This is a genomic window from Pseudomonas monteilii NBRC 103158 = DSM 14164, from assembly GCF_000730605.1.
Classification (GTDB): Bacteria; Pseudomonadota; Gammaproteobacteria; order Pseudomonadales; family Pseudomonadaceae; genus Aquipseudomonas; species Aquipseudomonas monteilii.
Genome location: NZ_BBIS01000051.1, coordinates 1 through 55025, shown reverse-complemented (window position 1 = coordinate 55025; position 55025 = coordinate 1). Strand labels below are relative to the sequence as shown.

The 55025-nt window shown below is 63.1% G+C and carries 56 protein-coding genes and 1 pseudogene (1 of these 57 running past the window's edge); 32 read left to right on the top strand and 25 right to left on the bottom strand.

Annotation, left to right across the window (positions count from 1 at the left end; all coding sequences use genetic code 11):
- From PM2_RS24130 to nhaA, 8 genes are all read left to right on the top strand, one after another.
- A protein-coding gene (locus PM2_RS24130) for a branched-chain amino acid ABC transporter substrate-binding protein (protein WP_016713797.1) crosses the window boundary here: on the top strand, window positions 1-596 show its 3' portion. 520 nt of this gene lie to the left of the window's left edge; the window shows 596 of its 1116 coding nt (coding positions 521-1116); the start codon falls outside the window, past its left edge; the stop codon is at window positions 594-596.
- Window positions 597-781: 185 nt separating this feature from the next.
- Complete coding sequence (livH, locus tag PM2_RS24125; RefSeq protein WP_016713796.1) at window positions 782-1705, top strand: high-affinity branched-chain amino acid ABC transporter permease LivH; 924 nt, start codon at window positions 782-784, stop codon at window positions 1703-1705.
- Window positions 1702-2958: a high-affinity branched-chain amino acid ABC transporter permease LivM gene (locus PM2_RS24120; RefSeq protein WP_016713795.1), complete on the top strand. Its 1257-nt coding sequence runs from the start codon at window positions 1702-1704 to the stop codon at window positions 2956-2958. The genes livH and PM2_RS24120 overlap by 4 nt, the downstream gene beginning before the upstream one ends.
- Window positions 2955-3722, top strand: coding sequence for a high-affinity branched-chain amino acid ABC transporter ATP-binding protein LivG (gene livG / locus PM2_RS24115; RefSeq protein WP_013973920.1), 768 nt, complete (start codon window positions 2955-2957; stop codon window positions 3720-3722). The genes PM2_RS24120 and livG overlap by 4 nt, the downstream gene beginning before the upstream one ends.
- Window positions 3723-4424 (top strand): ABC transporter ATP-binding protein, encoded by a 702-nt coding sequence (locus PM2_RS24110; protein WP_003254879.1) that lies wholly within the window; start codon window positions 3723-3725, stop codon window positions 4422-4424. It begins immediately after the preceding gene.
- Window positions 4425-4583: 159 nt separating this feature from the next.
- Window positions 4584-5258: a COG3650 family protein gene (locus PM2_RS24105; protein WP_028698538.1), complete on the top strand. Its 675-nt coding sequence runs from the start codon at window positions 4584-4586 to the stop codon at window positions 5256-5258.
- 103 nt (window positions 5259-5361) lie between these two features.
- Window positions 5362-6969 (top strand): NAD(P)/FAD-dependent oxidoreductase, encoded by a 1608-nt coding sequence (locus PM2_RS24100; RefSeq protein ID WP_016713793.1) that lies wholly within the window; start codon window positions 5362-5364, stop codon window positions 6967-6969.
- 250 nt (window positions 6970-7219) lie between these two features.
- Window positions 7220-8395 (top strand): Na+/H+ antiporter NhaA, encoded by a 1176-nt coding sequence (nhaA, locus tag PM2_RS24095; RefSeq protein ID WP_016713792.1) that lies wholly within the window; start codon window positions 7220-7222, stop codon window positions 8393-8395.
- 68 nt (window positions 8396-8463) lie between these two features.
- Here nhaA and PM2_RS24090 read toward each other — a convergent pair whose 3' ends face one another.
- Window positions 8464-8928, bottom strand: a complete 465-nt coding sequence (locus PM2_RS24090) for an outer membrane lipoprotein (protein WP_009684613.1) — start codon at window positions 8926-8928, stop codon at window positions 8464-8466.
- A 147-nt stretch (window positions 8929-9075) separates the two neighbouring features.
- Here PM2_RS24090 and PM2_RS24085 point away from each other — a divergent pair, with 147 nt between their 5' ends.
- A complete protein-coding gene (locus PM2_RS24085; RefSeq protein WP_016713791.1) occupies window positions 9076-9309 on the top strand; it encodes a hypothetical protein in 234 nt (77 codons plus the stop codon).
- A 42-nt stretch (window positions 9310-9351) separates the two neighbouring features.
- Here the strand turns inward: PM2_RS24085 and pdxH are convergent, their stop codons facing one another.
- The 5 genes from pdxH to dinG form a co-directional block, all read right to left on the bottom strand.
- Window positions 9352-9999: a pyridoxamine 5'-phosphate oxidase gene (pdxH, locus tag PM2_RS24080; RefSeq protein ID WP_016713790.1), complete on the bottom strand. Its 648-nt coding sequence runs from the start codon at window positions 9997-9999 to the stop codon at window positions 9352-9354.
- 18 nt (window positions 10000-10017) lie between these two features.
- Entirely contained in the window at window positions 10018-10998 is a 981-nt protein-coding gene (locus PM2_RS24075) for an OmpA family protein (protein WP_016713789.1), read from the bottom strand.
- A 99-nt stretch (window positions 10999-11097) separates the two neighbouring features.
- Window positions 11098-12243: an EstA family serine hydrolase gene (locus PM2_RS24070; RefSeq protein WP_016713788.1), complete on the bottom strand. Its 1146-nt coding sequence runs from the start codon at window positions 12241-12243 to the stop codon at window positions 11098-11100.
- Window positions 12244-12352: 109 nt separating this feature from the next.
- Window positions 12353-14587 (bottom strand): beta-galactosidase, encoded by a 2235-nt coding sequence (locus PM2_RS24065; RefSeq protein WP_028698539.1) that lies wholly within the window; start codon window positions 14585-14587, stop codon window positions 12353-12355.
- 79 nt (window positions 14588-14666) lie between these two features.
- On the bottom strand, window positions 14667-16811 hold the full coding sequence (gene dinG, locus PM2_RS24060) for an ATP-dependent DNA helicase DinG (protein WP_019096578.1): 2145 nt from the start codon (window positions 16809-16811) through the stop codon (window positions 14667-14669).
- A gap of 98 nt (window positions 16812-16909) precedes the next feature.
- On the opposite strand from dinG, the gene PM2_RS24055 reads away from it, so the two are divergent.
- A complete protein-coding gene (locus PM2_RS24055; RefSeq protein ID WP_016713785.1) occupies window positions 16910-17374 on the top strand; it encodes a CopD family protein in 465 nt (154 codons plus the stop codon).
- A 49-nt stretch (window positions 17375-17423) separates the two neighbouring features.
- On the opposite strand, the gene PM2_RS24050 is transcribed toward PM2_RS24055, so the two are convergent.
- From PM2_RS24050 to PM2_RS24035, 4 genes are all read right to left on the bottom strand, one after another.
- On the bottom strand, window positions 17424-18182 hold the full coding sequence (locus tag PM2_RS24050) for a hypothetical protein (protein WP_019096577.1): 759 nt from the start codon (window positions 18180-18182) through the stop codon (window positions 17424-17426).
- Window positions 18175-18450 (bottom strand): DUF1145 domain-containing protein, encoded by a 276-nt coding sequence (locus PM2_RS24045; RefSeq protein ID WP_016713783.1) that lies wholly within the window; start codon window positions 18448-18450, stop codon window positions 18175-18177. The genes PM2_RS24050 and PM2_RS24045 overlap by 8 nt, the downstream gene beginning before the upstream one ends.
- Before the next feature lie 98 nt (window positions 18451-18548).
- Window positions 18549-19268 (bottom strand): PA1041 family peptidoglycan-binding anchor lipoprotein, encoded by a 720-nt coding sequence (locus PM2_RS24040; protein ID WP_016713782.1) that lies wholly within the window; start codon window positions 19266-19268, stop codon window positions 18549-18551.
- Between the two features lie 89 nt (window positions 19269-19357).
- Complete coding sequence (locus PM2_RS24035; RefSeq protein WP_016713781.1) at window positions 19358-20050, bottom strand: PA1041 family peptidoglycan-binding anchor lipoprotein; 693 nt, start codon at window positions 20048-20050, stop codon at window positions 19358-19360.
- Between the two features lie 159 nt (window positions 20051-20209).
- Here PM2_RS24035 and PM2_RS24030 point away from each other — a divergent pair, with 159 nt between their 5' ends.
- The 4 genes from PM2_RS24030 to PM2_RS24015 are packed head-to-tail and all read left to right on the top strand — an operon-like array spanning window position 20210 to window position 21867.
- Window positions 20210-20704: a DUF6231 family protein gene (locus PM2_RS24030; RefSeq protein ID WP_016713780.1), complete on the top strand. Its 495-nt coding sequence runs from the start codon at window positions 20210-20212 to the stop codon at window positions 20702-20704.
- Window positions 20705-20706: 2 nt separating this feature from the next.
- Window positions 20707-21183 carry a YchJ family protein gene (locus tag PM2_RS24025; RefSeq protein ID WP_025754557.1) on the top strand — a complete coding sequence of 159 codons (477 nt, stop codon included), beginning with the start codon at window positions 20707-20709 and terminating at the stop codon, window positions 21181-21183.
- A gap of 2 nt (window positions 21184-21185) precedes the next feature.
- Entirely contained in the window at window positions 21186-21662 is a 477-nt protein-coding gene (locus PM2_RS24020; RefSeq protein WP_027615422.1) for an LEA/WHy family protein, read from the top strand.
- 7 nt (window positions 21663-21669) lie between these two features.
- Window positions 21670-21867 (top strand): SEC-C metal-binding domain-containing protein, encoded by a 198-nt coding sequence (locus PM2_RS24015; protein ID WP_009684590.1) that lies wholly within the window; start codon window positions 21670-21672, stop codon window positions 21865-21867.
- Between the two features lie 32 nt (window positions 21868-21899).
- Here PM2_RS24015 and PM2_RS24010 read toward each other — a convergent pair whose 3' ends face one another.
- Genes PM2_RS24010 through PM2_RS23995 form a run of 4 tightly spaced genes read right to left on the bottom strand, consistent with a single transcriptional unit; the run spans window position 21900 to window position 25505 of the window.
- A complete protein-coding gene (locus PM2_RS24010; RefSeq protein ID WP_016713769.1) occupies window positions 21900-22802 on the bottom strand; it encodes a pyridoxal-phosphate dependent enzyme in 903 nt (300 codons plus the stop codon).
- Entirely contained in the window at window positions 22799-24010 is a 1212-nt protein-coding gene (locus tag PM2_RS24005; protein ID WP_016713768.1) for an MFS transporter, read from the bottom strand. Before PM2_RS24005 ends, PM2_RS24010 begins: the two co-directional genes overlap by 4 nt.
- Window positions 24007-24795, bottom strand: a complete 789-nt coding sequence (locus tag PM2_RS24000) for an alanyl-tRNA editing protein (RefSeq protein ID WP_028698540.1) — start codon at window positions 24793-24795, stop codon at window positions 24007-24009. Before PM2_RS24000 ends, PM2_RS24005 begins: the two co-directional genes overlap by 4 nt.
- Window positions 24792-25505: a serine O-acetyltransferase gene (locus tag PM2_RS23995; RefSeq protein ID WP_025754559.1), complete on the bottom strand. Its 714-nt coding sequence runs from the start codon at window positions 25503-25505 to the stop codon at window positions 24792-24794. Before PM2_RS23995 ends, PM2_RS24000 begins: the two co-directional genes overlap by 4 nt.
- A 171-nt stretch (window positions 25506-25676) precedes the next feature.
- On the opposite strand from PM2_RS23995, the gene PM2_RS23990 reads away from it, so the two are divergent.
- The 7 genes from PM2_RS23990 (at window position 25677) to pdeM (ending at window position 36718) form a co-directional block, all read left to right on the top strand.
- The gene (locus PM2_RS23990; RefSeq protein WP_028698541.1) at window positions 25677-27017 is read left to right on the top strand and encodes an aminotransferase-like domain-containing protein; all 1341 of its coding nucleotides are present in this window, start codon (window positions 25677-25679) and stop codon (window positions 27015-27017) included.
- A gap of 103 nt (window positions 27018-27120) precedes the next feature.
- Window positions 27121-29562: a penicillin acylase family protein gene (locus tag PM2_RS23985; protein ID WP_028698542.1), complete on the top strand. Its 2442-nt coding sequence runs from the start codon at window positions 27121-27123 to the stop codon at window positions 29560-29562.
- A 107-nt stretch (window positions 29563-29669) separates the two neighbouring features.
- On the top strand, window positions 29670-30686 hold the full coding sequence (locus PM2_RS23980; protein WP_016713763.1) for a ligase-associated DNA damage response exonuclease: 1017 nt from the start codon (window positions 29670-29672) through the stop codon (window positions 30684-30686).
- A complete protein-coding gene (locus PM2_RS23975; RefSeq protein ID WP_028698543.1) occupies window positions 30683-32341 on the top strand; it encodes an ATP-dependent DNA ligase in 1659 nt (552 codons plus the stop codon). Before PM2_RS23980 ends, PM2_RS23975 begins: the two co-directional genes overlap by 4 nt.
- A gap of 99 nt (window positions 32342-32440) precedes the next feature.
- The gene (locus PM2_RS23970; protein WP_016713761.1) at window positions 32441-33556 is read left to right on the top strand and encodes a succinylglutamate desuccinylase/aspartoacylase family protein; all 1116 of its coding nucleotides are present in this window, start codon (window positions 32441-32443) and stop codon (window positions 33554-33556) included.
- A 67-nt stretch (window positions 33557-33623) separates the two neighbouring features.
- A complete protein-coding gene (locus PM2_RS23965; protein WP_028698544.1) occupies window positions 33624-36071 on the top strand; it encodes a ligase-associated DNA damage response DEXH box helicase in 2448 nt (815 codons plus the stop codon).
- A complete protein-coding gene (pdeM, locus tag PM2_RS23960) occupies window positions 36068-36718 on the top strand; it encodes a ligase-associated DNA damage response endonuclease PdeM (protein ID WP_028698545.1) in 651 nt (216 codons plus the stop codon). Before PM2_RS23965 ends, pdeM begins: the two co-directional genes overlap by 4 nt.
- A gap of 6 nt (window positions 36719-36724) precedes the next feature.
- On the opposite strand, the gene PM2_RS23955 is transcribed toward pdeM, so the two are convergent.
- Together PM2_RS23955 and dcd are read right to left on the bottom strand one after the other, a co-directional pair.
- A complete protein-coding gene (locus PM2_RS23955; protein ID WP_016713758.1) occupies window positions 36725-36952 on the bottom strand; it encodes a hypothetical protein in 228 nt (75 codons plus the stop codon).
- A gap of 94 nt (window positions 36953-37046) precedes the next feature.
- Complete coding sequence (gene dcd / locus PM2_RS23950; protein ID WP_003258001.1) at window positions 37047-37613, bottom strand: dCTP deaminase; 567 nt, start codon at window positions 37611-37613, stop codon at window positions 37047-37049.
- Window positions 37614-37941: 328 nt separating this feature from the next.
- On the opposite strand from dcd, the gene PM2_RS23945 reads away from it, so the two are divergent.
- Window positions 37942-38151: a cold-shock protein gene (locus PM2_RS23945; protein ID WP_003254922.1), complete on the top strand. Its 210-nt coding sequence runs from the start codon at window positions 37942-37944 to the stop codon at window positions 38149-38151.
- A 121-nt stretch (window positions 38152-38272) separates the two neighbouring features.
- Here PM2_RS23945 and apbC read toward each other — a convergent pair whose 3' ends face one another.
- Window positions 38273-39367, bottom strand: coding sequence for an iron-sulfur cluster carrier protein ApbC (apbC, locus tag PM2_RS23940; protein ID WP_016713757.1), 1095 nt, complete (start codon window positions 39365-39367; stop codon window positions 38273-38275).
- 159 nt (window positions 39368-39526) lie between these two features.
- Here apbC and metG point away from each other — a divergent pair, with 159 nt between their 5' ends.
- The 7 genes from metG (at window position 39527) to PM2_RS31240 (ending at window position 45215) form a co-directional block, all read left to right on the top strand.
- The gene (metG, locus tag PM2_RS23935) at window positions 39527-41566 is read left to right on the top strand and encodes a methionine--tRNA ligase (protein ID WP_028698546.1); all 2040 of its coding nucleotides are present in this window, start codon (window positions 39527-39529) and stop codon (window positions 41564-41566) included.
- A gap of 89 nt (window positions 41567-41655) precedes the next feature.
- Window positions 41656-42204, top strand: coding sequence for an Rnf-Nqr domain containing protein (locus PM2_RS23930; RefSeq protein ID WP_028698547.1), 549 nt, complete (start codon window positions 41656-41658; stop codon window positions 42202-42204).
- On the top strand, window positions 42201-43175 hold the full coding sequence (locus tag PM2_RS23925) for an RnfABCDGE type electron transport complex subunit D (RefSeq protein WP_033739854.1): 975 nt from the start codon (window positions 42201-42203) through the stop codon (window positions 43173-43175). Before PM2_RS23930 ends, PM2_RS23925 begins: the two co-directional genes overlap by 4 nt.
- The gene (locus PM2_RS23920; protein WP_016713753.1) at window positions 43172-43774 is read left to right on the top strand and encodes an RnfABCDGE type electron transport complex subunit G; all 603 of its coding nucleotides are present in this window, start codon (window positions 43172-43174) and stop codon (window positions 43772-43774) included. The genes PM2_RS23925 and PM2_RS23920 overlap by 4 nt, the downstream gene beginning before the upstream one ends.
- The gene (locus PM2_RS23915) at window positions 43767-44291 is read left to right on the top strand and encodes an Rnf-Nqr domain containing protein (RefSeq protein ID WP_028698549.1); all 525 of its coding nucleotides are present in this window, start codon (window positions 43767-43769) and stop codon (window positions 44289-44291) included. The genes PM2_RS23920 and PM2_RS23915 overlap by 8 nt, the downstream gene beginning before the upstream one ends.
- A 4-nt stretch (window positions 44292-44295) precedes the next feature.
- Window positions 44296-44934, top strand: coding sequence for an endonuclease III (gene nth, locus PM2_RS23910; protein ID WP_009684568.1), 639 nt, complete (start codon window positions 44296-44298; stop codon window positions 44932-44934).
- A 104-nt stretch (window positions 44935-45038) separates the two neighbouring features.
- Window positions 45039-45215, top strand: coding sequence for a PA3496 family putative envelope integrity protein (locus tag PM2_RS31240; RefSeq protein ID WP_016713751.1), 177 nt, complete (start codon window positions 45039-45041; stop codon window positions 45213-45215).
- Window positions 45216-45271: 56 nt separating this feature from the next.
- On the opposite strand, the gene PM2_RS23900 is transcribed toward PM2_RS31240, so the two are convergent.
- Window positions 45272-45895: a response regulator transcription factor gene (locus PM2_RS23900; protein ID WP_016713750.1), complete on the bottom strand. Its 624-nt coding sequence runs from the start codon at window positions 45893-45895 to the stop codon at window positions 45272-45274.
- 369 nt (window positions 45896-46264) lie between these two features.
- Here PM2_RS23900 and PM2_RS23895 point away from each other — a divergent pair, with 369 nt between their 5' ends.
- Window positions 46265-46732, top strand: a complete 468-nt coding sequence (locus tag PM2_RS23895; RefSeq protein WP_028698550.1) for a hypothetical protein — start codon at window positions 46265-46267, stop codon at window positions 46730-46732.
- A 70-nt stretch (window positions 46733-46802) separates the two neighbouring features.
- Here PM2_RS23895 and PM2_RS23890 read toward each other — a convergent pair whose 3' ends face one another.
- Window positions 46803-48020: an argininosuccinate synthase gene (locus PM2_RS23890; RefSeq protein ID WP_016713748.1), complete on the bottom strand. Its 1218-nt coding sequence runs from the start codon at window positions 48018-48020 to the stop codon at window positions 46803-46805.
- 174 nt (window positions 48021-48194) lie between these two features.
- The gene (locus PM2_RS23885; protein WP_016713747.1) at window positions 48195-49154 is read right to left on the bottom strand and encodes a flagellar protein MotY; all 960 of its coding nucleotides are present in this window, start codon (window positions 49152-49154) and stop codon (window positions 48195-48197) included.
- A gap of 130 nt (window positions 49155-49284) precedes the next feature.
- Between PM2_RS23885 and pyrC the strand changes: the two genes are divergently transcribed.
- Window positions 49285-50331, top strand: coding sequence for a dihydroorotase (pyrC, locus tag PM2_RS23880; RefSeq protein ID WP_016713746.1), 1047 nt, complete (start codon window positions 49285-49287; stop codon window positions 50329-50331).
- A gap of 59 nt (window positions 50332-50390) precedes the next feature.
- Entirely contained in the window at window positions 50391-51002 is a 612-nt protein-coding gene (rnt, locus tag PM2_RS23875) for a ribonuclease T (protein WP_225917480.1), read from the top strand.
- A gap of 331 nt (window positions 51003-51333) precedes the next feature.
- On the opposite strand, the gene PM2_RS23870 is transcribed toward rnt, so the two are convergent.
- The 5 genes and pseudogenes from PM2_RS23870 to PM2_RS23850 form a co-directional block, all read right to left on the bottom strand.
- A complete protein-coding gene (locus PM2_RS23870; RefSeq protein ID WP_003097776.1) occupies window positions 51334-51579 on the bottom strand; it encodes a DUF2274 domain-containing protein in 246 nt (81 codons plus the stop codon).
- Window positions 51576-52868: a TraB/TrbI/VirB10 family type IV secretion system protein gene (locus PM2_RS23865; RefSeq protein ID WP_003097773.1), complete on the bottom strand. Its 1293-nt coding sequence runs from the start codon at window positions 52866-52868 to the stop codon at window positions 51576-51578. Before PM2_RS23865 ends, PM2_RS23870 begins: the two co-directional genes overlap by 4 nt.
- A gap of 2 nt (window positions 52869-52870) precedes the next feature.
- A complete protein-coding gene (gene trbG / locus PM2_RS23860) occupies window positions 52871-53863 on the bottom strand; it encodes a P-type conjugative transfer protein TrbG (RefSeq protein ID WP_010791833.1) in 993 nt (330 codons plus the stop codon).
- Window positions 53860-54564, bottom strand: a complete 705-nt coding sequence (trbF, locus tag PM2_RS23855) for a conjugal transfer protein TrbF (protein WP_003097768.1) — start codon at window positions 54562-54564, stop codon at window positions 53860-53862. The genes trbG and trbF overlap by 4 nt, the downstream gene beginning before the upstream one ends.
- A gap of 24 nt (window positions 54565-54588) precedes the next feature.
- Window positions 54589-55025: pseudogene (locus PM2_RS23850) on the bottom strand (P-type conjugative transfer protein TrbL); the annotation flags it as partial.

The following is a 55025-nucleotide window of genomic DNA, read 5'->3' as shown; positions in this document are numbered from 1 at the left end:
GTGAAGGTATCGCCACTGCGGTCAAGCAAACCCTCGAGAAGAAAGGCACCAAGGTTGCCGTATTCGAAGGCCTGAACGCCGGCGACAAGGACTTCTCCTCGATCATCCAGAAGCTCAAGCAGAACAACGTCGACTTCGTCTACTACGGCGGCTACCACCCCGAGCTGGGCCTGATCCTGCGCCAGGCGCAGGAAAAGGGCCTGAAAGCCAAGTTCATGGGCCCAGAGGGCGTGGGTAACGACTCGATCTCGCAAATCGCCCAGAACGCCTCCGAAGGCCTGCTGGTCACCCTGCCGAAGTCGTTCGATGCCGACCCGGAGAACAAGAAGATCGTCGACGCCATCAAGGCTGACGGCAAGGACCCAAGCGGCCCGTTCGTGTTCCCTGCCTACTCGGCTGTCGAGCTGATCGCCCAGGGCATCAAGGCCGCCAAGTCCGAAGACACCGACAAGGTGGCAGCCGCCATCCACGCCGGCTCCTTCAAGACCCCGACCGGCACCCTGTCGTACGACGAGAAGGGCGACCTGAAAGACTTCAAATTCGTGGTCTACGAATGGCACTTCGGCAAGCCGAAGACCGAAGTCTCCCCTCAGTAACTGCGTGACTAATAGCTGACCGAAGAAGCCCACTGTGCGAGCAGTGGGCTTTGTTTTACGAGGTTCATGGGCCCGATCCCCGCGATCCGGGGGCAGGCTCACCTGAAAATCTTAAAACCGTCACCCGCGGTTTCCTGGCCTACCCCCGCCAGCGAAATGCAAATCAGGTTTTTAGGAGCGCTGTAATGCCTGAGATCTACCATTTCTTCCAACAACTGGTTAATGGATTGACCATCGGCAGCACCTATGCCTTGATCGCCATCGGCTACACGATGGTGTACGGCATCATTGGCATGATCAACTTCGCCCACGGCGAGGTGTACATGATCGGTTCCTATGTGGCCTTCATCGCCCTGGCGGGCCTGGCCATGATGGGTATCCATTCGCTGCCTATCCTGATGACCGTCGCCTTCGTCGCGACGATCTTCGTCACCAGTGCCTATGGCTACAGTATCGAGCGCGTTGCCTACCGCCCCCTGCGCAACAGCAACCGTCTGATCCCGCTGATTTCCGCCATCGGCATGTCGATCTTCCTGCAGAACACCGTCTTGCTGTCGCAAGACTCCAAGGACAAGTCCATCCCCAACCTGATCCCCGGCAGCTTCTCGTTCGGGCCAGGTGGTGCTGAAGAAGTACTGATCAGCTACATGCAGGTCCTGGTGTTCGTGGTCACCCTGGTGGCCATGACCTGCCTCACCCTGTTCATCTCCCGTTCCCGCCTGGGCCGCGCCTGCCGTGCCTGCGCCGAGGACATCAAGATGGCCAACCTGCTGGGCATCAACACCAACAACATCATCGCCCTCACCTTCGTCATCGGTGCCGCCCTGGCCGCCGTGGCGGCCGTGCTGCTGAGCATGCAGTACGGGGTGATCAACCCCAACGCCGGTTTCCTGGTGGGCCTGAAAGCCTTCACCGCGGCGGTACTGGGTGGCATCGGCAGCATCCCGGGCGCCATGCTCGGCGGGCTGGTGCTGGGTGTGGCCGAAGCGTTCGGCGCCGACATCTTCGGCGACCAGTACAAGGACGTGGTGGCATTCGGCTTGTTGGTTCTTGTCCTGCTATTCCGGCCGACCGGCATCCTGGGCCGCCCGGAGGTTGAAAAAGTATGAACAGAAATCTCAAACAGGCGTTCTTCAGCGCCTTGCTGGTATGGGCCGTGGCCTTCCCGGTGCTGGGCCTGAAACTGAGCATCGACGGCATCAGCCTGGCCGTGCACAGCCAAGGGTCGTTCACCATCAGCATCATCGCCGTGTGTTCGGTGCTGATGTTCCTGCGCGTGCTGTTCGACAAGCAGTGGAGTGCGGTAATGGGCAGCCGTTCGGATCGCAAGCTGATCCCGCCGGCCGTCAGCAACTACCTGACACTGCCCAAGACCCAGCGCTACGTGATCATTGGCCTGATCGTCGCGGCACTGGTATGGCCGTTCTTCGGCTCGCGCGGTGCAGTCGACATTGCCACGCTGATCCTGATCTACGTGTTGCTGGGCCTGGGCCTGAACATCGTGGTCGGCCTGGCGGGCCTGCTCGACCTGGGTTACGTGGGCTTCTACGCCGTCGGCGCCTACAGCTACGCCATGCTCTCGCACTACCTGGGCTGGAGCTTCTGGGTGTGCCTGCCGATCGCCGGCCTGATGGCCGCCACCTTCGGCTTCCTGCTTGGCTTCCCGGTGCTGCGCCTGCGTGGGGACTACCTGGCGATCGTGACCCTCGGCTTCGGCGAGATCATCCGCCTGTTCCTGCGTAACCTCACCGACTGGACGGGCGGCCCCAACGGCATCAGCAATATCCCCAAGCCGGAGTTCTTCGGCCTCACCTTCGAACGCCGCGCCGCCGAGGGCATGCAGACCTTCCACGAGTTCTTCGGGCTGGAATACAACTCGATCAACAAGGTGATCTTCCTGTACCTGGTGGCGCTGTTGCTGGCCCTGCTGGCGCTGTTCGTCATCAACCGCCTGCTGCGCATGCCGATCGGCCGCGCCTGGGAAGCCCTGCGAGAAGACGAGATTGCCTGCCGTGCGCTGGGTTTGAACCCGACCGTGATCAAGCTCTCGGCATTCACCCTGGGTGCCTGCTTCGCCGGTTTCGCCGGCAGCTTCTTCGCTGCGCGCCAAGGCCTGGTGACGCCGGAGTCGTTCACCTTCATCGAGTCGGCGATCATCCTCGCCATCGTCGTGCTCGGCGGCATGGGCTCACAACTGGGCGTGATCCTCGCGGCCATCGTGATGATCCTGCTGCCCGAGCTGATGCGTGAGTTCAGCGAATACCGGATGCTGATGTTCGGTGCGCTGATGGTGTTGATGATGATCTGGCGTCCGCAAGGCCTGCTGCCTATGCAACGTCCACACATGGAGCTGCGTCGATGAGCCGCGAAATTCTGCAAGTCAGCGGCCTGAGCATGCGCTTCGGCGGCTTGTTGGCGGTGAACGGCGTAGGCCTGACCGTCAAGGAAAAACAGGTGGTGGCGTTGATCGGCCCGAACGGCGCCGGCAAGACCACCGTGTTCAACTGCCTGACCGGCTTCTACAAGCCCAGCGGTGGCACCATCCTGCTCGATGGCCAGCCGATCCAGGGCCTGGCCGGCCACCAGATTGCCCGCAAGGGCGTGGTGCGGACCTTCCAGAACGTGCGCCTGTTCAAGGAAATGACCGCGCTGGAAAACCTGCTGATCGCCCAGCACCGTCACCTCAATACCAACTTCTTCGCCGGCCTGTTCAAGACCCCGAGCTTCCGCCGCAGCGAGAAAGAGGCCATGGAGCGCGCGCAGTACTGGCTGGAGAAGGTCAACCTGACCGAGTTCGCCAACCGTACCGCCGGCACCCTCGCCTACGGCCAGCAGCGCCGCCTGGAAATCGCCCGCTGCATGATGACCCAGCCGCGCATCATCATGCTCGACGAACCGGCTGCGGGCCTGAACCCGAAAGAAACCGAAGACCTCAAGGCACTGATCGCCTACCTGCGTGAGTCGCACAACGTCACCGTGCTGCTGATCGAGCACGACATGAAGCTGGTGATGAGCATCTCCGACCATATCGTGGTGATCAACCAGGGCACCCCCCTGGCCCACGGCACGCCGGAAGAGATCCGCGACAACCCTGATGTGATCAAAGCCTACCTGGGGGAAGCGTAAATGCTGAAGTTCGAAAACGTTTCCACCTTCTACGGCAAGATTCAGGCGCTGCACAGCGTCAACGTGGAGATCAACCAGGGCGAGATCGTTACCCTGATCGGCGCCAACGGCGCTGGCAAGTCGACCTTGCTGATGACCCTGTGCGGCTCGCCGCAGGCGCACAGTGGCAGCATCAAGTACCTGGGTGAAGAGCTGGTCGGCCAGCCGTCCTCGCACATCATGCGCAAGAGCATCGCCGTCGTGCCGGAAGGCCGCCGCGTGTTCGCCCGCCTGACCGTAGAGGAAAACCTGGCGATGGGTGGTTTCTTCACCGACAAGGGCGACTACCAGGAGCAGCTGGACAAGGTGCTGCAGCTGTTCCCGCGCCTGAAGGAACGTTACATCCAGCGTGGCGGCACCATGTCCGGTGGCGAGCAGCAGATGCTCGCCATTGGCCGGGCACTGATGAGCAAGCCCAAGCTGCTGCTGCTCGACGAGCCTTCGCTGGGCCTGGCACCGATCATCATCCAGCAGATCTTCGACATCATCGAACAGCTGCGCCGTGATGGTGTGACGGTGTTCCTGGTGGAGCAGAACGCCAACCAGGCGCTGAAGATTGCTGACCGGGCGTATGTGCTGGAGAACGGCCGGGTGGTGATGCAGGGCACGGGTGAAGCCTTGTTGACTGACCCGAAGGTGCGCGACGCGTACCTCGGCGGTTGATAGATAAAGGGCCAACTACTGGCCCTTTTTTTTGCCTGCCAGAAATGTAATGCCTGTGCCGGCGATAGGGCCGGTACGGGCAACCATTAACTTGTGATCCCGCGCCAGCCTGAGTAACGTGGCCAGCTTTCACAGCAAAGATTCCCCGGAGCCCGCCCCATGCGCCTCACCCCCACCCTGCTGCTCACCGCCCTGCTGCCCCTGTTCGCCGGCTGCCAACTGATGGCGAGCCCGCCAAGCGACCCGAACATCGGCACCACGCGCATGCAGGGCGAACTGCGTGCCGCCGGTGGCCAGTTGCTGTTCAAGCCATGCAGCGAAAACCGCACCTTCGTGATCAACGACGTCGGTGCGACGGGCATCCTGCAAGAGGCCGCCAACCTCGCCAAGGACGCCAACGACAAGCTGTTCGCCGACGTACGTGGGCGCCTTACCGGGAGCAAGCAGGCCAACAATGATGGTCAGCTGGAAGTGCGCCGCCTGTACCGCCTGGAACCTTCCACCCGCGCTTGTGACGACCCCAACTTCAAGCAGCTGACCCTGCGCGCCAATGGCCACGAACCGGAGTGGGACATCAAGGCCAGTGGCAAGGGCATGGTGCTCAACCGTGTCGGCCAGGAGCCCCTGCCCCTGCCCTTCCTGGAAGAAGAAGTACCCGGCGGCGGCCTGACCCTGACCAGCGAAGCCAACAACCAGCATGTGGAACTGTGGGTCGCACCGCAGCGCTGTGTAGACAACGCCACCGGTGCCATCCACCACCTGCGTGCCGAGCTGCGCATCGACGGCAAGACCCTGCAGGGCTGCGGTTACTACGGCGGCGCACGCGACAACTGATCGCCGGGCGCTTTTATCCTGCCGTTCGGGGCGGCTAACAGCTTATACTTGGCGGTTTGTGTAAAGCCGCCGGCCGCCCATGGCCGGGATACTGGACCCTGCCATGCTACGAATCACCGAACTGAAGCTGCCCCTGGACCATCCCGACGAAGCCCTGCGTGAAGCCATCGTCCAGCGCCTGGGCATCCGCGACGAGCAACTGCTCAGCTTCAACCTGTTCAAGCGCAGCTACGATGCGCGCAAGAAGAACAGCGAACTGCTGTTCATCTACACCATCGACCTGGAAGCCAGCAACGAAGCCGAACTGCTCAGCAAGTTCGCCGACGATCGCAACATCGGCCCAGCGCCGGACGTCACCTACAAGTTCGTCGGCCAGGCCCCGGCAGGCCTGCAGGAACGCCCGATCGTGGTCGGTTTCGGCCCCTGCGGCATCTTCGCCGGCCTGCTGCTGGCACAGATGGGCTTCAAGCCGATCATCCTTGAACGCGGCAAGGAAGTACGCCAGCGCACCAAGGATACCTGGGGCCTGTGGCGCAAAAGCGTGCTCAACCCCGAGTCCAATGTGCAGTTCGGCGAAGGCGGCGCCGGCACCTTCTCTGACGGCAAGCTGTACAGCCAGATCAAGGACCCGCAGCACCACGGCCGCAAAGTGCTGGAAGAGTTCGTCAAGGCCGGTGCGCCCGACGAGATCCTGTACATCAACAAACCGCACATCGGTACCTTCCGCCTCACCGGCATGGTCGAGCAAATGCGCCAGGACATGATCGCCCTGGGTGCCGAAGTACGCTTTCAGCAGAAGGTGACCGACCTGTTGGTCGAAGACGGCCAGCTGACCGGCGTGGTACTGGAGAGCGGCGAGCAGCTGCATTCGCGCCATGTGGTCCTGGCGCTGGGCCACAGCGCCCGCGACACCTTCCGCATGCTGCACGCCAAAGGCGTGTACATGGAAGCCAAACCATTCTCGGTCGGTTTCCGTATCGAGCACCCGCAAACGCTGATCGACAAGGCGCGCCTAGGCAAGTACGCCGGCCACCCGAAACTAGGCGCTGCCGACTACAAGCTGGTGTACCACGCCAAGAACGGCCGTTCGGTGTACAGCTTCTGCATGTGCCCGGGCGGCACCGTGGTTGCGGCTACCAGCGAGCCGGGCCGTGTGGTGACCAACGGCATGAGCCAGTACTCGCGGAACGAGCGCAACGCCAACTCCGGCATCGTCGTCGGCATCGACCCGGAGCGAGATTATCCGGGCGGCCCACTGGCCGGTATCGAGCTGCAAGAGCGCCTGGAAGCCCATGCCTATGTGATGGGGGGCAGCAACTACCAGGCGCCTGCGCAATTGGTAGGCGACTTTGTAGCTGGCCGGCCCTCGACCGCGCTGGGCAGTGTCGAGCCGTCCTACAAGCCGGGCGTGACTCTAGGCGACCTGGCACCAAGCCTGCCGGACTTTGCCATCGAAGCAATTCGTGAAGCGTTGCCAGCGTTCGACCGGCAGATCAAAGGCTACAACCTGCACGATGCCGTATTGACCGGGATCGAGACGCGCACTTCGTCGCCACTGCGGATTACCCGGGGTGAGGATTACCAGAGCCTGAACCTGAAGGGGCTGTTCCCGGCGGGTGAAGGGGCCGGGTATGCGGGCGGGATTCTGTCGGCGGGTGTCGATGGCATTCGCATTGCCGAGGCGGTGGCGAGGGATATGCTCGGCCTCTGATGCTTGATTGCCTGTCAGCGCCCTTTCGCGGGCTACCCGCAAAAAGGCGCTGACAGGCATCAGAATAATCCACCCCCAACATCAGGCTTCCCCTCCCCCCTCCTGCCTCACTTCCATCTAGGCTTCCCCCAGGCCTGTCAGCAACACCATATAACAAAAACGAATATAGTTTTTGTTTTAAAGCATATAGCCACGGGCTAGGGTGTACGCCCGTTCCATTCGTAAACTGCTCATGGAGAGCCTATAGCCCGTGCGTAGCCTGTTCACCCGTTTCTTCCAGCTTGAAGCCGCCAGCGGCCTGCTGCTGATCGCCGCCGCCGTACTGGCACTGATCATCAACAACTCACCGCTATCCTACCTGTACAGCGGCCTGCTCGACGTTCCCGTCGCCGTTCAGGTCGGCGCGCTGAACATCGCCAAGCCGTTGCTGCTGTGGATCAACGATGGCCTGATGGCGCTGTTCTTCCTGCTAATCGGCCTTGAGGTCAAACGCGAGGTGGTCAACGGCCACCTGTCCAAACCTTCGCAGATCGTGCTTCCTGCCACGGCCGCTATCGGCGGCATGGTGGTACCCGCGCTAATCTACTGGTTCATCAACCGCGAAGCCCCTGCCGCCGTTGCCGGATGGGCGATCCCCACCGCTACCGACATCGCCTTCGCCCTCGGCGTACTGGCCTTGCTGGGCAAGCGCGTGCCGGTGTCGCTGAAGCTGTTCCTGATGACCCTGGCGATCATCGACGACCTGGGTGCAATCATTGTCATCGCCCTATTCTATTCCGGCACCCTGTCGAGCGTGTCGCTGCTGCTGGCTGCGGCCTGCCTGGTGGTGCTGGTGGCGTTGAACCGCCTTGGCGTGGTCAAACTTGGGCCGTACATGGTCGTTGGCCTGATCCTGTGGGTCTGTGTGCTCAAAAGTGGCGTGCATGCAACGCTGGCGGGTGTCGCCCTGGCCTTGTGCATTCCACTGCGCACACGCAACGCCGAAACTTCGCCGCTGCTGGCCCTCGAACATGCCCTGCACCCGTGGGTGGCCTATGCCATCCTGCCGCTGTTCGCCTTCGCCAACGCCGGTGTCTCGCTGGCAGGCATGACCCTAGAAAGCTTCACACACCCCGTGCCGATGGGCATCGCGGTCGGCCTGCTGCTGGGCAAGACCATGGGGGTTTTCGGCCTGACATGGGTGGCCATCAAGCTACGACTGGCCGCGCTGCCTACGGGCTCCAGCTGGGGGCAATTGCTGGGGGTCGCGATACTCTGCGGCATTGGCTTTACCATGAGCCTGTTCGTTGGCTCGCTCGCCTTTGTGCCGGGTAGCAGCGAATACGCCGGCATGGACCGCATGGGTATTCTTACCGGCTCGTTCTTCGCCGCAGTGATCGGCTATGCCGTCACCGCCATGGCCAGCCGCAAAACCCACGCGGGCTGAGTTGGCTGACGCATGAAAAACCCCGACTGGCAGGTGCCATGTCGGGGTTTTGTTTTACCGTGCGGCGGTCAGTGCGAAACGCGGCTGGTACCGTCAACGGTCATGATGCGTACACGGTCGCCCACGCGGAAGATTTCGTTCTCCTGCACGGCCTGAACGTAGGCGCGCATGCTGCCATCGTCCTCACGTACGGTGATCTCGACGCCTTGGGTGCGCGTCAGCCCTTCCTCGGCAGCGGACCCGGCCAGGCCGCCGGCAACAGCACCGATAACAGCTGCCACGATGCTGCCACGGCCACCGCCTACGGCACTACCGGCAACGCCACCCACGATGGCGCCAGCGCCGCCACCGATCGGGGTCTTGGTACCCTCGATCTTGACCGGGCGCAGGGATTCGATGGTGCCCATGCGCACGGTTTGCACGCGGCGGGCTTCGTCACGGGAGTAGCTATCACCGGTCAAGCTCGAGGCACAGCCCCCCAGCAGCAGCGACATGGTGGTAAAAGTCGCCACCAGCAAAGCGGATTTACGCATGGGTAAAGTCTCCATAAGTCAGGTGCTCATTAGACGCTGCACATTGACGGCTGTCACGGTACAAACGTAATAAAATTGTTTTCATTCAGCCGGGGTACAGCCTGCCGGGCTGTGTCGAAGGCCTTTCAAGTGAGACCAAGGATAGCCATGGATTACTTCATCGTCGTGGTCACCACCGTTGCAGGGCTGTATTTTCACGGGTGGTTGTATGTGCGCATGCGCCGCTGGATGGACCGTGACCTGGCGTTGTCATTGGCGGGGGCGGATGCGGGGAAGCGCGCGTATATGCTGCAGCGGCTGGAGCAAGCGCGGGTGGAAAAGGTGGGGCGCAAGCAGTTGGCAGGGTGGTTGGAGCGGGAGGCTGCGGGGTATGTGGGGTAGCCTCTGGTCGAGTGTTGGGGCCGCTTTGCGGCCCCAACGTTTTCAGGGTGCCAGACGCTCGCGCTGCCATTGCCCATCAACCAGCCGATAGTTCAGCCGGTCATGCAGGCGGCTCGCCCGGCCCTGCCAGAACTCGATACGCTCAGGCAGCAAACGGTACCCCCCCCAATGCTCAGGGCAATGTGGCTGGGTGTCCGAGAAGCGCGCCTCAGTCGCCTTGACCAGCCCCTCTAGCTCTTCACGCCCAGCAATCACCCGGCTCTGCGGCGAAGCCCAGGCCCCCAGGCGGCTGCCCAGCGGGCGCACCTGGTAGTAGTCGTCCGACTCCTTGGCCGTGACCTTTTCCACCCGCCCCTCAATGCGCACCTGGCGTTCCAGCGCCGGCCAGAAGAACGTCATGGCTGCAAAGGGGTTGGCTTGCAGCTGCTGGCCCTTGGCGCTGTCGTAGTTGGTGAAGAAGGTAAAACCACGCGTGTCGAGCCCCTTCAGCAGCAGCACACGGCAATGCGGGCGGCCTTCGCCGTCGACAGTGGCCAGGGTCATGGCGTTGGCTTCCACCGGTACCTGCTCGGTTTTCACCGCATCGGCAAACCACTGGTGAAACAGGGCGAACGGCTCACCCGGAGCCTGGGCTTCGGCCAGGCCATCACGGGTGTAGTCGCGGCGCATATCGGCCAGGGATTGGGTCATTGCTGCGTTCCTTGACGATCAGTTGGTCTTCGCAGGGCTGTTGGCAGCTACTTTCTTGTCAGTGGTAGCTTTCTTGGCGGCTGGCTTGGCCGGCGCGGCTTTTTTCTTGGCGGTGGTCTTGGCTGGAGCCTTGGCCTTGGCTGCTGGTTTTTTCGCCACTGGCTTCTTCGCTGCTGGCTTGCTGTCGGCGGCCTTGGCAGCTGGTGCCTTGGCATCCTGAACCGCAACCATCGAAGCCGGCGCAGGTGCCGGGCCGGCCTGCTGATATTTGGCCAGCAGTGCGACCATGGTGTTCTGCGGGGTCAGCAACATTTCAACACGGCGGTTCAGGGAACGGCCTTCGGCGCTGTCGTTGGCGGCACGCGGCATCACCGAGCCCATGCCCTTGAGGGTCAGGCGGTCACGCTGCAGGCCGCTGAGGCGGAAAATGGCCGATACCGACGCGGCGCGCTCCAGGCTGAGCTTCTGGTTGGCAGCTGCAACACCGCTGCTGTCGGCGTGGCCGAGCACCAGCACGGCAGTTTTCGGGTCACCTTCGACGGCCTTGGCCACTCGGGTGATCGGGCCGAGCGTCATGGGCAGCAGCATGTTCGGGCGGTCAGGGTTGTACGAGCTGTCTACCGGCAGGGTTACCGCCAGCACATTGTCGCGACGCTCCAGCTCCAGCTTGCTGTCCTTGATGGCTTCGCGCAGCTTGGGCTCGTACTCGTCCAGCCAGGCCTGGGTGGCCTTCTGGTCGATCTTCGGCACCACAGGCCCTTTGGCTTGCTTGTCATCACCACCGAACGGCCACCACCAACGGCTGGCGCTTTCAGACTTGGCATCGGCTTTGGCCACGTTTTCAGTGACGGCTGCCTTCACTTCCTGCTCGGCGACCTTGTCCGAACCGAAAGGCCACCAGCTGGAGCCACCTGCCTTGGAGCCTTCCGGAGAGTGGCTGGCACAGCCGGTAACGGCGGTCAGGCACAGGGCGAGTGCTAAGGTTTTATGTGAAGACATCAGCGATACACCATGAAATTAAAAGAAATTGTGCCCACACACATAAGGCGTTGGCATTGAGGATAGTCAAAGGGCTGGAGCAATACCCGCATTACCCGATCAAAGGCAACTGGCAAGGACACGCACCAGCTTCTGGGCTCGTGGGTCCATCAGCACATAAGGGCCAAGGGTATTGACCACGAAGCCGAACGCCACATCATGCTCCGGGTCGGCAAAACCGACCGAGCCACCGGCACCGGGGTGGCCAAAGGCACGTGCGCCGAGGCCGAATGTGGCATTGGCCACATCGGGCTGGTCGAGCATACAGCCGAGGCCGAAACGGGTCTGGGTGAGCAAGGTACGGTCCTGGCCCAGGCTGTGTTCACGGGTCAGTTCATCGAGCAGTTCGGACTCGAGCAGGCTGCCGTCCAGCAGCCCGGCATAGAAACCCGCCAGGCTGCGTGCATTGCCATGGCCATTGGCCGCTGGCTGCTGCATGCGCCGCCATTCCGGCTTGTTGGTGCTGGTCAGGATCGCTGGCGGGTTGGTGAAAGCACGGGTCGACAACGCCGCGGGCTCACGCATGGTCACCTGCAACAGGCGCTGCGCGGCGGCATCCCCGGGGTTGCCCTTGCCACGGGCGATATGCGCGACACGGTGGAACTCTTCATCTGCCAGGCCAACATGGAAGTCCAGCCCAAGCGGGCGGGCGGTACGGGCCACGATCGAGTCGCCAGGGCCACGGCCATCGGCTCGACGGATCAGTTCACCAATCAGCCAGCCATAGGTGATGGCGGCATAGCCGTGTTCCGTACCTGGAGCCCACCAAGGTGTCTCGGCCGCCAGGGCATCCACCATGGTCTGCCAGTCATACAGGGCTTCGGCTGGCAGCAGTTCACGGATGGCAGGCAGGCCGGCACGGTGGCTAAGCAGTTGGCGCAGGGTGATCGACTGTTTACCCGCTTGGGCAAACTCGGGCCAGTATTTGGCCACTGGCGCATCGAGGGCCAACTTGCCCTCGCCCACCAGTTGCAGGGCAGTGACGGCAGTGAAGGTCTTGGTACATGAGAACAGGTTGGCGATGGTGTCGCTATGCCAAGCCTGCTGCCCATCCTTGTCGGCGCTGCCGGCCCACAGATCGATGACGGTTTCGCCACCAACCTGGATGCACAGCGCGGCGCCACGCTCCTGGGGATCATCGAACAGCGCGGCAAAGGCTTCGCGCACGGCTTCGAACTTCAGCTCATAGTGACCCTGGATCTGCACCCGCTGTACCCCGTACGACCATGTTCAAAAAAGGTGTGCATTGTTTCAGTAGTTAAGTGTTTTGCAAACTGGCTTGGGCCAAATGGTCGCGACGAACGGTAACCTGCACTCAAGGCGTCGGCTTTTCCAGTTGGGTACGCAGTTGGCTCACGGCCTGCAGGTTGCTCTTGCGCACAGCGTCGACAAACCGTGGGTAGGGCATATCCGTAATCGCGACCAGCCCCAGGTGCCCATTCTCGCCGTCGAGCAGGCGGCCGCTAGCTGGCTGATCGAGGTACTGGAACCAGTGAGCACCCACGATCATCGGCTGCGCCAGGGCCGCCTTGAGGAAGTTGCCATAGGCCGGGCCACGGTCTTCTTCCCGCGCCACCTCCAGCGGCCCAGGCCAGAACGGCCCGCGATCGCGCGAACCGAACTGGAACTCGGACACCAGCACCGGCTTGTCCAGCTCGGCCAGGCGCGCGAAGTCGTAGCCGTCCTGCGGCTTGAGGGTATAGAAGTTGAAGCTGAGCACATCGCAGAATTCGGCACAGGCCTTTACCGCCTCCGGCGTGCTGACCGCATAGCGGCCACCCAGCAGCAGGTGATTGGGGGCATGCCATTTCAATGAGTCGGCAATGGTCTTGAAGTAAGTCTCGGCGAACACCTGCTGGAAGTGCTGGTAGTCGCGCTCGATTTCCGGGTGTTCCGGGTTGGGCAACGGTGCCTCGAAGCCCGGGTCTTCCATCAGCTCCCAGGCGGGCAGTTCGATGCCCCAGGCCTTGGACAGCCCCTCCTGGTTACGGTACTTGTCGCGCAACTGCTTGAGGAAGGCGCGCTTGGCCGGTACGTCGGTGGTCAGGCGCAAGGTGCCATAGGCCAGGCCATAGCGGGCTTTGGGGTCGTTACCGGGAGCAGCCCACGCCAACTCGTTGTCGGCAAAGTAGCCGATCAGCCAAGGGTCGTCGCGGTGATCGCGGGCGGCAATGGCCACGGCGCGCTCTGTAGCCATGGCAAAACGTGGGTCGAATGGGTCGGGCATACTGCCCCACCAGTCCATGCCGGTGCTGATGCTGGCGTAGTCGCCCACGATCGACAGCGGCAAGGTGTAGGGCATCCGCTTGGCCTGGCCCAGGGCAGGCTCGCTCCAGTTGCCGATCGTGTTGAACCCCCAGGCCTGCAACCGGTCGAGCGCATGCGCCTGCCAGCGGGCAGCATCCAGTACCAGCGGCGGGCAGTTGGCTGGCTGCCCTTCCAAGGCCGGCGGGCAGGGTTTACCGTAGGTACGCTGCAGGTTGGCAGCATAGAAGTCGAACCAGCGCCCTTGCTTGAAATTGCGCCCTTGCGACGAGGCATTGCCATCGTCGTTGTTGCCTTCGCCATAGAATGCCGCCAATGCCTCGCCCTCACCCGGCAATGCCTTGAACATGCCTTCACGGCCGGCGACGTAAGTACGCCCGCCATCTGCAGCTACCGCATTTACCCCCAGGGAGTAAAACGGGTGCCCCTCGGGCGTTACCAGGTACCAGCGGCCATCACGCTTTTCGGTACGAAAGAACCCTTTGGCCTCGAACGCCGGCCCGGCAACAAGCCCGCCGTAGCTGTCCAGTTGCTGTTTGTCACGCTCAGCCAGCCAGCCCTTGAGCTGTTGCTGCTCGCGCTTATCGGCCGCCTTGAGTTGATCGTCATTGGCGACCTTCTCTGGCCAGTTGGCGCGGGTGGACTGGCCGTAGGCATCGATCAGCTCGTGGTAGGCCGCCTGATAGGCCTGGTCGTCATCCTGGATGCCCACCCGTTCGATCAGCAGGTTCTGCGCCACCTTGGGGTTGGGGATGCTCAGGCTGACCGAGGTCACCTGCTTGAGGTCAACCGCGCCAGCGCTGCTGGTCAGTAGCAGGCGCTGGCCGCCGTGGTTCCAGGGCATGGGAGGGCCGGCGCGCATGCCCTGGCTCAACGGCGAGCTGGCCGTCAGTGGCACCATCACCGTTTGCGCAGGGCCAGCCGGCAGGTCGATGCGGCTGGTCAAGGTGCGGCCATCACTGCCTTGCACCGTAACATCAACCGTCAGTGCCCAGTCCATGGCACTTTGCAGACGCAAGGTGAGGAACTGCCCGGCAGACCAGTCCCACACCCCGCCTTGCGGGCTCAGGCGCAAAGTCGGTCGCGGGGCCGGGTTGAACACCACACGTCGCAGCACCTCGCCCTCGGCCGTTTGCTCCGCGTTGTACTGCGGCATGCCTGCATCTTCGGTCGCCACGTTGACCACCGAGGCCGGGCGCACGAAGCTGAACAGCGTCTGCTGCCCGGCCAGCAAGGGCGAGCTGAACAACAGGGCGAAAACGGCGGGCAGGGTACGGCGGACCATAAGGCTGGGGCTCTCCTTCAGGGCCGTCATGGCCCAAGACTGAGTAATGGACAACGCGCCGGAGCAAGTGCTCCGGCGGTCAGGAAATCTCCCGCCGGAACGGCGGCAGCGCATTGAGAATAGCCTTGCCGTAGCGCTGGGTGACCAGGCGCCGGTCGAGCAAGGTGATGACGCCGCGATCCTGCTCGGTACGCAGCAGGCGGCCACAGGCCTGGATCAACTTCAACGAGGCGTCGGGCACGGCAATTTCCATGAACGGGTTGCCCCCGCGAGCCTCGATCCACTCCGACAAAGCGGCTTCCACCGGGTCGTCGGGCACGGAGAAAGGTATTTTGGCGATGACCACATGCTCGCAGTACGCACCTGGCAGGTCGACACCTTCAGCAAAGCTGGCCAGGCCGAACAACACGCTGTGCTGGCCATCATCGACCCGCGCCTTGTGCTTGTTCAGGGTTTCCTGCTTGGACAGGTTGCCCTGGATCAGCACCAGCTTGCGCCAGTCACGGTCCAGGCCGTCGAACACATCCTGCATTTGCTTGCGTGACGAGAACAGCACCAGCGCGCCACGGGCATCCTCGACGATGTTTGGCAGCTCACGAATGATCGCCGCCGTATGCGCCGCCGCATCGCGGGGGTCGGCCTGCAGGTCGGGGACCCGCAGCAGACCGGCATCGCCATGTACGAACGGGCTGGGCACCACGCAGGTGACGGCATCGCGCGGCAACCCCGAGCGCATGCGGAAACGGTCGAACTTGCCCAGCGCGGTCAACGTCGCCGACGTGACCAGTGCGCCGTGGGCAACACTCCACAGGCTGCGGCGGAGCATTTCGGCAGCGAGGATGGGGCTGGCGTTGACTTCGATGTCGAACAGAGCGCCACTCTCGGCCAGCGTCAGCCAGCGAGCCATGGGCGGGCTGTCTTCCGGGTCCTCGGCGGTAAAGGCCGTCCACAGTTCCCAGTTGCCTTGGGCACGGGTGACCAAGCTGCCAAACAGCGGGTACCACTCCTCGGCCTGATGGCTGGCGATGCCGATATTGACCTCGCCGTCCATGCCCTCCTTGAGCAGGTCGGCCAGGCGGGTGAACAGGTCGTTGAGGCGGGCAAAGCCCTTTTTCAGTTCGATGCCCACTTCGCGGATCTGCTCTGGCACCACACCGCCCTCGAAGCGGTAACGCGGGCGTTCGCGGCCTTCGGTATCCTCGCTGGGGCGGAAGTCTGCCACCTGCTCGCACAGGGTGAACATGAACTGCTGTTGGGTACGCACTTCCCGCGCCAGCTCCGGCACCTGCTCGATGTACTTGCCAAGGTCACCGGGCAACGGGTGCTGAGCCAACAGTTTGGTCAGGTTCTTGGCGGTCTGTTCCAGCCAGTCGGCGGTGGAGCGCAGGCGCGAATAATGGGCGAAATGGCCGATGGCCTTGTCTGGCAGGTGATGGCCTTCGTCGAACACGTACAGGGTATCGCGCGGGTCGGGCAACACCGCGCCACCGCCCAGGGCCAGGTCGGCCAGCACCATGTCGTGGTTGGTGACGATCACGTCGACCTTGCCCATGCCTTCGCGGGCCTTGTAGAACACGCACTGCTGGAAGTTCGGGCAGTGGCGGCCCGTGCACTGGCTGTGGTCGGTGGTCAGCCGTGCCCAGTCCTGGTCTTCCAGGGCCTCGGGCCAGCTGTCACGGTCACCGTCCCAGCGGTTGCCAGCGAGCTTCTCGATCATGCTGTTGAACAGCTTCTGGCTGCGCTCGTCGACTTCGATGCGGAACCCTTCTTCCTCGAACAGCTGGGCGGTGGCCGACTGGGCATGGCCTTCCTGCAGCAGGATGTCGAGCTTGGACAGGCACAGGTAACGGCCACGGCCCTTGGCCAGGGCGAAGCTGAAGTTGAGCCCGCTGTTGCGCATCAGGTCGGGCAGGTCCTTGAAAACGATCTGCTCCTGCAGGGCCACGGTCGCGGTGGCGATCACCAAGCGCTTGCCGGCGGCCTTGGCGGCCGGGATGGCTGCCAGGCTGTAGGCCACGGTCTTGCCGGTACCGGTGCCCGCCTCGACTGCCACCACGGCAGGCTCCCCGGCACGGCGGCCTTCATCGTCGCAGGCGATGTCGCCAAGCACCTTGGCCACTTCGGCGATCATCAGGCGCTGGCCATAGCGCGGCTTGAGGCTCTTGGCTTCGAGAAAACGCGAATAGGCGCCCTGGATGGTGGCTTTGAGTTCGTTGCTGATCATGGTCTGCAGGCGCCCGAAGGGCTGGATATATTTTCAGTGTTTCACACGGGGCGGCTATCATACCCCGCTATTGCCCATTATGCCGCATGGAGATCCGGATGCTTGCCTTTGCCCTGCCCTACACACTGCATGTCCTGGCTGCCCTGATATGGGTCGGCGGCATGTTCTTCGCCTGGCTGGTGCTGCGCCCGGCAACGGTTGCAGCCCTTGAAGGGCCTGCGCGCCTGCGCCTGTGGGTGGAAGTTTTCCGACGCTTCTTCGGCTGGGTCTGGGTGGCTGTAGCGATTTTGGCGATAAGTGGTATCGGCATGTTGCACATGCGCTTCAGCGGCTTCGAGACTGCGCCGAAGTATGTGCAGGTGATGATCGGTGGAGGGATCGCCATGTTTGCCTTGTTCATGCGCATTCAGGCATTGCTGTTGCCCGAGCTGAAGACGGCGGTGCAAGCCGAGGACTGGCCGACGGGTGCGGCAGTGCTGGGGCGGATTCGGCGCATGGTGGGGATCAACCTCCTGCTGGGCCTGGCGGTCGTTGCAGTTGCCAGTTCGCGACTGATGCTCTGACAGCTGATTATCTAACGACCTGCGCGGCCCCTTGTAGGAGCGGCGTGGCTCAGAGGCGCTGCAGGATCAGCTCACCCGCGGCCCCCGCCAACCCAGGTTGGCCCGGCTGTCCCGGCCGGCCATTGGCCCCAGCGTCGGTGCTGTACACCAGGCAACCTTTACTCGCCCCGCCTTTACCCGCCTTGCCTGCCGCCCCGGCCTTCCCCGGGGCGCCGCCATCCAGACGCGCCACAATGTGCTCCTGCGGGAACCCTTGCGGCAGGCTCAGACGAATGCGCCCACCCGGGGCGCCGTCGTGCCCGTTGCCGCCATTATCGCCATTGGCACCGCGACTGGCCTGGCCCCATGTGCAACCACCTGCCTGGCCATTGGCACCATCAAGCCCCACGTACCCCGGCGCACCGGCGCCGCCACGGGCATCGATCGCCACCCGTTCGGCATCCAGTTCAGCCAGTTTCAGGTCCAGACTGCGGCCCGAGCGGGCTGCCCGCTGGTAGCTCCCGGCAGCCCCTGGAGCACTGAATTCACTGCCTTCGCCCAACCTGGCGCTGCGCGCCTCGATCAGCAACGGGCTATCGGAAGGTGCAATGGCGATACGCGCATCACGCCCCAGCTCCAGCTGGTCGACCTTCAATTCCGCAAGCGAGGCAGGCAGCAGCAGGGTTGCCGAATCAGCGACACGCAAGTGCGTGAGGTGCACGCTGGCCGACTTGTCGGGCAGGCGCAGCATGGAATTGGCGGCGACTTCCAGGCTTTCGGCCTGAGCCAGGGGAGTGGCCAACATGGCCAGCAACATCAGATTACGCATTTCGCGGCGCCTCCTGCGCACGGGGAATGGACATGACATGGAAGATGCCCGTCAACAGGATCTGCAATCGGTCGAACCAGCGATGGCTGCGCCCACGCAGGCTGCCATTGAAGAACAGCACTTCGAGCAGGTGCAGGCCGAACAGGAAAATACCAGCGGCATTGATCAGCAGATTGAAGGGCAAAGGTTGTGGCAACAACTGATTGAACAACACCACCCCCCAGAAAGCGACCGTCAGGACCTTGCCCAGGCCCAGGATGAACTTCATACCCCGCCCCTATCGATTGTTGTTATGTCGAGACGGCCCGATCGAGCGGGCCGTGCACCCCACATTAACTGCAATGCCAAGGCAGGCGCCAGCGCCGCTCAGTTGAGGTGCAGCTCCACCCGTCGGTTGCGCGCGCGGCCCTCCTCGGTTTCGTTGTCGGTGACCGGCTCGCTTTCCCCACGCCCCTGGCTGGTGACCTTGCCGGGCTCCAGGCCCTGGCTGATAAGGTATTCGGCAACACTGCTGGCACGGCGCTCGGAAAGCGCCTGATTGTAGGTGTCGGAGCCCACGCTGTCGGTGTGCCCGACCACGGCGACCTTGGCTACCGTCGGGGAATTGAGCTTAGCCACCAGGCCTTGCAGCCGTTGCTGGGCCGCCGGGGTCAGGTCGGCGGAATCGAAGGCGAACATCACCGCGCCGTTGTCATCCAGGATGATCACCTCAGGTGCAGGTTCGGGTGCGGTAGCAGGGGGGGCTGCCGGATACACCTTCAACGGGCAACCCATGTGGTCGACCGCCGTGTTGGCTGGGGTGTCGGGGCAACGATCGCGGCGGTCGAAAATACCGTCGCCATCTTCGTCACCGTCCTGGGCATAGCAGATCAGCCCCCCGGTAATGGCGCCCAGGGCGCCGCCACCTGCGGCCCAGGCAGAACTTTCGATAGCGCCCAGGCCGCCACCGACCAAGCCGCCCAACAGGCTGCAGATGGGCCAGGTCCTTTGGTTGAGGGGCGCGCTGCCATCGCTATGGGTAGCGCAGCCTGCGAGCAGGCTGGCAGCCACCAACAGCGGCAGTGCCGCCTTCGACGTCACACTCATGCTGAATGCTCCTGTGTCTTTGGCCACAAACGGCTGGCCGGCATCAAGACGCGCCCGTGCCACTGCTCAAGGCACGGGCGCATGCCGTGTTACCGCTGGATCTTGATCTCGGTACGACGGTTCATCGCACGCCCTTCGGCCGTGGCATTGTCAGCCACCGGTTGGGTTTCACCGGCACCGACCACCGAAACGAAGCTGCTGCGCGGTACGCCGCTCTCGACCAGGTAATCGGTCACCGAGTGGGCACGACGTTCGGACAGTTTCTGGTTGTAGCTGTCGGAACCCACACTGTCGGTGTGGCCGCTGACACTCAGGCGGGCGGATGGCGCTTCCTGCTTGAGGCGCGTGGCAATGGTGTTGAGGCGCTCTTTATCGCGGGCGGTCAGCTTCGCAGAGTCGAATTCGAAGTGCACATCGCGAATGACGATGACCTCTTCTTTCTGCACCACCACTTCCTCGACCACGGCTGCCGGCTCAGGCGGGCACCCGTTGGCATCGACCTGCACCCCACGCGGGGTGCCAGGGCACTTGTCACGGCTGTCCGGCACGCCGTCGCCATCCTCGTCGCCATCTCCATGGGCCCAGCAGTAACCCGCCGCCAGGCCACCGCCCAGCAACGCGCCCCAGCCAGCCCAGCTGGAACTTTCAATAGCGCCCAATGCGGCGCCGCCTACACCCCCGACGGCGGCACATTTCGGCCAGTCGGTTTTTTGCAAACCTGCACAACCAGTCAACACACTGGTGAGCAGTACCAGGGGTATCGCTGTGCGTACTATGCTCATTTCATTGCTTCTCCTAGGGGGAATCGGCATAAGGCCGATCTCTGGGAGTAAAGACCGCGCATTCCAACCCTGCCAGCAATCAGCCACGACGCGGTCACATGCCTCTTTGCCCGCAGGCTGCGGCCCGCTAGTCTTGGACGACTTGAACGAGGATTGGCAATGACCGAAGGTTTCTCCCAACGTACGCCGCAGCAGGCTTTGGCAGCCCTGCTGGAGCGCTTCACCCCGCAACGCCTGCTGCTGGTGGGCACACGTTTCCCGGCGCTCGACGCCTTCGCCGAGGCACACCCGCAGGTGACCATCGCCACAGCGGCCCCTGGCCCGCTTCCGGCCGAGCTTGCGGCCCAGCGTTTTGACCTGGCGGTGCTGGTGGACTGCCTGGAGCACCTGCCCAAACGCACGGGCCTGGAGCTGCTCGGCGGCATCCGCAACCTCAATGCCAGCCGGGTTGCCGTGCTGGCCGATCTGGCCGCCTGCGGCTGGCAAGACACCGACTTTTTCGCCCTGGCCCTGTCGGCCAGTGAGAAATTCTGCCGTGACCAGCAGGTATTGAGCCTGTTCACCTATGATCTACATGACTACAAGCAGGTCCCGGACTGGCTCAACGCCAGGTTCTGGGCCAACCCTGAAAACTTCGGCAAGTACTGGTGGTGATGATGAGTGTCTCGGTCTGCCCCTGTGGCAGTGGCAACCTGCTTGATGCCTGCTGTGGGCATTACCATGCCGGCACCCCGGCACCCGATGCCCAGGCGCTGATGCGCTCACGCTACAGTGCCTACGTGCTGGGCCTGGTCGACTACCTGGTGGCCACCACTTTGCCCGCCCAACAAGCCGACCTGGACCGCGCCGCCATGGCCGCCTGGAGCGCCCAGAGCACCTGGCTGGGCCTGGAGGTAGAAAGCGCTGAAGTACTCGGCGGCCAACCGGAACACGGCTTTGTCACCTTTACCGCACGCTGGCACGACCAGGAGGGCGACCACCAGCACCGTGAACGCTCGGCGTTCGTCCAGCATGCCGGGCGCTGGTACTTCATCGACCCTACGGTCGGGTTGAAGGCCGGGCGCAACGACCCCTGCCCCTGCGCCAGCGGGCAGAAGTTCAAGAAATGCTGCGCCAGTTACGTCGGGAGCTGAACATGAACGCCCGCGCCCGCCTGCTGCTGCTCGGTACACTGATGGCATGGCTGGCGGGCTGCAGCAGTTGGGGCGGTGAAGACTGGCGCGAACCCGAGGTGCGCCTGGTCGAAGTCGAAACGGTCAAGGCCAGGTTGCTGGATCAGGAATTCGTGCTGCACCTGCAAGTCGACAACCCCAATGACAGCCGCCTGTTCATCCGCAACCTCTCGTATGCCGTGCGCCTGAACGATCTGCTGCTGGTGCAGGATGAAACCAGCGTATGGCGCAGCGTGGGCGGGCATGCCCGGCGTACCTTCAAGATCACCGCGCGTACCAACCTGTGGCAGCACCTCAAGCCGCTGGCCAAGCTGCTCAGAAGCAAGCAACCGCTGCACTACACCCTGCAGGGCGAACTGGCGACCGGGCTGCTTATCCATCGGGACCTGCACTTATCGCGCAGTGGTGAGATAATCCCCGGCGATCATATCCCGGAGTAACCCTGCAATGTCCCAGCAACCCCACGTTCATGGCCCTGACTGCAACCACGACCATGATCACCACCATGACCATGGCCATGTTCACGGCCCGCACTGCAACCACGGCCACCAAGAGCCGGTACGCAACGCCCTGAAGGATGTTGGCCGTAACGACCCGTGCCCATGCGGTAGCGAGAAGAAGTTCAAGAAGTGCCACGGCGCCTGATCTGACGTTGCCTCCCTGCTGAGGGCCTTGGCCTAGGCGGCCTTGCGCCGTGTCGCCCCCAGCAGGTCCTGGTACCACAGGCCGGCGTCATAGGCGATGGTCACCACAGTGGTCCCGGCATACCGCGGGTGCTGGGCCATGCGCTGAGCAACGGCCAGGCAGGCGGCAGCGGTATTGCCCACAAAAATGCCACTTTGCATGTAGAACCAGCGCTGCGCAGCCAGCATCTCAGCGTGTTGCACCTGGGCCCGCTCGTCCACCAGCGACCAGTCCATGAAAGGCGGGCAAACCCCCACTGCCATGCCTTCGAAGCGGTGGTCGGCAAACACACCCGCCCTTGAGTCGCACCCGCTGGGGTCGACCAACACCGTCGACACCTCGAAACCGTGATCCTTCAGCCCCAGCGTAATGCCCGTGAAGCTTGCCCCCGTACCCGCACAGCCAACAAACAGGACATCCCGCCCTGCCCCGGCGTTGGTCAGTTGCACGGCCAGCTCGCTGGCCGTCTGGTAACGATGGGCTTCGATACCCATCGGGTTGTTGAACTGGTCGGTATAGAAGTATGACTTGCCCAACGCGGCCTGGTTATCCAGGTGGTGCATGACCACATCCTTGGGGGTGGCACCGGCCATCAACATTTCCTTGCCGATCAGCCGCGCACCGAAACACTCGAGCAAATCCCGCTTGGTCTGGCTGAAGCTCAGCCCGACCGCCAGCTCCACGGCGACCTGGTACTTGTGACAGGCTGCCAGCAAGCCGAAGCCAAAACTGCCACCGGTTTTCTCGATGACGGTTGTCACACCGGGAATGATGTCGCCATTGCGTACGGCATGCTCGACGATGCGCCGGGCCGCCCGGTATTTGTGGCTTCCCCCAGGGTTGTTCATTTCCAGCTTGGTATAGATGCGATCGCTGACACTGATGAGCTCGCTCATTTGCGGCTACCTTCCATTGAAGTATGCAGGCAGGTCTTGTTCTGCAGCAGGCCGGCAGTGGCAACCAGAAGCCCGATGCACAGGGCCATGCAGATGGCGTTGGTGCCATCCCAGCCGACCGTGCTCAGCAACAGCGAAGGGCTGAACGCGCCGAGGGTGGCGAAGATGGCAATGGCCAGGTCGTTCTTGCCCTGCATCTGCATCGCTGCCGGGCTGTTCTGCAGCGACTGGGCCAGCAAGGCGCCGCCGCCTACATACGTCAGGTTCCAACCCAGCCCGAGGGCAATCAGTGCCAAGGTCATCATGGCGTAGCTGTGCGACCAGATATTCAGGGCCGAGCAGCCGATCAGCAGGGCCAGGCCCGCGCAAATGGTGGTCCTGATACCCAACCGCTGGATGATCGCACCGGTGAAGAACGACGGGGCAAACATGGCAATCACATGCCACTGGATCGCCAGGCGTACGTCCGAGAAGTCCTCGTGCATGTGTTTCATGTGCATCGAGGCCTGGATCATCAGCAGGTTCATGATCCCGTAGCTCAGTGCAGCAACACCCATGGCCACCACCACGCTCGGGCTTAACGGCTCGGTGCGTGGGCGGGCCGACTGGGCGGCGCTGTTGACCGTGCTGGTCACACCGCCATCGTCTGGCAGGCAAAGGGCAATCAGCAGTGACAGCAGCGCCAGGCCGACAAACGCGGCATAACACAACGAAAACAGTGGATAGCCACCAACATCACGCAGCCACTCGGTAAGCGTCGGCCCGACCACCGCAGCGATGACGCCCCCTGCCACGACCAGCGAAAGGGCTTTGGGCTTCAGGGCCTGAGACAGATTGTCGGTGGCCGCGAAGCGGTTGAAGTTGGCGAAGGCGATATACACACCCAACGCAGAATGGCTAAGTACCAGCGTTGCAAAATGCTGGTGCTCCACCGCCAGAAAGCCGCTGACACCCGACAATGCCAACGGAATTGCGCCCAGCATGAAAGCCTTCTTGCGGCCGATGCGGCTCATCAGCCTGGAGACTGGGTAGGTTGCCAGCATCAGGCTCAGAAACTGAAACCCGTACGGCACCGTGGACCACGCGGCATCAGGCGCCAGCGCCGCGCCGACAATGGCGGCCATGGTCACGGACATGACCGCTGTGGTCAGGTTGATCGACTGTGCGGTGAAATACAGGTACGTGCGCCGCGGTAACGTGCTGTTCATAGTGCGTGCCCGTGGTAGGTGGACAGGTCGATTTCGGCATCGGGGAACGCGCAGATCAGCCGTTCCTTACCTTTGCCCAGGCGTTTGCGCCTGACGCTCAGGCGCCCGATACGCCCTGGTGAATCGAGGTGTGTGCCACCGCACGGAATTTCGATGCCGTTGTAGGTCCACAAACGTGCGTCTTCCAGGCCCTCGACCGCGTAGTGCTCGATGGGTGCATCGAAGCCGATCAGTTCGTTGGCCCGCCGTTCTATTTCAACCACCTCTTCGGCCGTGAAAGCGTCCTCGACCAGGAAGTCGAAACGTGCCGAATCCTCTTTGATGTGGCAGCCGATGGTCCATTGCTGCAGCTCTTCACGCAGCCCGATCGCAGCGGCATACAGAAAGTGACTGGCACTGTGAGACAGCGTCAGCCGTTCGCGCCGTTCAATATCGATGGTGATGCGGGCCGGCATGCCTGGCGTGACGTCATCCAGCAAGTGCAGGTCATCAGGGTGCAGGCTGTGAATAATGATGCCGCCCAGTTTTCCGCCTTTGAAACCTTCGAGGCGAATCGGGCTGCCATACAGTTTTTTCACCCAGACAAAGCGCACAGTTCCCACCGGTAATTCAATGGTGCCGAAGTCTGCTTCCTGGCCGCCGCCTTCCGGGTAAGCCACGGTACTCTGCAATTCAATGCCATCACTGTGCACGCGTGTTACTTGCGTATCAACGCCGGCCAGGTACTGGTCTTTGTAATACAGCTTTTCGGTATTGCGTAACACTTCATAGTTCAGAGCGTTCATGGTTCCAGTACCACCTGCAATGATGTTTTAACCTGTACCCGGGCAGCCGCGGGAACATCTTTGGTAATAATGCAGCCCGGACCGATAAATGCGCCGTCACCGACGTGGATAGCGCCCAGCACACTGGCGAACGCGCCGATTTGTACCCGGTTGCCCAAGGTCGGGTGCCTGGGGCTTGAAGGGTTGCCGCTGATACCGCGGGCGCCCAGTGTGACGCCGCCCAGCACGTAGCAATCGTCACCAATGGTCGAGGTTTCGCCGATGACGGTGCCCATGCCGTGATCAATGATGAAGCGTGCGCCAATACGGCTGCGGAAGTGGATTTCCGCCCCGGAGAGCATTTTGCCGCGCCTGGAGATCATGGCCGCCAGGCATTGACCGCCGGCACCATAGGCAGCAGCGGTATTGTTGTAGATCCAATGGGCGAGCCGATAATGCAGAACGGCAGAATAAGAGGTGTACGTTCTTGCAATGAATACCAGGTCGCGGCCAGCTGCCGGATCTTTCAGGGCAAAGGCCTGCAAATCGGCATGGGCTTGTTCGGTGACACACTGAATAACCGAAGTTTCTTTAAACGCTTCGAATTCATCAACTGAACAACACTCCAATAGCGCCGATGTAACAAGGTTCCTTACAACCTTGAATGTTTCCGGTTCATCAGGCACAGGTAGCCTGGCAATGACGGCTGATTGCATATCCATAGAGTGCATGGGCTCAATATCCAGTTGTCTGGTTGAACAGACGCTTAAGGTGCTGCCTTTGCGGGCAACCAACACTTCCGACCAGGGAATAGTGGCATGTACTGGCCAGTTGAAAACGAACAGTCGACAAGCATTTCCGTTAACTGTTAGGCTTTTTTTTCTAACGGTTTGAGACCTGCCATGAACACCCGCAGCCTTCATCACCAGTTAAGACAACGCCTGGATGCAGGGGAGTGGCTGCCCGGGCAGCGCATGCCCTCCATCCGCAAACTGACAGCTGCAGTCGACTTCAGCTACCACGACGTTGTTTCGGCCTACGCCCAGCTGGTCAGCGAAGGTGTGTTGACCGCTTCGCCGGGCAGGGGCTACTTCGTCGCGACCCGGTCACGGCAAACCAGTGCGATCCACGAGCCCGAATGCATGGCGGGCGACCCGCTCTTCAAGCTGCTGCAAGGCGGACAGCACTACACCAAGCTGGGCAGCGGCTGGCTCCCCCCCGCCTGGCGTGACACCGAGCTGCTGGCCAAGGCCATTCGCCGCACGGCGCGGCTGGAGCAAAGCTCGCTGGCCGAATACGGCGACATCCAGGGCTACCTGCCCATGCGCAAACAGCTGTGCGTACACATGAAACGGCTGACCCGTGTCGATGTCCGCCCCAACCAGTTGCTGACCACCCTGGGCGCCACACAAGGCCTTGACCTGGTTGCGCGGCTGCTGATCAAGCCAGGCGACCACGTTTTCGTCGACGAGCCGGGTAACGGCAACCTGATCAAGCTGATCCAGCTGGCGGGCGGGCACGTTGTCGGCATACGGCGAACCCAGGACGGGCCAGACGTGGAAGAGATGAAAACCTACCTGGCCAGGCACAAGGTCAAGGCATTTTTCTGCAACAGCACCTTCCACAACCCGACCGGCAGCAACATCAGCCCGCACAACGCCTTCAGTGTCCTGCGCCTGGCGGTAGAGCACGAGTTCTTCGTGGTCGAGGACGATGTGTATGGCGACTTCAGCCCGGCCGTACGCCAGACCTTTGCCGAGCTGGACAACCTTGACCGGGTTATCTACATCGGCAGTTTCTCCAAATGCCTGTCCGCATCGCTACGCGTGGGTTTCATCGCCTGCTCACACGACCTGATCGAACCGCTGACACGCCTGAAACTGCTGACCTGTGTTGCCGTCCCGGCGTTTTGCGAACGCTTCGTCAACACCATATTGTCGGATGGCACCTATGCCCGGCACATGAATGATGTGCAGCAGCGCCTGATCAGGCAGCAGGTCCAGACCCAGCGGCTTCTGATCGAGCGAGGTTGGCAGTTTGAAATCGCACCGCAAGGGGGGATGTTCCTCTGGGTCTACCACCCGGACCTGCCAGACCTGCAACCCCTGGTGCGCAAACTGGAACAAAACAAGATCCTGCTGATGCCAGGTTCTGCGTTCGCCGTCACCCGTGACTACCGGCGCTATGCGCGCATCAATTGCACGCACTTTTCCGAGACGTTGGCAGACCACTTCAACGTTTGAGGCAGCGCTGGCAAATAAACCGACCTGGGACCTTGCATGGCGCCTGCGCGCTTACTACCTTAGCGCCTTTCGAAACCCGCCACGCCTTGCAGGAGCCCTTGTCATGGCCGCCTCCGCCTTTCCTCCCTTCCGCCCGCGGTTCGCAACCGCTGCCACGCTGCTCGGCATGCTCGGGCTGGCCGGCTGCCAGACGGGCGGCTACCAGGACAGCGTGCCACCGACCAGTGGCGTGCAGCCGCTCAAGGGCCTGGCGCAGAATGTTTCAGTACGCCGCAATGCCATGGGTGCGCCACTGATCGAAAGCAGCAGCTTCCATGATGCGCTGTTCAGCCTGGGCTATGTGCATGCCGGTGACCGCATCGAGCAGATGGTCGCCATGCGCCTGCTGGCCCAAGGCCGTCTGGCCGAACTGGCCGGCAGCGAAGCGCTGGACATCGACCGCCTGATGCGCGCGGCCAACCTCAAGCAAAGCGCCGCCCAGCAGTACGCCGACGCCTCGCCACGGCTCAAGCGCTTTTTCGAAGTGTACGCACGCGGGGTCAACGCCTACCTGTTCCGCTACCGCGACAAGCTGCCGGCCGGCCTAGCCAGCAGTGGCTATCGCCCGGAATACTGGAAGCCCGAAGACTCGGCACTGATCTTCAACCTGTATGCGTTCAGCCAATCGGTGAACCTGCAGGAAGAATTGAGTGCCCTGACCCTGGCGCAGAAAGCCGGCAGCGACAAACTGGCCTGGCTGCTGCCTGGCGCCCCGGACGAGCCATTGGCCGAAGGCGAGGTGGACAAGCTCAAGGGCCTGAACCTGGCCAGCCAGCTGCCGGGCCTGCCAGCGCTGGCGGCCGCCAGCCAGAAACTGGCCGACCTTGACCTGCTCGGCAGCCCGGGCTCGGCCAACCTGGCCCTGGCCCCGCAGCGCAGCCGCAGCGGCAAGAGCCTGCTGGCCAGCGACAGCCGCGCTACCTGGGCCCTGAGCCCGGTACAGATTCACACCGGCAAGTACCAGGTTGCCGGCCTGTCGTTGCCGGGTTTGCCGATCGTGCTGGCCGGTTACAACGGCAAACTGGCCTGGAGCAGCAGCGCCGTGATGGCCGACAACCAGGACCTGTTCCTGGAACAACTGCGTCGTCAAGGCAGCCAGCTGAGCTACCTGGCCGACGGCAAATGGCTGCCGGCCCGCGCCCGTAGCGAAACGTTCTTCGTCCGAGGCCAGCGCCCGCTGCGCGAGGTGATGTATGACACCCGCCACGGCACCCTGCTGGCCCAGCCAGACAACGCCAGCCTGGGCCTGGCGCTGAACCTGCCGCAGTTCAAGGGCGACCGCAGCCTGGATGCACTGTTCGACCTGACCCGCGCCAGGAACGTGGAACGCGCCTTCGACAGTACCCGCGAAGTGACCGCCGCGGCTCTCAACTTTGTCTTCGCCGAGCCGGAACACATCGGCTGGCAAGTCAGTGGCCACTACCCCAACCGCCGCGAAGGCCAGGGCCTGCTGCCCTCGCCGGGCTGGGACGGGCGCTACGACTGGGACGGCTATGCCGACCCGATGCTGCACCCGTATGACCAGGACCCGCCTGCTGGCTGGATCGGCCACGCCAACCAGCGCAGTCTGCCGCGTGGCTACGGCATGCAGCTGTCCAGCACCTGGTACTACCCCGAACGCGCCGAACGCCTGGCCCAGTTGGCCGGCAATGGCCGCCACGACAGCCGCAGCCTGATGGCCCTGCAGAACGACCAGGTAACCCTGCTGGCCGACAAGCTCAAGCAGATGTTCGACGCCCCCGGCATGGCCCAGCCACTGAAGCAGGCGATCGACGCCCTGCCTGCCGCCCAACGCGACAAGGCCCGCGACACGCTGGCCCGGCTCAAGGCCTTCGATGGCCGGCTGAGCCCGGTGTCAGCGGATGCCGCGCTGTACGAGCTGTTCTTGCAGGAGGTAACGCGGCAGACCTTCCTCGACGACCTGGGCCCGGAATCCGGCCCTGCCTGGCAGGCGTTCGTCAGCAATGCCCGCTTGTCGTTCTCGGCCCAGGCCGATCACCTGCTGGGCCGCGACGACAGCCCGTTCTGGGATGACCGCAACACCCCACAAAAAGAAGACAAGCCTGCCATTCTCGCCCGCAGCCTGGCGGGAGCAATGGACGCCGGGATCGCGCAACTGGGCGCCGACCGCCGCGCCTGGCAATGGGGCAAGCTGCACCAGTACCGCTGGCCAGCACCGGCCTACCATGGCCTGGGCGAAGCCATCAGCCGCTCACCGCTGGCTGCAGGTGGCGACTTCACCACCCTCGCCCTGACGCCATACGCCTGGGGCAGCGACTTCGACACCCGCCTGCCGGCCTCAGCGCGGATGATCGTCGACTTCGGTCAGGCCGAACCGTTGCAGGTGCTGACCAGCAGCGGCCAGTCCGGTAACCCGGCAAGCGCGCACTACAGCGACGGGCTGGATGCCTGGTTCAAAGGCCGGTTCATGAGCCTGCCGCTGCAGCAGCAGAACTTCGGGCGGGCGTATGGCAACCAACGACTCACGCTGGTGCCTGGCAAATAACGGGCATCGCCTGTTTTGGGGCTGCATTGCAGCCCCAGCCATTTCCAGTCGAACTTCCTTTCTCCGGCATGGCTCCTAACTGGTAACTCCAAACCAGCGCCCGCGCCATGGACCTTGTCATCGCCCGCCCCGAAGGCCTCTACTGCCCGCCCGGTGATTTCTACATCGACCCTTGGCGGCCCGTGGACCGCGCCGTGATCACCCATGGCCACGGTGACCATGCACGGACCGGCAATGGCCATTATCTGACCGCCAGCCCCGGTGCTGGCATTCTGCGTAGCCGGTTGGGCCAGGGCATCGATTTACAGACCCTGCCCTACGGTGAGCGCCTGCTTCACCATGGGGTGACCCTGAGCCTGCACCCGGCCGGACACGTGCTGGGTTCGGCACAGGTGCGCCTGGAGTACCAGGGTGAAGTCTGGGTCGCGTCCGGTGACTACAAGGTGGAGCCCGATGGCACCTGTACGCCCTTCGAACCCGTGCCGTGCCACACCTTCATCACCGAATCGACGTTCGGCCTGCCCATTTATCGCTGGCCCAGCCAAGCTGAGGTGTTCGCCGACATCAATGCCTGGTGGCGGGCCAACAGCACACAGGGCAAGGCCAGCGTGCTGTTCTGCTATGCCTTCGGCAAGGCCCAGCGGATCTTGCATGGGCTGGACGCCAGCATCGGCCCGATCCTCGTGCACGGCGCCGTCGAGCCGCTCAACCGCGTGTACCGGGACGCCGGTATCCACCTGCCGAAAACCCTCTACGCCGGCGATATACCGCGCAACGACCCACTGCTGCGCCAAGCGCTGGTCCTGGCGCCCCCGTCAGCCAGCGGCAGTAGCTGGATGCGCCGCTTCGGCGAGTACAGCGATGCCTTCGCCAGTGGCTGGATGCTGTTGCGCGGCACCCGCCGGCGGCGCGGTGTCGACCGGGGCTTCGTCCTCTCGGACCATGCCGACTGGCCCGGCCTGCTGTGGGCAATCGGCCAGACCGGCGCCGATCGGGTGATGGTCACCCACGGCTCGGTCAACGTGCTGGTGCGCTACCTCAACGAACAAGGCCTCGATGCCCGCGCCTTCGCCACCGAATACGGCGACGAAGACGACGTCGTCACTGCCGAACCCACACCATGAAAGCCTTCGCCACGTTGTACCTGCGCCTGGATGCGACCACGTCCAGCAACGCCAAGCTTGAGGCACTGCGCGACTATTTCGCCAATGCCCCCGCCGAGGATGCCGCCTGGGCCGTGTACTTTCTGGCCGGCGGGCGCCCGCGCCAGCTGGTGCCCACTCGCGTGTTGCGCGCACAGGCAACGGCTCAGGCCGGGTTGCCAGACTGGCTCTTCGAAGAAAGCTATCAGGCAGTGGGTGACCTGGCCGAAACCATTTCGCTATTGCTACCCATACACGCCGATGGCAGCGATGAAGGCCTTGCCATCTGGGTGGAGCAGCATTTGCTGCCCCTGCGCGGGCTACCGCCTGAGCAGGTTCAGCAGCGCCTGCAGCCGCTCTGGGCGCAGCTGGATCGCCCCAGCCTGATGCTGTGCCTGAAGCTGATCACCGGCAGTTTTCGCGTGGGCGTATCGAAGTTGCTTGTCACCCGCGCCTTGGCGCAACTGGCCGGGCTGGACGCCAAGCGCGTGGCCCAACGCCTGGTCGGTTACACCGATATTGGCCATCGCCCTACCGCAGCCAGCTACCAGAAGCTGATCGCCCCGGAGTCCGCCGATGAGCATCGCCAGCGTGGCGGCCAGCCCTACCCATTCTTCCTGGCCCACCCGCTACAAGCCTCTACCGACCAGTTCGATACTTTGCTCGGGCCGCCAAGCAACTGGCAAATCGAGTGGAAGTGGGACGGCATTCGCGCCCAGGTGGTCAAGCGCGAGGGCCAGCTGTGGGTGTGGTCGCGCGGCGAAGAGCTGGTGACCGAGCGCTTCCCCGAACTGCACAGCCTGGCGCAGACGCTACCCGATGGCGTGGTGCTCGACGGCGAGATTCTGGTCTGGAAACCAGGTGCTACAGAGGCTGAACTGGCCGTGCAGCCTTTTTCCCTGCTACAGCAGCGCCTGGGGCGCAAAACGCTGGGCAAGAAATTGCTGACCGACGCACCGGTGGTGTTGCAGGCCTACGACCTGCTGGAGTGGCAAGGCGAAGACTGGCGCAACCGGCCGCAGCACGAGCGCCGCAGCCAACTGGAACGCTTGGTCGATGCGTACCCGCTTGCCCCCGTGCTGCTGTCGCCGCTGCTGACAGGCCCGGACTGGGCCAACCTTGCCCACCAGCGCGAACAGTCGCGCAGCCTGGGTGTCGAGGGCCTGATGCTCAAGCAGCGCGAGGCCCTTTACGGTGTGGGGCGCACCAAAGATATGGGTACCTGGTGGAAGTGGAAGATCGACCCATTCAGCGTCGATGCCGTGCTGATCTATGCCCAACGCGGCCACGGCCGGCGTGCAAGCCTGTACAGCGACTACACCTTCGCCGTGTGGGACGCACCGGCCGGCACCCCGGAGCGAGCATTGGTACCCTTTGCCAAGGCCTATTCGGGGCTCAGTGACGAAGAAATGCGCAAGGTCGATGCCATCATCCGCAAGACCACGGTGGAAACCTTCGGCCCGGTACGCAGCGTAACGCCTACGCTGGTGTTCGAACTGGGATTCGAAGGCATTGCCTTGTCCAGGCGCCACAAGAGCGGTATTGCCGTGCGCTTTCCGCGCATGCTGCGCTGGCGGCTGGACAAGCCGGTGGAAGAGGCGGATGACCTGGCCACCTTGCAGGCACTGCTGGCCTGAAAGGTCGCGACCCCAGTGAGGCGCAACGCTAAAAACTATGCTTCTATCAGTGTGCCGACCTGTGTCGCAGACCGTATTCGCCACGCATCCAGGACCACCATGCACCATTCAACCCACGACCTGCTCTCTCCCGTTCCGGGCATCACCCGCCAGTTGCACAGCTTCCACTTCGGCCCTCGCAGTGGCGGCAAAGTCTATATCCAGGCCTCCCTGCATGCCGACGAACTGCCCGGCATGCTGGTGGCATGGCACCTCAAGCGCCGCCTGATAGCGCTGGAAGAACAAGGCCGCCTGCAGCGCGAGATCATCCTGGTGCCGGTGGCCAACCCGGTCGGCCTGGAGCAAGTGCTGCTGGATGCGCCGCTGGGGCGCTTCGAACTGCAAAGTGGCGAGAACTTCAACCGCAACTTCGTCGACCTGTCGGACAGCATCGGCGACCAGATCGAAGAGCACCTGACCCAGAACCCGGCGCACAACGTCGAGCTGATCCGCGAATACCTGCGGCGTGGGCTGGACGCGCACCCGGCCCGCACACCGCTGCAAGCCCAGCGCCTGATCCTGCAGCGCCTGGCCTGCGATGCCGACATGGTGCTGGACCTGCACTGCGACTTCGAAGCCGTTGAACACCTGTACACCACACCCGATGCCTGGCCACATATCGAGCCGCTGGCCCGCTACCTGGGCGCCCAGGCCAGCCTGCTGGCCACCGACTCGGGCGGGCAGTCGTTCGACGAATGTTTCAGCCTGGTCTGGTGGCAGTTGCAGCAACGCTTCGGCAAGCGCTTCCCGATCCCGCTGGGCTGCTGCTCGGTCACTGTCGAACTGCGCGGCCAGGCCGATGTCAGCCATGACCTGGCCAGCAAAGACTGCCAGGCGATACTCGACTTCCTTACCCACGCAGGCGTTATCGAAGGCGCCAGCCCTGCCCTGCCGCCCTTGCCCAGCCCGGCCACGCCGCTGGCTGCTGTCGAACCGGTAGTGACGCCGCTGGGCGGCTTGCTGGTGTATCACGCCATACCCGGACAGCACCTGGAAGCTGGGCACTTGATTGCCGAAGTCATCGACCCGCTCAGTGACCGGGTAACGGCTGTGCGCAACAGCCAACCGGGCCTGCTGTATGCCCGCAGCGTAAGGCGCATGGCCACTTCTGGCATGGTCATCGCCCATGTTGCTGGCGAGCAGGTATGTCGCAGTGGCTACCTGCTGAGCAACTGATTCGGTAAAACCATTGCACCTGGCGGGCGGTCTGTAGAAGCACAGTCTTCAAAGGACCACTTGCCTCATGCCCGCCACCGACCTTGCCAATGCCTGGTTTGCCAGGCGTGGCTGGAAGCCATTCGCTTTCCAGCGCCGCGTTTGGGCGGCTGTGGCGCGCGGCGAGTCCGGCCTGCTGCACGCCAGTACCGGGGCCGGCAAGACCTACGCCGTGTGGCTCGCCGCGCTTCGTGCGTTCAAGACCCAGCCCCAAGGCAGCCAACCGGTGCCATTGCAGGTGGTGTGGGTGACGCCCATGCGTGCCTTGGCCGCCGACACCGCACGCGCCCTGCAGGTGCCCGTGGATGAACTGGCGCTGCCGTGGAGCGTTGGGGTACGCAGCGGTGACACAGGCAGCGCAGAACGAGCCCGACAAGCTCGGCGCCTGCCAAGTGTGCTGGTCACCACACCCGAGAGCCTGACGCTGCTGCTGACGCGCGCACAGGCCCGCGAAGATTTCGCCACCCTGCGGCTGGTGGTGGTGGATGAATGGCACGAACTGCTGGGTAACAAGCGCGGGGTACAACTGCAGTTGGCCCTGGCCCACCTGCGCCACTGGCATCCAGGCCTGCCGACCTGGGGCCTCTCCGCCACCCTGGGCAACCTGCAACATGCGCTGGACGTTCTGCTGCCGCAAGGCGGCCTGCTGGTACAGGGCCGACAGGACAAGGCGCTGCAAGTCGATACCCTGCTGCCAACAGCGATCGAACGCTTCCCTTGGGCCGGGCACATGGGCCTGAAGATGCTCGACCAGGTCAGCCAGGAAATCGAGGCCAGTGCCAGTTGCCTGGTGTTCACCAACACGCGCGCCCAAGCCGAGCTCTGGTACCAGGCCCTGCTTGAAGCCCGCCCTGACTGGGCCGGACTGATTGCCCTGCACCATGCCTCGCTGGCCCGCGATACCCGCGACTGGGTGGAACGTAGCCTCAAACAGGGCAGCCTGAAAGCGGTGATCTGCACGTCCAGCCTTGACCTTGGCGTGGACTTTCTACCCGTGGAACGGGTGTTGCAAATCGGCTCGGCCAAAGGCATCGCCCGCCTGATGCAACGCGCCGGGCGCTCCGGGCACGCACCGGGGCGGCGCTCGCGGATCACCCTGGTGCCTACCCACAGCCTGGAACTGGTGGAGGCAGCTGCAGCCCGACAGGCACTGATAGCCGGGCACATCGAAGCCCGCTGCTCGCCGCAACTGTGCATGGACGTGCTGGTGCAGCACCTGGTCAGCATGGCCTTGGGCAGTGGTTTTCGCCCCAAGCAGCTACTGGCCGAAGTGCGCAGCACCTGGGCCTTCCGCGCGTTGCGCGACAGCCAGTGGCAGTGGGCGCTGGACTTCGTCTGCCACGGTGGCAGTTCACTTTCCGCCTACCCGGATTACCAGCGCGTCGAGCCCCGGCCCGACGGCGTTTACCGGGTTGCCAGTGAACGCCTGGCACGGCGCCACCGCATGAGCATCGGCACCATCGTCAGCGACGCCAACCTGCAACTGAAATACTGGAGCAAGGGCGGCGGGGGCAAGACGCTGGGCAGTGTCGAAGAAGCGTTCATCGCCCGCCTGCGTCCCGGCGACACGCTAGTGTTTGCCGGGCGGGTGCTGGAACTGGTACGCGTGGAAAACATGACCGCCTATGTGCGCCGCAGCACCGCGCGCAAGGCTGCGGTGGCACGCTGGAACGGTGGGCGCATGCCGCTATCGAGCGAACTGGCCGACGCGCTGGTCGAGCAACTCGATTCTGCGGCCCATGGCCGCTTTGACGGCCCGGAGATGCGAACCGTGCGCCCGCTGCTGGCGTTGCAGGCACAGTGGTCGGCGTTGCCAACCACCGGCACGCTGCTGGCCGAGACCTTCAAGTCCCGCCAGGGCTGGCACGTGTTCTTGTACCCCTTTGCCGGGCGCCTGGCCAACCTGGGCCTGGCCAACCTGATTGCCTGGCGGGTCAGCCGCGTACAACCGCTGTCGGTATCGATTGCCGTCAACGACTACGGGTTCGAACTGCTCAGCCCTGCGCCGGTGGACTGGATAACGCACCTGCCAAAGGCGCTGGGTACCGAGCACTTGCTGGAAGATGTGCTGGCCAGCCTGAATGCAGGGGAAATGGCACTGCGGCGTTTTCGCGAAATTGCCCAGATTGCCGGGCTGGTGTTTGGCGGCTACCCGGCGGCACAGAAGAGCACTCGACAGATCCAGGCATCCAGCGGGCTGTTCTATGAAGTGTTTCGCAAGCATGACGCCGGTAACCTGCTACTCGGCCAGGCACGGGACGAAGTGCTGGGCGAGGAGCTGGAGATCGAGCGGCTGCGTCGGCAATTGCTGAAAATGGCCAGCCTGAAGCTGGACCTGCAGGTATTGAAGCGACCGGGGCCGCTGGCGTTCGCTTTACTGGTAGAGGGCATGCGCGAGACGCTGAGCACCGAGAAGCTTGCAGACCGGATTGCGCGAATGGTTGCAGAACTGGAACAAGCGGCAGGTAAGGCATGAATGACCAGCCCATCGAACACGCAGGCCAGGTGCTCTGGCTGCTTGCCGACAAGGCCATCTATTGGCCCAGGCGCCGAGCATTGCTGGTGGCCGACGTACACATCGGCAAGGCTGCCAGCTATCGTGCCCTGCACCAACCTGTACCGCGTGGTACCACAGACGCGACGCTCGCCCGGCTGGATGCCTTGCTGGCAGTCCATGACTGCGACCAGTTGATCGTTCTCGGGGATTTCCTCCATGCACGTACTGCCCGGGCGCCTGCAACGCTGGCCAGGCTGCATGCGTGGCGGCAGCGCCACGCGCACCTGAATATTGTGCTGATACGCGGCAATCATGATCGCAACGCCGGCGATCCACCTGCATCGCTTCGCATTGAAGTCAAGGATGAGCCTTGGATACTGGAACCTTTCGCGCTACAACACGAACCAACGCCTCACCCGGCTTACCCAGTGCTGGCCGGCCATGTGCACCCGGTTTTTGTGCTGCGCGGCACGGCTCGCCAGCGCCTGCGACTGCCATGCTTCCTGATCGACGCTCACGTCAGCCTGCTGCCGGCTTTCGGAGAGTTCACCGGTGGCTGGAAGATCGCACCATCCGGCACCAGCCGGGTATACCTGGCTGGCGCAGGGCGCGTCTGGCCGCTGTAACGGCGTTCAGGCGACAGGTGCTGGCGGCGGCTCATCCGGTAAGGTCGGCTCGCCCGGCTCCATGGGTGGCCTCTCGCCAGGCTCTGGTGGCTGCGGGGTATCGGGGTCAGGCTGATGGGGCACGCCCCCCGCCTGCATGGGCAGCGGGTGCGCCAGCAATGACCAGGGCAACAACCCCACGTGGTTGGGCTGCAGGCCTGCCAGCTTGGCACTGATTGCGGGATGGAGTTTCATTGGCTGCTCCTGACGAAAGCCGATGCACATCATACGCACCGGCATTACATCGTTGGAGTGCCAAAGACGCGGGTAATTCCCCGCGCTTGTCGGCTCAGGTGCGCGGCAGGGTGACGCCGCGCTGGCCCTGGTATTTGCCGCCCCGGTCCTTGTAGGACACTTCGCACTCTTCGTCAGACTGCAAGAACAGCATCTGCGCCACGCCTTCGTTGGCGTAGATCTTCGCCGGCAGCGTGGTGGTGTTGGAGAACTCCAGCGTCACGTGGCCTTCCCACTCGGGCTCCAGCGGGGTGACGTTGACGATGATGCCGCAACGTGCGTAGGTGCTCTTGCCCAGGCAAATGGTCAGCACGTCACGCGGAATGCGGAAGTATTCGACGGTGCGGGCCAGGGCGAAAGAGTTTGGCGGGATGATACACACGTCGCTCTTGATGTCGACGAAGCTGCCGGCATCGAAGTTTTTCGGGTCGACGGTAGCCGAGTTGATGTTGGTGAACACCTTGAATTCGTCGGCGCAGCGTACGTCGTAGCCATAGCTGGAGACGCCAAAGGAGATCACCCGGCTGTCTTGTTCGCCGCGCACCTGGCGCTCGACGAACGGTTCGATCATGCCGTGTTCCTGCGCCATGCGGCGAATCCACTTGTCCGATTTGATGCTCATGGCGGGGGTGTCCTGAAGAGTTGCGTGGTGAAAATCGTGACGCGCATCTTACCGGTCCCGGCGCCCAGGTTAAAGTTCTATGCCTCATCCCGCGCCGGGCGGGGGCTTCAGCCGCCGTCGATCCGAATTTGCGTAAAGCGCCTTCTGACCATTGGCAGGTTGCGGAAAGTGGGGTAAGGTGGCGCCACTGTGCTGCACGTGACACCGAGAATCTCTAGTTTGATGCACGATCCTGATCGGCCCATCGCTGAATTTTCTGCTCTCTTTGCGCTCAGTCCCGGGCAGGGTTTTTCCTGACCGTTATCAAATTGTCCAAGGAGACAGAAAAATGTCCAACCGTCAATCCGGTGTTGTTAAGTGGTTCAACGATGAGAAAGGCTACGGCTTCATCACCCCTCAGTCGGGCGACGACCTGTTCGTGCACTTCAAAGCCATCCAAGCTGACGGCTTCAAAACCCTGAAAGAAGGCCAGGCTGTTACTTTCGTCGCTACCCGCGGCCAGAAAGGCATGCAGGCTGAAGAAGTTCAGATCGCCTAAGTCGATCTAGCTTCCTGGCTTTCAAAAAAACCCGCCTTCTGGCGGGTTTTTTTATGCCTCCCTGAAAGACCGAGTCGCCTGTTCGCGGGCAAGCCCGCGATGCAGGTGATTTGGTCTGCGGTCAGTCTTCGCTGATGGTAATGCTCGGCATCGCCGGCGCCGCCGCCTCTTGCAGCACAATCCGCGCGCCTACCTGGCGGGCCAGTTCCTGATAGACCATGGCAATCTGGCTTTCCGGCTCGGCTATCGCCGTCGGCTTGCCGCTGTCGGCCTGTTCGCGGATCAACATCGACAATGGCAACGACGCCAGCAGGTCAACGCCATACTGGCTGGCCAGCTTCTCACCACCGCCTTCACCGAACAGATGTTCGGCATGGCCGCAATTCGAACAGATATGTACGGCCATGTTCTCAACCACACCCAGCACAGGGATGTTGACCTTGCGGAACATCTCCACACCCTTCTTGGCATCCAGCAACGCCAGGTCCTGCGGCGTGGTGACGATCACCGAGCCCGCCACCGGCACTTTCTGCGCCAAGGTCAGCTGAATGTCGCCAGTACCCGGCGGCATGTCGATCACCAGGTAGTCCAGGTCATCCCAGGCGGTCTGGGTGACCAGTTGCAGCAGCGCACCGGAAACCATCGGGCCTCGCCAGACCATCGGTGTGTTGTCGTCGGTGAGGAAGGCCATGGACATGACCTCCACGCCATGGGCCTTGATCGGCACGAACCACTTTTGCTCGCGAATCTGCGGACGGGTGCCTTCGGCAATACCGAACATCACGCCTTGGCTAGGGCCGTAGATATCGGCATCGAGAATACCCACCCGCGCGCCTTCGCGGGCCAGCGCGAGTGCCAGGTTGGCCGCAGTGGTCGACTTGCCCACACCGCCCTTGCCCGAGGCCACGGCGATGATGTTCTTAACGTTGGCCATGGCCGGCACCTGGGCCTGGGCCTTGTGAGCGGCGACCACGCAGTCGATCGATACCTGGGCGCTGCTGACACCCTCAAGGTTGCCGATGGCCGTCTGCAACACCTGGGCCCAACCGTTCTTGAACAAACCGGCGGCATAGCCCAGCTGCAATTGCACGCTGACCTGCCCGCCCTGGATGTCGATGGCGCGCACGCAACCGGCGCTGACCGGATCCTGGTTCAGGTAGGGGTCGGTGTACTGGCGAAGCACGCCTTCGACGGCGGCACGGGTGACGGCACTCATGGAGACTCCCATTGGCAAACTGAATGTAAAACAGGCGCCTATCCTAACCCGTCAATCGTCAGTAGATGCGCATGCGGGGTGAAATATCTTCGCCAGCCCTTTATAGTGGCCGATCATCCTTAATTTTTACCCCGTCGCCAGATAAGTAGCCGAGCCACCATGTCCGAGCCACGTCAGATTCTCGTCACCAGCGCCCTGCCCTATGCCAATGGATCCATCCATCTAGGCCATATGCTCGAGTACATCCAGACAGACATGTGGGTCCGCTTCCAGAAAATGCGTGGCAACCAGTGCATCTATGTCTGCGCCGACGACGCCCACGGCTCGGCCATCATGCTGCGCGCCGAAAAGGAAGGCATCACCCCGGAGCAACTGATCGCCAACGTTCAGGCCGAGCACAGCAGCGACTTCGCCGACTTCCTGGTGGATTTCGACAACTTCCACTCTACCCACAGCGAAGAGAACCGCGAGCTGTCGGGCCTGATCTACACGCGCCTGCGTGAAGCCGGGCACATCGCCACCCGTTCGGTGACCCAGTACTTCGACCCGGAAAAGGGCATGTTCCTGGCCGACCGGTTCATCAAGGGCACCTGCCCCAAGTGCGCGGCGGAAGACCAGTACGGCGACAACTGCGAAAAATGCGGTGCCACCTACGCGCCTACCGAGCTGAAGAACCCCAAGTCGGCGATCTCCGGCGCTACCCCGGTGCTGCGTGACTCCCAGCACTTCTTCTTCAAGCTGCCAGACTTCCAGGCCATGCTGCAGCAGTGGACCCGCAGCGGCACCCTGCAGGACGCGGTAGCCAACAAACTGGCCGAATGGCTGGACTCCGGCTTGCAGGAGTGGGACATCTCCCGCGATGCGCCGTACTTCGGTTTCGAAATCCCGGGTGAACCGGGTAAATACTTCTACGTGTGGCTGGACGCGCCAATCGGCTACATGGCCAGCTTCAAAAACCTCTGCGCACGCCGCCCGGAACTGGACTTCGATGCGTTCTGGAACGAAGGCTCCAAGGCCGAGCTGTACCACTTCATCGGCAAGGACATCGTCAACTTCCACGCCCTGTTCTGGCCAGCCATGCTCGAAGGTGCCGGCTTCCGCAAGCCGACTGCCGTCAACGTGCATGGCTACCTGACCGTCAACGGCGCGAAGATGTCCAAATCGCGCGGCACCTTCATCAAGGCCCGCACCTACCTCGATCACCTGCAGCCGGAATACCTGCGTTACTACTACGCAGCCAAGCTGGGGCGTGGCGTCGACGACCTGGACCTGAACCTGGAAGACTTCGTGCAGAAGGTCAACTCCGACCTGGTGGGCAAGGTCGTGAACATTGCCAGCCGCTGCGCCGGCTTCATCCACAAAGGCAACGAAGGCGTGATGGTAAGCGGTGATGCCGCGCCTGAGCTGACCGAAGCCTTCCTGGCTGCCGCTCCGTCCATCGCTGAAGCCTATGAAGGCCGTGACTTTGGCCGCGCCATGCGTGAAATCATGGCACTGGCCGACCGCGCCAACGCCTGGATCGCCGACAAAGCACCGTGGTCGCTGGCCAAGCAGGAAGGCAAACAGGATGAAGTGCAGGCCATTTGCGCCCAGGGCATCAACCTGTTCCGCCAGCTGGTGATCTTCCTCAAGCCGGTACTGCCGGTGCTGGCAGCAGACGCCGAGGCTTTCCTCAACGTTGCCCCGCTGGCCTGGAACGACCACCTGTCGCGCCTGGAAAACCATAAACTGAACCCGTTCAAGGCCCTGATGAGCCGCATCGAACCGGCCAAGGTCGAAGCCATGGTCGCCGCCAGCAAGGAAGACCTGCTGGCAGCCGAAGCCAAGGCCCCGGCCGGCAACGGCGAGCTGACCAAGGATCCGCTGTCGGCAGAAATCGAGTTCGACACCTTCGCTGCCGTCGACCTGCGCGTGGCGCTGATCGTCAAAGCCGAAGCCGTGCCGGGTGCCGACAAACTGCTGCAACTCACCCTGGACATCGGTGACGAGCGCCGCAACGTGTTCTCCGGCATCAAATCGGCCTACCCCGACCCGTCCAAACTGGAAGGCCGCCTGACCATGATGGTCGCCAACCTCAAGCCCCGGAAAATGCGTTTTGGCGTATCCGAGGGCATGGTCATGGCAGCTGGCCCTGGCGGTGAAGAAATCTACCTGCTGAGCCCGGACAGCGGCGCCAAGCCAGGCCAGCGTATCAAGTAACACCCCCTGCCCCGGCCCTCGTGCCGGGGCAGTTTCTTCTGCGCCTTGATTACCGGACAATCACCCGCATTCCCGGCTATCGTCATCTCATGAGCGATTACCTTCTGGTCCTGATCGGCGCCGCGCTGGTCAATCACCTGTGCCTGTTGCAGCAGCCAATCCCCCGGCTGAACCTGCATGTGCATGGCCTGACCTGCGCTGTGTGCATTGCCTTGGGCACGATCGGCGCACAATTGCTGATGCGGGGGGTACTTGCCCCGCTGCACATCCCCGACCTTGCCCTGTTCCTGTTATTGCCCTGGCTGGCACTGCTCGCCTGGGGCTTGCCTTGGCTGCTGGCCAAGTGGCGCCCGGGCTGGCCCGTAGTCGGGTTGCCAGCGCTGCTGTCGAGCAATGCCACAGTGCTGGGGCTCGCCCTGCAGCAGGCAGGCGATGACAGCACCTGGCCCTCGACGCTGCTGCAAGGTTTACTGGCGGGCGGCGGCTTCTGGCTGGCACTGGTGTTGTTCGCCGATTTGCGCCCGCGCAGTGCCCATGCCGATATCTCCGGCGCACTGCGCGGCCTGCCACTCGAGTTGATCGGCGCCGGGGTGATGGCCATGGCATTTTCCGGCTTTAACGGCATGTTCGGACAATGATCAGCCAGCCCGATCCGCGACTGCGCACCAGTATGGGCCTGGTCCTGCTGGCCTGTTTGCCCGGACTGCTGGCGTTGTTGTGGTTGCATGGCTGGGGCATGCTGCTGAACCTGTTGCTAAGTGCCACCGCCGCATTGCTGTGCGAAGCTGTGCTGCTGGCGTTGCGCGGCCAAACGCTGAGCACAGCGCTAGGCGACGGCAGCGCACTGGTAACCGCCGTGCTGCTGGCGGCCGCCCTGCCCACCCTGGCCCCGTGGTGGTTGCCGGTGGTCGCGGCAAGCGTTGCCATCGGTTTCGGTAAACAGGCTTTTGGCGGCGTCGGACGCAACCCGTTCAACCCGGCCATGGTCGGTTATGCCTTCGTGCTGCTGAGCTTCCCGTTGCAGATGAACCATTGGCCGGGGCAACCCCCAGGCCTGCTCGAGAGTTTGCAGCAGGTATTCACCGGAGGCGAACAGATCGACGCCTGGGCCCGGCCGACGTTGCTCGACGGCCTGCGCCACAACCGCAGCCTGACCATCGAGGAGCTGTTTGCCAGCCATCCAGGCTTCGGTAACATCGGCGGGCGCGGCAGCGAATGGGTCAACCTGGCATTCCTGCTCGGCGGCCTGTTCCTATTGCAGCGCAACGTGATCAGCTGGCATGCACCACTGGGCCTGCTGACAGGGCTGTTCGTTTTCAGCCTGCTGAGCTGGAACGGCTCTGGGTCGGACTCCAACGGCTCGCCCTTGCTGCACCTGTTCTCCGGCTCGACCATGCTGGCAGCCTTTTTCATCGCCACCGAGCCGGTGTCGGGGCCCAGGAACGAACGGGCCAGGCTGTACTTCGGCCTGGGTGCCGGCCTACTCATCTACCTGATTCGCACCTGGGGCAGCTACCCGGATGGCACCGCGTTCGCCGTCCTGCTGATGAACCTCATGGTACCCACGCTTGAACGCCTTACGGCACAGCCCCAACAGGCCGCCCGATGAAACGCCTGACGCATGATGTGAGCTTGCTGGTGCTGATTGGGGTATTGGCAGTGTCTGCCACGCTGGCATGGCGGCACTTGACCGGCCCAGCCATCACCGGTGCCGAGAAGCAACTGCAAAGCCGTCAACGGCTGGCCGTGCTGCCCGAGGGAAGTTATGACAACCAACCGTTGGACAGCCCGCTCGCGAAGCCCGAGGCGCAGCGGCCCAACAGCCGCATCCTCGCGGCTTACCGTGCCACGATGGCGGGCAAACCAAGCGCGATCGTCCTGGTCACTCAAACTCAAGGTTATGCCGGGCCAATCGTACTGAGCGTGGCCATCGCCACGGACGGCCGCCTGATCGGCAGCCAGGTCATGGAGCAACAGGAAAGCCCCGGTCTGGGCGCACGCCTGGGCGACCCGCAGTTGCACTGGCTGGGGCAATTCGACAACCGCCATCAGGGCGACCATTGGGCGCTGAAGCGAGACCAGGGTGACTTTGACCAACTGGCCGGCGCGACCGTGACCTCACGGGCGGTGATCACCGCGCTGCAAGAGGCGCTGAGCTATTTCGATGAGCAGCGCAGCGTACTGCTGGAGGGTGCAGCACATGAATAGGTTCTGCCTACTGGCCGTAAGCCTGACACCCCTGCTGGGCGCTACCCGAACACTGCATGAGGGCATCGCCATTGGCCTGTGCGCAGTAGTGATGGGCAGCCTGCATCAGCTTTTGCTGACGCCGCTGCGCCAGCGCCTGGCCAGCTGGGCCTATGTGCTAGCCAGCTTGCTGATGCTGGCAGCCTTGGCCAGTTGCCTGCAAATGGCCCTGCGCGCAGGGTCGCTGCCTTTGGCACTTGCCCTGGGCCATTATCCCGCCCTGCTTTGCCTGCAGTGCCTGGTCAGCGATCACCTGCTGCCCGAACAAGGCCGCTGGCGCATGCTCGCCAGGTATTTCAGTGCGGTATTTGCCCTCTGCCTGGTGCTCGGCGCCAGCCGCCAATGGCTGGCCAACGTTGCCGAACTGCACGTGGCCAGCCTGGCCCCGGGCGCCCTGCTACTGCTCGGACTGCTGCTGGCCTTGTACAATCGCTTGCGTCCGGGCCCTGCCCACCCACGTCGTCAAGGAAAGCTCTGAATTCATGAATGCCGCCAAACGCCTGGAGATTTTTCGCAGGCTGCACGAAGACAATCCAGACCCGAAGACAGAACTGGCCTACACCACCCCGTTCGAGCTGCTGGTCGCCGTGACACTGTCCGCGCAATCCACCGACGTCGGCGTCAACAAGGCCACTGCCCGCCTGTTCCCCGTCGCCAATACGCCCGAGGCCATCTATGCCTTGGGCGTTGAAGGCCTTAGCGAGTACATCAAGACCATCGGGCTATACAACAGCAAGGCCAAGAATGTCATAGAGGCCTGCCGGCTGCTGATCGAACGTCACGGCAGCCAAGTGCCACAAACCCGCGAAGCCTTGGAGGCGCTGCCCGGCGTGGGCCGCAAGACCGCCAACGTGGTGCTCAACACAGCGTTCCGCCAGCCGACCATGGCGGTGGACACCCACATTTTCCGGGTGAGCAACCGCACGGGTATTGCGCCTGGCAAAACGGTGCTGGAAGTGGAAAAGAAACTGGTCAAGTTCGTGCCAAAAGATTACCTGCTCGATGCCCACCACTGGCTGATCCTGCACGGGCGCTACGTGTGCCAGGCGCGCAAGCCAAGGTGCGGCAGTTGCAGGATCGAAGATTTGTGCGAGTACAAGCACAAAACCTCCGACGATTGAGGCGATAGCTGGAAACCCCTCACCACGATTGAAAAAATCTTTTTTACCGGCGCCTGCTTTCTGGTTATAAGGACGGCCAATGGCACCTTGGCTTGGAGCGACTCATGAGTACCGATAAAGACGACCTGTCGATCGAAGATGATTTTGTTGCCGCAGACGATGACGCGGAGCCCCAGGTGGAACCCGCAAAGACCAACCTGAGCAAACGCCGCACCATCGATAACATGCTGGAAGAACGGCGCCTGCAAAAGCAGTTGGCCGATTTCGACTACGACCTGTAAAGCCGGACCTGTAGCCTTAGCGAAGCCTCCAGACTGGAGGCTTCAAGGCTTGGCGGTCAGTTCAGTCCTTGCCGCTGCGCCAACTCGATCAGGTCAACCAGCGACCGTGCATTGAGCTTGAGCAGCAGCCGCGACTTGTAGGTACTGACCGTCTTGTTGCTGAGGTACATGCTGTCGGCAATCTCCTTGTTCGAACGCCCTCGCGCCAGTTGTTGCAGCACCGTCATTTCACGCGCGGAGAGGCGGTTGACCATGTCCACCTCGGTTCCCGCCCCCCTGCCACGTGACGCGTGCAAGGCCTGGTTAGGGAAGTAGCTGTAACCCGACAACACCGCCTTGATGGCGCTTAACAACTCGGTAAGTTCCTGCTGCTTGCACACGTAACCCGCAGCGCCCGCCTGCATGCAACGCATCGAGAAGTTGCCAGGGGCCTGCGATGTCAGCACCAGTACCTTGCTAGCCGGGCTGAACGTCGTCATGCGGGCGATCACCTCCAGGCCATCCAGTTTCGGGATCCCGATATCCAGCACCACGATATCCGGCAGGTGTTGCCGAGTAAGCTGCAGCGCAGCCACTCCATTATCGGTCTCCGCCACGACGTCATACCCATGCCGCTCCATCAGCATGCGTACGGCCAGGCGTATGACCGGATGATCATCCACGATAAGCACTTTATTCATGCGATATCCATTCATTCATTGTTTTGCTTTGGCACGCCACGATAACCGACAGGACGCTTGATGGCGCGGCGATTTACTGACGAAACTCATGGACAGACAAAACTTACAACACTTACAGAAATTTCCTACACTTCACGACCAAGGTTGTAACAAACGCGTTCCTTAGCACCCAAACAACGGTATCACCCGCCTGCAAAAACGCACCAGTTGAAAACTGAACATCTGCTGGCGAAACGTCCAACTCAAACACGCTGAAAAAACAAAGCCGAGTGGCTTTATGTCGATTATTCCTCACCTGGAAAACAATCCAGTCTTTAGTTGAGTACCGCAGTAAGGTAATGATGGGCAAAACCGCTGGAGATGGCCCATATGACCCAAGCACAACCTGTTGCCCCGCTGACGATCATTGCCATCTTCGCGGGGATTATCGAAGCCTCCGCCCTTGCCACACTGCCCTTTCTCAGCGAGTCCAGCCAAAAGCTCTACACTTGGTTCCTGGTAGGCTTTCCGTTCTTTCTGACGGCACTGTTTTTTCTCACGCTCAACTTCAATTACAAGTCGTTCTACAGCCCGCCACCAAACAAGATGGCACACGACAAAACGCCAACTGTGAACAGTGTCATCAGTGATGCCCCTGAGGCGGCGCAAGGCGAGCCTGTCACGTTCATGTTTTCCGGCCCCGACGCTTATCGCATGATGGAACAACAACTCTTGCATGCACTTGCCCAACCGCCCGTACCGCCCCGAATATGGCGCTTTTGCAACCTGGACAAACGTCAATGTGCGCAGCTGTCGATCAGTGCACTCGAGGGTGATTTTGTGAGCCAACACAGTTGAATGCCCTGACTTTTCTACACGCAAAAAAAACCCCGGCTTAAGCCGGGGTTTTCATTGCACAAGCGCGCAATCAGAGCATCGAACGGCCCTTGTTGGCGGCAATGCGCATGCGCAGTGCGTTCAACTTGATGAAGCCTGCAGCATCGGCCTGGTTGTAGGCGCCGCCATCTTCCTCGAAGGTCGCGATGTTGGCATCGAACAGCGAATCGTCCGACTTGCGGCCAACCACGGTAACGTTGCCCTTGTACAGCTTCAGGCGCACGACACCGTTCACGTTGACCTGGGAAGCGTCGATCATCTGCTGCAGCATCAGACGCTCCGGGCTCCACCAGTAGCCGGTGTAGATCAGGCTGGCGTACTTCGGCATCAGCTCATCTTTCAGGTGAGCGACTTCGCGGTCCAGGGTGATCGACTCGATGGCACGGTGCGCCTTGAGCATGATGGTGCCGCCAGGGGTCTCGTAGCAGCCACGCGACTTCATGCCGACGTAACGGTTTTCCACGATGTCGAGGCGGCCGATGCCGTTGGCACCACCGATACGGTTCAGGTCGGCCAGGACGGTGGCCGGGGTTTTCTCGACGCCATCAATGGCAACGATGTCGCCGTTGCGGTAGGTCAGCTCGATGTAGGTCGCCTGGTCCGGGGCGTTCTCAGGCGAGACGCTCCAGCGCCACATGTCTTCTTCGTGCTCGGTCCAGGTATCTTCCAGGACACCGCCTTCGTAGGAGATGTGCAGCAGGTTGGCGTCCATCGAGTACGGCGACTTCTTCTTGCCGTGGCGCTCGATCGGGATGCCGTGCTTTTCGGCGTAGTCCATCAGCTTCTCGCGGGACAGCAAGTCCCACTCACGCCACGGGGCGATGACCTTTACGCCAGGCTTGAGGGCATAGGCCCCCAGCTCGAAACGAACCTGGTCGTTACCTTTGCCGGTGGCGCCGTGGGAAATGGCGTCAGCACCGGTTTCGTTGGCGATTTCGATCAGGCGCTTGGCGATCAGCGGACGGGCGATGGAAGTACCCAGCAGGTACTCGCCTTCGTAGACGGTGTTGGCGCGGAACATCGGGAACACGAAATCACGCACGAACTCTTCGCGCAGGTCGTCGATGTAGATCTCTTTAACGCCCATTGCCTGAGCCTTGGCACGGGCCGGCTCGACCTCTTCGCCCTGACCCAGGTCAGCGGTGAAGGTCACCACTTCGCAGTTGTAGGTATCCTGCAGCCACTTGAGAATCACCGAAGTATCAAGGCCGCCGGAATACGCCAGTACGACCTTTTTTACGTCCGCCATGCCATCACTCCACGGGGTTGTACGGAAAGGGATCGATTCTAACGGCCTTGCAGATAAAATTACAGTGGGGCGACAGCTTCTGACGACAAAGCGACAGGAACTTTCGATGGCGCGACGAGGCTTACGCCTTGGTATATTCAGCGCCTGTGGTGAGCACCCATGGCCAATACGGTCTCAGGGCGCCTTCGCCCCCGGCGCGGCAGCAGCCGGGCTGGCTGGAGCTGGAGCTGGGGTAACAGACGCCGCTGGCTCAACCGGTTTCTCCACTGGCTTCTCAACCACCGCAACCCGATCCAGTTCGATATTCACTCGCCGGTTGCGCGCCCGGTTGGCAGGGCTGTTGTTTTTCGCCACCGGGTACTGCTCACCATGGAAACGCAGGATGATCTGCTCTTCCTTCAAGCCATGGGCCTTGAAGTAATCAGCCACCGACAATGCCCGACGGCGCGACAGGTCGCGGTTGGTCAAGCGGTTGCCGCTATTGTCCGAATGGCCGTCGAGCTCGATCTGGTTAACCGTCGGGTCGGCTTTCATGTAGTCAAGGATCAGGTCCAGACGCGCCTTGGCGGCTTCATCCAGTTCAATGCCGCCCCCCGGGAAGCCCACCTGGGTCTGACGCACCTGGTCGTAGTTCATCGCAAGCAGCTTGCCCGCGCAGGCCTGATAGTCGCTGTAAGCCTTGGCAAAGCTGACCGGCAACACCCGCACCTCCATCGGCCTGCCCGCCTCACCGGCATAGTTGCGCACCACCGTGCTGCGCCCGTCGAGCAGGCCATTGATCAGGCGGCTGGCCTGGCCTTGGGACGAGTTGAACAACACTCCGGTACGGGCCATGCGCACACTGCCCAGGTTGATGTCGCCGCGCCCGGGTTGCCATGGGGCCGCCGCCGCCAGCAGGCTGGCGGTGCCTGCACCCAGTAGGTTGCTGTCCGAGCGCAACTGGAACACCGGCTGCTCACCCGCCCGGCGGACGAACTCCCCGCTGCCGAAACCTTCGATCGGCTGGATCAGACGGCACTCGAACTGGTCACCCTCGACCTTCCAGGCAATGTTCTCCATGCGCGTCTGGAAAGTCAGTGCACCGGCCGGCAGGCTGGCGAACAGGGTCAACAGGGCTAGGTAACGCTGGCGCACGGGCGGCTCCACAAATTCTGACGGCTTACCTGCAGGCTATCGGACGCTGGCCGGAAAACTTGATAGCCGTGCTCGACCCAGGGTTTTCCGGTAGCATTAGGGCTTGAGTTCGACCCGCCTGGAATCCCCAATGTCCGATCGCCTGACCCTCCTGCGCCCCGACGACTGGCACATCCATCTGCGCGATGGTGCCGTCCTGCCCCACACCGTTGGCGACGTGGCGCGTACTTTCGCCCGTGCCATCATCATGCCAAACCTGGTTCCTCCGGTGCGCAATGCCGCCGAGGCTGGCGCCTACCGTGAGCGCATCCTTGCCGCGCGCCCGGCCGGTAGCCGCTTCGAGCCGCTGATGGTGCTGTACCTCACCGACCGTACCAGCCCCGAGGACGTCCGCGCGGCCAAGGCCAGCGGCATCGTGTACGCCGCCAAACTGTACCCGGCCGGCGCCACCACCAACTCCGACTCGGGCGTGACCAGCATCGACAACATCTTCCCGGCCATCGAAGCACTGGCGGAAGTTGGCATGCCCCTGCTGGTGCATGGCGAAGTGACCCGTAGCGAAATCGATGTGTTCGACCGCGAGAAGCGCTTCATCGACGAGCACATGCGCCGTCTGGTCGAGCGCTTCCCTACGTTGAAAGTGGTGTTCGAACACATCACCACCGGCGATGCCGCGCAGTTCGTCACCGAGGCCCCGGCCAACGTTGGCGCGACCATCACCGCTCAGCACCTGCTGTACAACCGCAACCACATGTTGGTTGGCGGCATTCGCCCGCACTTCTACTGCCTGCCGATTCTCAAGCGCAACACCCACCAGGTGGCGCTGCTGGATGCGGCCACCAGCGGCAACCCGAAGTTCTTCCTTGGCACAGATTCGGCACCTCACGCCCGTCACGCCAAGGAAGCCGCCTGCGGTTGCGCCGGTTGCTACACTGCCTATGCGGCCATCGAGATGTACGCCGAAGCGTTCGAACAACGTAACGCACTGGACAAGCTTGAAGGCTTTGCCAGCCTGCACGGCCCGGCTTTCTATGGCCTGCCGGCAAACACCGACACCATCACCCTGGTCCGCGAAGAGTGGACCGCCCCGGACAGCCTGCCGTTTGGCGAGCAGACGGTAATCCCGCTGCGCGCTGGCGAAAAACTGCGCTGGCGCCTGCTGGAGGACAACGCGTGAGCGAAGACCTCTACGAAGACGACCTCGACTCCCAGGGCAGCAGCGGCTCTCGCCACCCGATGGCCGAGCGCTTCCGTGGCTACCTGCCGGTCGTGGTGGATGTGGAAACCGGTGGTTTCAACAGCGCCACCGATGCCCTGCTGGAAATTGCCGCCGTCACCATCGGCATGGACGAGAAAGGCTTCCTGTTCCCCGAGCACACCTACTTCCACCGGGTCGAGCCGTTCGAGGGTGCCAATATCGAAGCTGCGGCGTTGGAGTTCACCGGTATCAAGCTGGACCACCCGCTGCGCATGGCCGTCAGCGAGGAAAGCGCGCTGACCGACATCTTCCGTGGCGTGCGCAAGGCGCTCAAGGCCAATGGCTGCAAGCGGGCGATCCTGGTCGGCCATAACAGCAGCTTCGACCTGGGCTTCCTCAATGCAGCGGTAGCGCGCAACGACCTGAAGCGCAACCCGTTCCACCCGTTCTCCAGCTTTGACACCGCCACCTTGGCGGGCCTGGCGTATGGCCAGACCGTGCTCGCGCGCGCCTGCCAAAGTGCGGACATCGACTTCGACGGGCGTGAAGCGCACTCGGCGCGATACGACACCGAGAAGACGGCAGAGCTGTTCTGCGGCATCGTCAACCGCTGGAAAGAAATGGGCGGCTGGCGCGACTTCAACGATTGAGTTGATGCTGGGGGCGCTTCGCGCCCCAGAAGCCAGGCACAAAAAAGTGCCGGTGTCAAGTCTTGCGTGCAAAGCACGTAAGGCTTGAAACCATATATGGGACAGTAGGTTAGCTCTTTTCGCGGCCGCTTTGCAGAACCACGGCTTCGTCGGCTAGGAGCCACATAAGAGCGTCGGGGGAGAAAGCCGCATCGCACTGTGTCGTGCTGGATTGCCGAGGAACGGCGGGCCTGTCGCGTCATCATAGCCCAAGAGACATAGCGGCATCCAGAATGAAGAACGCGCAGCCTGGGGCTGCGCGTTCGATGGATGCCGTTGGTATGCGACGCCATCATGTCGGCTTCGATGGCGCGCTCCGGGTCGCCGTGTCCTTCCTGAATCCCCGATCCCCCGCCATGAACGCCTCCAGCATGTGCGGGATCAGCGTCATGGCATCAACCGCCTCGCCGTAGGTCTGCGCGTGCAGCGCGGCGTAGCGGTCGAGGTCGGCTTTCAAGCTGGCTGGGCAGGCAAAGGTCAGTTTGACGCTTTCGGTCTTGGGCAGCGGCCCGAGCCGCAGCTTCTTGGTCGTGCTCATTGCGAAGCTCCCCGATTGAAGAACAGCGGCTGGTACGGCCGCAGCACCAGATCCCGGTTGACGATGATTCGCACGGGCAGGCCCGGCCGCTCGGTCAGCGTCGGCTGGATATTCATGTTGCGCCGGGTGATTTCCTGGCCGACCTGATTGATGCTGTCCTGTGCGCCATCGCGCCCGGCGATGACGATGCGGTTGCCATCCTGGCGGTTCTCCGGCGCGGCCAGCTCGGCACCTACGCCCAGCAACGTCGTCAGCACCGCGCCGGCAACGATGCGATTCCAATGCCAGTCCACGTCGTCTTCCAGGCCGGAGTAGCCGGCCGGATCGGTGCCGACAAGGTTGTCCAGCGTCAGCGAGGATGTGTCGGGCAGAATGACGCGATTCCACACCACCTGCACGCGGCTTTGTCCGTAGCTGACCTGGCTGTTGTATTTGCCAAGGATGCGCGAGCCCTGCGGGATCAGCAGAAACTTGCCCGTGGCCGTGTCATAGACCGGCTCCGTCACCGTGGCGATCACGTCGCCCGGCAAATCCGACTGGATGCCCGTCACCAGCGCACCCGCGATCACCGTTCCGGCCATCACCTGATAGGGCGATGCGGGCAGCGCCAGATGGCCGGAATTGCGGGTTTCCGTAGAACCGGCTTTCAGGAATGCCTCTTTCTGGTCTTGCCGGTTCTGCACGGCGGTCGGGTCGGCGGGCTGGGCCGCTGTCGAGGCAGGCCCGGCAGCGAGAGGATCGAAGGCCGCGAGTGTGTTTGCAACACCAGGCGCACCCGGCGCAGCTTGCGCGACCGTGGCGGCGGCCTGGCCCTGACCCTGGCCGCCCGAGCGGAAGAACACCGACGAGGCCGCCGCCGCGTCCGCCTCCTTGCGCAAGGCATCTTCGGGATCATGGCCTGGCGGCGAATAGCCCGGCGTCACCGGCTGCTGCGAAGCGACGATGGCCGGACCAAGGTCGCCGGGCAACGGCGGCCCCAGTTCGGGCACATCGGGCGGCAAGGCTGGCGGCAGCTTCGAGTAGTCCGTCGGCAGCGCATCCAGCCCTTCGGACTTCGAGACGCGATCGACGTTGTAAAGCTCGGTCTGCTCGTTGGCTCCGCGCCGCTGCGGTTGCAGCGACCAGATGGTGGCCCCAAGCACGGCGACCGACAGGCCGCCGGCGAGGATGGCCAGCGTGCGCCGATTCAGGCGCGTGACCGGGCGTGGCTGGGCGCGCAGCGCCACCGCCTCCGGCGCAACCTTGCCCGCCTGCGGCGTGGCGAGGTCGGGGGTGTCGTCCTGGCTCATGGTCAGTTCCTCCGCGCAACGCCGTCCGTGCGTTCAATTCGCACCACGTCGCTCTTGTCTCCGCCCAGGCGGAGTTCGGCGGCGCCGAACAGCCGATCCACGATGTAGTACGGCGAGCGGAAGCGATAGTTGACCAGTTGCCCGTCGCCTTCCGGCCCGATCACGAACAGCGGCGGCAGCTCGCCTTGCGCGATGCCGGCGGGGAACTGGATATAGACCTTCTGCCCGTCGTCGAACGCGCGCAGCGGCTTCCACGGCGGGTTGCTACCGCTGACCGCGTAGCGGAAGCGCAGGTTTTCCAGCGACAAGCCGGAGTCCACCGGCGCGGCGGCGCTGGCCGCCTGCGCTTGGCGCTGCAAAGCCAGCATCCGGTCGCGCGGGTACTCCCAGGACACCGACGCCATCCACGTCTTTTCCGTAGAAGCCAGCTCCAGAAGGTACGTCCTGCGGCTGGTGGTGATGACGAGATTGGTCTTTAGGGCCGAACGGATTGGCTTGACCAGCACGTTCACGCGCAGGTCGGCGCCGCTACCGCTGGACGTATCACCCACGATCCAGCGCACGGTATCGCCGGCGGCCACCGTCACCAGTTCCTCGCCCGGCTGGAGCGCGATCACGGTCACGCGGCCCACGGCCGCATAGACCTGATACAGCGCACCGTCAGTGAAGGGCCAGACCTGAATCGCATTGACGTAGCCCTCGCGCGTGGGCGCGACGCGCGCCTCCGTATTGGCCCGCGAGACGCGCACCTTCTCGTCGGCCGGTTCCGGCGCGGCCTTGGCGTCCTCTGCCTCGGGCAATGGCTTCAACTGCGCCGGCAGCGCCAGCGGCTCGGGCACCTTGACCACTTCCACCGGCGCGGGCGGCTCCGGCAGCGGCTGGGCCTGCACTGGCTCATCGAGCGAGATGGTCGGCGGCGGTTTGCCCTGCGTGGCGCAGCCCGCGAGGGAAAGCAGGATCAACGGCAACGCGTATTTGCGGAAAAGATCATTCATGGCTTGGCTCCTTCGGAAGAATCCAGTTCACGGCTCCACGACAGGCCGTTGACGTAGATGCCCAGGGGGTTCTTGCGCAGGCGTTCTTCGGTGCGTGGCGGCTGGAGCACGATGGACACCACGGCCGTCCACCGCTCCAAGCCCGCCGCGGCACCGTTGACGTATCGGCGTTCCGTCCAGCGCACGTTGAAAGACGTGTCGCTGGCGCGCACGACGCTGGTGATCTGCACCGTCACCGACTCCTTGCCGATGCGCGCGAACGGGTCGTTGACCCGTGCGTAGTCGTTGAGCACGGCCGCGCCCTTGTCGGTCGTGTAGTCGTAGGCGTCGAGCCAGTTCTGGCGGACGACGATGGGGTCGATGGACAGCGAGCGCACCAGCGTCACGAAACGCGCGATGTGATGCGCCGTCTGCGCATCGTTGGGCCGGTACGGCGTGGCGGCTTCGCCGACCGCGCGTACCTGGCCCGCGTTGTCCACTTCCACGACGTAGGGCGTCACGATGGACTGCGCCGAGCGCCACACCAAGCCGCCGGCCATCAGCAGCGCGAGCGTCAGGCAGCCGAAGGCCATCAGGCGCCAGTTCTTCGCCTGCACGCGCGGCGAGCCGATACGGTCGTCCCACACCTGGCCGGCAGCTTGGTACGGCGTGGCAGGCTGCGGCGTGCCGGCATAGCGCACCTGCGGTTTTCTGAATCGCATGGTCAGTTCTCCTTGTGAATCGCTTTAGTCGTCGGAGCCGCGCAGGCTCGGGCCTTGCCCCGAGCCGCCACCGTCGCCGCCGCGCAGCGTGTGCGCGGCGGTGGTCGCGGCGTGGGTGAGTTGCTGGCGGCGATGCAGCCGCTTGGCCCAGGCGGGTTGTTCCGGCTTCTGTGCAGCGGCGCCGCCTGCGGGGGCTTCTCCTGCGGAGGCTTGACCGGTTGACGCGCCAGCGTCGGCCGTCGAGCCATTCCAGCCAGCACGGAACGGAGCGGCCATCCGCTGCCCGGCAGCGGAAGCACGGGATGCTGCGGCGCGTCCGGCGGACTGCGCGCCGGTCTTGGCGACGTTGCCTAGGCCCGCCATCGCGCCCTTTGCGCCGCCGCCAGCGGCGGCGGAACCGGCCTGGAACGCCGACTTCGCACTGCTGGCCGCCGACGTGGCGGCGCGCGCACCGCTACCGG

What these genes read in the sequence shown, in the direction of transcription:
- livH (WP_016713796.1), top strand. Translation starts at nt 782, where the DNA reads ATGCCTGAGATCTACCATTTCTTCCAACAACTGGTTAATGGATTGACC.
- PM2_RS24120 (WP_016713795.1), top strand. Translation starts at nt 1,702, where the DNA reads ATGAACAGAAATCTCAAACAGGCGTTCTTCAGCGCCTTGCTGGTATGG.
- livG (WP_013973920.1), top strand. Translation starts at nt 2,955, where the DNA reads ATGAGCCGCGAAATTCTGCAAGTCAGCGGCCTGAGCATGCGCTTCGGC.
- PM2_RS24110 (WP_003254879.1), top strand. Translation starts at nt 3,723, where the DNA reads ATGCTGAAGTTCGAAAACGTTTCCACCTTCTACGGCAAGATTCAGGCG.
- PM2_RS24105 (WP_028698538.1), top strand. Translation starts at nt 4,584, where the DNA reads ATGCGCCTCACCCCCACCCTGCTGCTCACCGCCCTGCTGCCCCTGTTC.
- PM2_RS24100 (WP_016713793.1), top strand. Translation starts at nt 5,362, where the DNA reads ATGCTACGAATCACCGAACTGAAGCTGCCCCTGGACCATCCCGACGAA.
- PM2_RS24090 (WP_009684613.1), bottom strand. Translation starts at nt 8,928, where the DNA reads ATGCGTAAATCCGCTTTGCTGGTGGCGACTTTTACCACCATGTCGCTG.
- PM2_RS24085 (WP_016713791.1), top strand. Translation starts at nt 9,076, where the DNA reads ATGGATTACTTCATCGTCGTGGTCACCACCGTTGCAGGGCTGTATTTT.
- pdxH (WP_016713790.1), bottom strand. Translation starts at nt 9,999, where the DNA reads ATGACCCAATCCCTGGCCGATATGCGCCGCGACTACACCCGTGATGGC.
- PM2_RS24075 (WP_016713789.1), bottom strand. Translation starts at nt 10,998, where the DNA reads ATGTCTTCACATAAAACCTTAGCACTCGCCCTGTGCCTGACCGCCGTT.
- PM2_RS24065 (WP_028698539.1), bottom strand. Translation starts at nt 14,587, where the DNA reads ATGGTCCGCCGTACCCTGCCCGCCGTTTTCGCCCTGTTGTTCAGCTCG.
- dinG (WP_019096578.1), bottom strand. Translation starts at nt 16,811, where the DNA reads ATGATCAGCAACGAACTCAAAGCCACCATCCAGGGCGCCTATTCGCGT.
- PM2_RS24055 (WP_016713785.1), top strand. Translation starts at nt 16,910, where the DNA reads ATGCTTGCCTTTGCCCTGCCCTACACACTGCATGTCCTGGCTGCCCTG.
- PM2_RS24050 (WP_019096577.1), bottom strand. Translation starts at nt 18,182, where the DNA reads ATGCGTAATCTGATGTTGCTGGCCATGTTGGCCACTCCCCTGGCTCAG.
- PM2_RS24045 (WP_016713783.1), bottom strand. Translation starts at nt 18,450, where the DNA reads ATGAAGTTCATCCTGGGCCTGGGCAAGGTCCTGACGGTCGCTTTCTGG.
- PM2_RS24040 (WP_016713782.1), bottom strand. Translation starts at nt 19,268, where the DNA reads ATGAGTGTGACGTCGAAGGCGGCACTGCCGCTGTTGGTGGCTGCCAGC.
- PM2_RS24035 (WP_016713781.1), bottom strand. Translation starts at nt 20,050, where the DNA reads ATGAGCATAGTACGCACAGCGATACCCCTGGTACTGCTCACCAGTGTG.
- PM2_RS24030 (WP_016713780.1), top strand. Translation starts at nt 20,210, where the DNA reads ATGACCGAAGGTTTCTCCCAACGTACGCCGCAGCAGGCTTTGGCAGCC.
- PM2_RS24025 (WP_025754557.1), top strand. Translation starts at nt 20,707, where the DNA reads ATGAGTGTCTCGGTCTGCCCCTGTGGCAGTGGCAACCTGCTTGATGCC.
- PM2_RS24020 (WP_027615422.1), top strand. Translation starts at nt 21,186, where the DNA reads ATGAACGCCCGCGCCCGCCTGCTGCTGCTCGGTACACTGATGGCATGG.
- PM2_RS24015 (WP_009684590.1), top strand. Translation starts at nt 21,670, where the DNA reads ATGTCCCAGCAACCCCACGTTCATGGCCCTGACTGCAACCACGACCAT.
- PM2_RS24010 (WP_016713769.1), bottom strand. Translation starts at nt 22,802, where the DNA reads ATGAGCGAGCTCATCAGTGTCAGCGATCGCATCTATACCAAGCTGGAA.
- PM2_RS24005 (WP_016713768.1), bottom strand. Translation starts at nt 24,010, where the DNA reads ATGAACAGCACGTTACCGCGGCGCACGTACCTGTATTTCACCGCACAG.
- PM2_RS24000 (WP_028698540.1), bottom strand. Translation starts at nt 24,795, where the DNA reads ATGAACGCTCTGAACTATGAAGTGTTACGCAATACCGAAAAGCTGTAT.
- PM2_RS23995 (WP_025754559.1), bottom strand. Translation starts at nt 25,505, where the DNA reads ATGCACTCTATGGATATGCAATCAGCCGTCATTGCCAGGCTACCTGTG.
- PM2_RS23990 (WP_028698541.1), top strand. Translation starts at nt 25,677, where the DNA reads ATGAACACCCGCAGCCTTCATCACCAGTTAAGACAACGCCTGGATGCA.
- PM2_RS23985 (WP_028698542.1), top strand. Translation starts at nt 27,121, where the DNA reads ATGGCCGCCTCCGCCTTTCCTCCCTTCCGCCCGCGGTTCGCAACCGCT.
- PM2_RS23980 (WP_016713763.1), top strand. Translation starts at nt 29,670, where the DNA reads ATGGACCTTGTCATCGCCCGCCCCGAAGGCCTCTACTGCCCGCCCGGT.
- PM2_RS23975 (WP_028698543.1), top strand. Translation starts at nt 30,683, where the DNA reads ATGAAAGCCTTCGCCACGTTGTACCTGCGCCTGGATGCGACCACGTCC.
- PM2_RS23970 (WP_016713761.1), top strand. Translation starts at nt 32,441, where the DNA reads ATGCACCATTCAACCCACGACCTGCTCTCTCCCGTTCCGGGCATCACC.
- PM2_RS23965 (WP_028698544.1), top strand. Translation starts at nt 33,624, where the DNA reads ATGCCCGCCACCGACCTTGCCAATGCCTGGTTTGCCAGGCGTGGCTGG.
- pdeM (WP_028698545.1), top strand. Translation starts at nt 36,068, where the DNA reads ATGAATGACCAGCCCATCGAACACGCAGGCCAGGTGCTCTGGCTGCTT.
- PM2_RS23955 (WP_016713758.1), bottom strand. Translation starts at nt 36,952, where the DNA reads ATGAAACTCCATCCCGCAATCAGTGCCAAGCTGGCAGGCCTGCAGCCC.
- dcd (WP_003258001.1), bottom strand. Translation starts at nt 37,613, where the DNA reads ATGAGCATCAAATCGGACAAGTGGATTCGCCGCATGGCGCAGGAACAC.
- PM2_RS23945 (WP_003254922.1), top strand. Translation starts at nt 37,942, where the DNA reads ATGTCCAACCGTCAATCCGGTGTTGTTAAGTGGTTCAACGATGAGAAA.
- apbC (WP_016713757.1), bottom strand. Translation starts at nt 39,367, where the DNA reads ATGAGTGCCGTCACCCGTGCCGCCGTCGAAGGCGTGCTTCGCCAGTAC.
- metG (WP_028698546.1), top strand. Translation starts at nt 39,527, where the DNA reads ATGTCCGAGCCACGTCAGATTCTCGTCACCAGCGCCCTGCCCTATGCC.
- PM2_RS23930 (WP_028698547.1), top strand. Translation starts at nt 41,656, where the DNA reads ATGAGCGATTACCTTCTGGTCCTGATCGGCGCCGCGCTGGTCAATCAC.
- PM2_RS23925 (WP_033739854.1), top strand. Translation starts at nt 42,201, where the DNA reads ATGATCAGCCAGCCCGATCCGCGACTGCGCACCAGTATGGGCCTGGTC.
- PM2_RS23920 (WP_016713753.1), top strand. Translation starts at nt 43,172, where the DNA reads ATGAAACGCCTGACGCATGATGTGAGCTTGCTGGTGCTGATTGGGGTA.
- PM2_RS23915 (WP_028698549.1), top strand. Translation starts at nt 43,767, where the DNA reads ATGAATAGGTTCTGCCTACTGGCCGTAAGCCTGACACCCCTGCTGGGC.
- nth (WP_009684568.1), top strand. Translation starts at nt 44,296, where the DNA reads ATGAATGCCGCCAAACGCCTGGAGATTTTTCGCAGGCTGCACGAAGAC.
- PM2_RS31240 (WP_016713751.1), top strand. Translation starts at nt 45,039, where the DNA reads ATGAGTACCGATAAAGACGACCTGTCGATCGAAGATGATTTTGTTGCC.
- PM2_RS23900 (WP_016713750.1), bottom strand. Translation starts at nt 45,895, where the DNA reads ATGAATAAAGTGCTTATCGTGGATGATCATCCGGTCATACGCCTGGCC.
- PM2_RS23895 (WP_028698550.1), top strand. Translation starts at nt 46,265, where the DNA reads ATGACCCAAGCACAACCTGTTGCCCCGCTGACGATCATTGCCATCTTC.
- PM2_RS23890 (WP_016713748.1), bottom strand. Translation starts at nt 48,020, where the DNA reads ATGGCGGACGTAAAAAAGGTCGTACTGGCGTATTCCGGCGGCCTTGAT.
- pyrC (WP_016713746.1), top strand. Translation starts at nt 49,285, where the DNA reads ATGTCCGATCGCCTGACCCTCCTGCGCCCCGACGACTGGCACATCCAT.
- rnt (WP_225917480.1), top strand. Translation starts at nt 50,391, where the DNA reads ATGGCCGAGCGCTTCCGTGGCTACCTGCCGGTCGTGGTGGATGTGGAA.
- PM2_RS23870 (WP_003097776.1), bottom strand. Translation starts at nt 51,579, where the DNA reads ATGAGCACGACCAAGAAGCTGCGGCTCGGGCCGCTGCCCAAGACCGAA.
- PM2_RS23865 (WP_003097773.1), bottom strand. Translation starts at nt 52,868, where the DNA reads ATGAGCCAGGACGACACCCCCGACCTCGCCACGCCGCAGGCGGGCAAG.
- trbG (WP_010791833.1), bottom strand. Translation starts at nt 53,863, where the DNA reads ATGAATGATCTTTTCCGCAAATACGCGTTGCCGTTGATCCTGCTTTCC.
- trbF (WP_003097768.1), bottom strand. Translation starts at nt 54,564, where the DNA reads ATGCGATTCAGAAAACCGCAGGTGCGCTATGCCGGCACGCCGCAGCCT.